This is a genomic window from Pseudomonas yangonensis, from assembly GCF_009932725.1.
GTDB classification, from domain to species: Bacteria; Pseudomonadota; Gammaproteobacteria; order Pseudomonadales; family Pseudomonadaceae; genus Aquipseudomonas; species Aquipseudomonas yangonensis.
This window is the reverse complement of the sequence record NZ_BLJU01000019.1, coordinates 1-57,671: the sequence shown is the minus strand read 5'-3', so window position 1 is coordinate 57,671 and position 57,671 is coordinate 1. Positions and strand designations below refer to the sequence as shown.

The following is a 57,671-nucleotide window of genomic DNA, read 5'->3' as shown; positions in this document are numbered from 1 at the left end:
GCAGCCTGGACGTGGAAGCCCCGCTGATCGGCTCGCTGATGCGCAGCAACGCCGCCCAGGTGCAGAAGGCCTTCGACATCATCGCCAGTCATGATTCGCGCAAGGTCGCCCTGCTCGGCCTGAGCTTCAAGGCCGGCACCGATGATCTGCGTGAAAGCCCGCAGGTGGAGCTTGCCGAGATGCTGATCGGCAAAGGCTTCGACCTGAGCATCTACGACCGCAACGTCGAGTATGCCCGCGTCCACGGCGCCAACAAGGACTACATCGAGTCGAAGATCCCGCACGTCTCCTCGCTGCTCAACAGCGACCTGGACGATGTGGTGGCGAAGGCCGACATCATCGTCCTGGGCAACAGCGACGAGCGCTTCGCCCAACTGGCCAAGCAGGCACCGAGCGGCAAGCGCGTGATCGACCTGGTCGGCTTCATGCCCCACGCCAGCAACGGCGTGGCCGAAGGCATCTGCTGGTAAGGCCCAGTCGTACCCGCGCGCCCGGCGCGCGGGTACCGAGAGACGCATATGGACAAGCTCAAGAACGGCCTCAACCAAGCCAGCGGCTGGATGCTCTATCTCAGCCTGCTGATGCTCCTGGCACTGGCGCTGCCCCGCTCGGTGTTCGACCCCGAGTCGCGGCACTTCCTGCTGCTGATCGGCATCGTCGGCATCTGGCGTTATTCCATGGGCGCCATGCACTTCGTGCGCGGCTGCCTGTTCCTTTACCTGGTGTACCCCTGGTACCGCCGCAAGGTTACAAAACTCGGCAAGGACGCCGACCCCTCTCATGTGTTCCTGCTGGTCACCAGCTTCCGCATCGAGGCGCTGACCACCGCCATGGTCTACCGCTCGGTGATTCGCGAAGCCATCGACTGCGGCTACCCCTGCACCGTGGTGTGCTCGATCGTCGAGCTCTCCGACGAGCTGCTGATCAAGAACCTCTGGGCTCAGGCCGAACCGCCGGCGCACGTCACCCTGGACATCGTGCGCATTCCCGGCACCGGCAAGCGTGACGGCCTGGCCCACGGTTTCCGCGCCATCTCCCGGCAGATGCCGGACCGCGACGCGGTGGTGGCGGTGATCGATGGCGACACCGTGCTCGAGCCTGAAGTGGTACGTAAATGCGTGCCTTGGTTCAAGCTCTTCCCCAATGTCGGCGGGCTGACCACCAACGAGTTCTGCGAGGTACGCGGCAGCTACCTGATGAGCGAATGGCACAAGCTGCGCTTCGCCCAGCGCCACCTCAACATGTGCTCGATGGCCCTCTCCAAGCGCGTACTGACCATGACCGGGCGCATGTCGGTATTCCGTGCCAGCGTGGTGACCGATCCCGAGTTCATCCGCGACGTCGAAGCCGACCACCTCGAACACTGGCGCCTGGGTCGTTTCCAGTTCCTCACCGGTGACGACAAATCCAGCTGGTACAGCCTGATGCGCCTGGGCTACGACACCTTCTACGTGCCGGACGCCGCCATCAACACGGTCGAACATCCGCCGGAGAAGAGCTTCATCAAGGCCAGCCGCAAGCTGATGTTCCGCTGGTACGGCAACAACCTGCGGCAGAACTCGCGGGCGCTGCGTCTGGGATTGGGTCGCCTCGGCGCCTTCACCAGCCTGGTGCTGTTCGACCAGCGCGTATCGATGTGGACCTGCCTGCTGGGCCTGTGCGTGGCGATCATCGCCAGCCTCAAGTACAGCGTGATGTATCTGCTGATCTACCTGCTGTGGATCGGCACCACGCGGCTGATCCTGACGCTGCTGCTGATGCTCTCCGGCCACCGCATCGGCCCGGCCTACCCGGCGCTGCTCTATTACAACCAGATCGTCGGGGCCATGGTGAAGATCTATGTGTTCTTCCGCCTCGACCAACAGTCCTGGACGCGCCAGAACACCAAGCTCAACCGCGGCCTGTCCAGCTTCGCCAACTGGTTCAACAGCTGGTCGTCGCGTGCCATGACTTTCTCTGCTGCCTCCGTCTTCATCGCCGCGCTGCTGGCGCTGGTATGACCCTACTCGAATAGGAATTAGCCACCATGAACTCCGTCGCCAATCACAACGTCGTCCATGAGTCCGAGGCCCAGCGCCAGCACGCACGCGTCAAGCTGCCAGGGCGTTTGCGCTTCACCAATGCCAAGGGCGAGCGCATCGATGCGCGCCTGCAGGACATCTCTGCCGGCGGCTTCAGCTTCACCAACGAAAAGACCTCGCACAAGGTCGGCGATTTTCATCGCGGCCAGCTGCAGTTCCAGCTCGACAGCCTGGTGCTGGGTCTGGACGTCGAGTTTCAGGTCAACTCGGTACAGCCGGAGCACAACCGCATCGGCTGCCAGTTCCACGGCCTCGGCGCACGCGAAGCTGCCGCCCTGCGCCACCTGATCAGCGCCCACCTGGCCGGTGAGCTGGTCAACGTCGGCGAGGTGCTGCACATCCTCCAGCGTGACAACTTCACCAAGGCGCGCAAGAACGGCGCAGGCGGCGGCATGGGCATGTTCGGCCGTCTGCGCGCGGTGACCTTCAGCGCCGCGATCTTCGTTATCGGCCTGGCCGCCTTCGGTTACATCGGCAAGTCGATCTACGGTCTGTACTTCGTCACCCACGCCCAGTCGGCGCAGATCAGCCTGCCGGCGCTGCAGGTCACCATGCCGCGCGAAGGCAGCGTGCAGGCCCTGGTTCAACCCGACGGCATCGTGGAAAAAGGTGCGCCGATCGCCACCTTCACCACCAGCATGCTGGAAATGCTCAAGGGCCACCTGGGCGACGATCAGCTCGAGCCGAGCCAGATCGAAGCGCTGTTCGCCCGCGAGATGCAGGGCACCCTGACCAGCCCGTGCAACTGCAAGATTGCCCGCCAGCTGGTGGCCGACGGCCAGTTCGCCAGCAAGGGCGACGTGATCTTCGAACTGGTGCCGCAGGATGGCGTGGCGACCGTGAGCGCCAGCTTCCCCTACCGCCACCTGGAGCAGGCACGCCCCGGCACCCCGGTGACCTTCAAGGTGGCGGGCGAGGACCAGGCGCGCCACGGCGAGATCGTCAGCAGCGCGCTGCACGATGGCGGCCTGAGCTCGGACATCCGCGTAGTGATCAAGCCGCAGGACACCCTGCCGGCCGGCCTCGCCGGTCAGCCGGTGGACGTGGTCATCGACCGCGGCCCGTCGCTGGGCTGGCTGGTCGATCGCGCCGTCGCGGCAGGTCGATAAGGAGAAGGTGCCGTGAGCATGCCTCTACTTCGCCCCGCCCTGCTCGGCCTCGCCGTCAGCGCCACGCTGGCCGGCTGTGCCGGCCTGCCGGATGAGCGCCTGGCCCGCGAAGCCCTGCAGAGCGGTGATCAGCAGACGGCCGAATGGCACTTCCGCCAGCTCGCCGAGATGGGCTACAGCGACTCGCAGATCGGCCTGGCCGACATCTACGCCGCCAATGGCCAGAACCAGGACCTGGATGAGGCCGAGCGCATCTATCGCCAGGCCATGGACGGTTCGCCACGCGCCAAGGCGCGCCTGGGCAAGCTGCTGGCGCGCAAGCCCGGCAGCACCCTGGCCGAGCGCCGCGAGGCCGCCGAACTGCTGGAAAGCGCAGCCCAGGCGCGCGAACCCAGCGCGCTGCTGCCGCTGACCGAACTCTACCTGTTCTACCCACAGGACTTTCCCGCCATGAACATCGCGCAACGTATTCAGGACTGGCGCCAACAGGGTCTGCCGCAGGCGGAACTGGCGCAGATTCTTCTGTATCGCACCGATGGCACCTACGACCAGCATCTGGGCGAGATCGAGCGCATCTGCCAGGCACGCCTGGCCAGCAACGACGCCTGCTACGCCGAGCTGGCCACCGTGTACCAGAAGCAGAATCGCGAAGACGATCGCCAGGCGCTGATCGATCAGCTGCTGACGGGCTACCGCGCCGGCAGCGTCTCGCCCAACCAGGTCGAGTCCGTAGCCCAGGTGCTCAGCGACCCCGAGCTGGGCCAGCCGCAACCGCAGCTCGCCCAGGACCTGCTGGAAACCATCGCGCCGAGCTACCCGGCCGCCTGGGTCAGCCTCGCGCGTTTGCTCTACGACTATCCGGGACAAGGCGATATCGACACCCTGCTCGGCTATCTGGAGAAGGGTCGCGAGGCGGCCCTGCCGCGCGCCGAACTGCTGCTCGGGCGCCTGTACTACGAGGGCAAGCTGCTGCCGCAGCAGCCGAAGAAGGCCGAGGAGCACCTGCGCAAGGCCGCACCCAGCGAGCCCAGCGCCAACTACTACCTGGGGCAGATCTACCTGCGCGGCTACCTCGGCGAGGTTTACGCCCAGCAGGCGCTCGACCATCTGCTCAGCGCCGCCCGCGCCGGCCAGCTCAGCGCCGACTTCGCTCTGGCGCAGATGTTCAGCCAGGGCCGCGGGGTCAAGCCCAACCCGGTCAACGCCTATGTATTCAGCCAACTGGCCCTGCCACGCAATACGCCGCCGACCTTCGAGCTGGCGCATGAGGTGGAAGCGAGCCTGACCCCGGCGCAACTGGCCGAAGGCCAACGCCTGCTGCGCGAGGAACGCGATGCCCGCGGCATCGTCCTGCAGCAGCAGGCCGCCCTGCAGGTCAGCCAGCCATGAACAGGGATGCACGCATGCAGCTAAATCGTATCGTCAGCCAATTGGGGCTGAGCGCCAGCCTGCTGGCAGCCAGCGCTGCCTGGGCGGCGGATGCGCCGAAGAATTTCGGCCTGGATATGAAAATCACCGCGCAATCGGAAGATGACCGCGACCTCGGCACCCGCAGCGGCGGGGATGTCAGCGGTATCGGTCTGGACCTGCGCCCCTGGGCCTACGGCGAGCGCGGCGACTGGAGCGCCTTCGCCATGGGCCAGGCGGTCACCGCCACCGACACCATCGAAACCGACCCGCTGCAGGACGACGGCGAAGACAGCGCACAGCGCAGCGACGCCCGCCAGCCGGACAAGAGCTACCTGGCGATGCGCGAATTCTGGGTCGACTACAGCGGCCTCACCGCCTACCCCGGCGAGCACCTGCGCGTCGGCCGCCAGCGCCTGCGCAGCGATGAAGGCACCTGGTGGGACACCAACATCGAAGCGGTCAACTGGCGCTTCGACACCACCTTGCTGCAAGCCACGGTCGGCGTCGCCGAGCGCTTCTCCGAATACCGCACCGACCTCGACGATCTGGCACCGGAAGACGAAGACCGTCGCCACTTCTTCACCGGTCTCGACTACCAGTGGACGCCCGGCCATCGCATCGGCGCCAAGCTGCACCACAGCCGCGACGACGGCAGCCTGCCGAACGCCGGCGAGCGCGTCGACGAACTGAGCAAGCGCTACACCGGCGACCTGACCTGGTTCGGCCTGCACGCCGACGGCGGCTTCTTCGAGCGCAACTCGCGCAATCGCCTCAACTACTGGGCGCAGATGACCTGGCTCAAGGGCGACACCGAGCAGCTGCAGCAGCAGGTGGTCGGCAGCGAGCGCATCGCCACCGGCTCGCGCAGCCAGGACGTCGACGCCTGGGCCATGGATCTCGGTCTGCGCTACAGCCTCGATGAAAACTGGAAGATCGGCGCCGCCTACGCCCGTGGCAGCGGCGGCGGCAACGACGGCAAGTCGCGCCAGTTCATGCAGACCGGTCTGCAGAGCAACCGCGCCAACTTCACCGGCGTCGAATCGCGCCTGCACCGCTACGGCGAGGCCTTCCGCGGCGAACTCTCCAACCTGCAGGTGGCCAGCGCGTTCAGCTCCTGGCAACTGGGCCAGGACTACGACGCCAGCGTCGTCTATCACCGCTTCTGGCGCGTCGATGGTGATCAGGACGTCGGTGACAGCGGCATCACCGCGCCGCTGGTCGCTGGCGAGAAAGACATCGGCCAGGAAGTTGACCTGGTGCTGACCCGCTACTTCAAGCAGGGCCTGCTGCCGGCCACCGTCGCCGAACAGCTGGATGACCGTTCGGCCCTGGTACGCCTGCGCGCCGGCGTGTTCCTGCCGGGCGACGCCTACGGCAGCGGCACCGACTCGGTGATGCACCGCGCCTTCGTCGACTTCATCTGGCGCTTCTGAGGGATCGGATCATGCAACCCAACGGCTTAGCCCTACCCCTGCTGCTCGGCGCGTTGTGCCTCACGGTGCCGCTGGCCGAGGCCAACCCGACGCAGCAACAGTTCGACTACCGCGTGCGCAGTGCACCGGCTGACGAACTGCATATGGAAGCGCCCAAACTGCCGGACCTGTCCGGCTACACCAAGGAGGCCGTGCTGGCCAGGATTCCGCGCGAACAACGCGGCCAGGTGGTGGTACGGCGCATGCTGCGCCAGGACGCGCTGAAAGACTTCACCGGCGGCAACGAACGCCTGCGCGAGTGGATCAAGCGCCAGCAGGGCATGCCCCAGGCGATCTTCATCGAAGGTGGCCTGGTCACCGCCCAGGACCTGGCCAAGGCGCTGCCCGACAGCCAGTTCCAGGAGCAGGAGCCTGGCGTTTACATCGCCCGCCTGCCCATCGTCGTCGCCGAAGGCGCGGCGCTGCATGTGGGCAAGGAAACCCGTGAACTGCGTCTGTCGCAGGAGCGCGGCTCGTTCCTGGTCAATGACGGCCTGATGTTTCTCACCGACACCCGCGTCACCGCCTGGCGCGAGGCCGACAACGGCCCGGCGACCATGCGCGACAACGGCAAGGAATTCCGCCCGTTTCTGGTGTCCTGGGGCGGCAGCGAGCTGTACATCGCCGGCAGCGTGATCACCAGCCTGGGCTACGACAACTCCAAGTCGTACGGGGTGTCGATCACCCAGTACACGCCGAACATGCACGAGCGCCTCAAGCGCGACGAGCCGACCGGCTGGCTGATCGACTCCGAGTTCGTCGATCACTGGTACGGCTTCTACTGCTACGAAGCGCAGAACGTGGTGATCAAGGGCAACACCTACCGCGACAACATCGTCTACGGCATCGACCCGCACGACCGCTCGCACGGCCTGATCATCGCCGAGAACAAGGTCTTCGGGACCAAGAAGAAGCACGGCATCATCATCTCCCGCGAGGTCAACGACAGCTGGATCATCAACAACGAGAGCTACGACAACAAGCTCTCCGGCGTGGTCATCGACCGTAACAGCGAGCGCAACGTAATCGCCTACAACAAGGTGCGCAGCAATCATTCCGACGGCATCACCCTGTACGAGAGCGGCGACAACCTGCTGTGGGGCAATCAGGTGCTGGGCAACCAGCGCCACGGCATTCGCATCCGCAACAGCGAGAACATCCGCCTCTACGAGAACCTCTCGGCGATGAACCAGCTCACCGGCGTGTACGGCCACATCAAGGATCTGTCCGACACCGACCGCGACCTGCAGCTCGACCCGTTCGACACCAAGATTTCCATGATCATCGTCGGCGGCACCCTGGCCGGCAACGGTTCCAGCCCGATCAACATCGACTCGCCGCTGTCGGTCGAGCTGTACCGCGTGAAGATGCTCGCTCCGAGCAAGAGCACCGGTATCCAGCTCGCCGGCATCCTCGGCGAGAAACAGGACGAAATCCTCGACCTCATGCTGCGCCAGCGCCTGCCCGTGCTGATCGATCCGATCGAGCCCGAGCCGATGATCAACTGACGAGGCCTCCCATGACTGCATACAAACTCAAGACCCTGGCCCTGGCAGTGACTTGCGCCGCATTCGGCAGCGCGTTGCAGGCCGAAGAGCGCCAGGCGCCGCAATATCAGGTGCAAGACTGCTGCTCGCTGTGCCCGGCTGCGCACGATGCCAGCCGTTACACCACCAACTACATGAAGAACTTCATCACCCTGATGGATGCCGACGAGGGTTGGCTGTTCCGCAGTGTCGAGGACCTGCGCACCGAGTTCGGCACCACCGAGATCGGCTACCAGCGCCTCAAGGAGCTGCGCGACGGCCTCAAGCAGCGCGGCGTGGAACTGGTGGTGGTCTACCAACCGACCCGCGGCCTGGTCAATCGCAGCAAGCTGCGCCCGGCCGACTACCAGCGCTTCGACTACGACAAGGCGCTGCGCAACTATCGCCAGGCGCTGACCCGCTTCGAACAGCTGGGCATCTGGGTACCGGACCTGACTCCGCTGACCGACGAGAACACCGACAAGGAGTTCTACTTCCGCCGCGACCAGCACTGGACGCCCTACGGCGCCGAGCGTACCGCGCGCCTGGTGGCCGAGACGGTCAAGCGCATCCCCGGCTTCGAGGACATCCCGCGCAAGGAATTCGTCACCGAGCGCGTCGGCCTGATGGGCAAGACCGGCACCATGCAGAACGTCGCCAGCCAGCTGTGCGGCACCGGCTATGCGGTGCAGTACGTCGACCAGTTCGTCACCGAGCCGAAGGACGCCAGCGATGGCGACGCGCTGTTCGGCGATGACAGCAGCCCGCAGATCACCCTGATCGGCACCAGCCACAGCGGCAAGAACTACAACTTCGGCGGCTTCCTCGAAGAGTACCTGGGCACCGACGTGCTCAACGCGGCCTTCCCCGGTGGTGGCCTGGAAGGCGCGATGCTCGAGTACCTGGCCAGCGAGTCGTTCCAGAACGACCCGCCGAAGATCCTCATCTGGGAATTTTCGCCACTCTACGACCTGGCCTCGGACAAGATTCACCGCCAGCTGATGGCCACTCTGAACAACGGCTGCAGCGGCCAGACCGAACTGCTCGCCAGCGAGAAACGCCTGCATCCGGGCAGCAACGAAATACTGGTCAATGGCGAGAACAAGCTGCTGACCCTGCGCGGCAACCGCCACCAGCTGGACCTGCGTTTCAGCGACCCATCGGTCAAGCGCGTCGACGCCACCATCTGGTACCTCAACGGTCGCCGCGAGCAGCTCAAGCTGGAGAAACCCAACACCGTCGATACCGACGGCCGCTTCGCCGTGGAACTGCGCGACGAGCCGGGCTGGGGTGATCAGAACTTCTTCGCTCTGGAAATCGAGAAACCCGAAGACAGCGATGACGACCTGAAAGTCCAGGCCAGCCTGTGCCAGCGCCCGGGCGGGGCCAGCCAGCAAGTCGCGCAGCACAGTGCGAACGACTGAGGAGGCAAGCATGCCCAAACGACTCGCTCCACTCACACTCCTGGCGCTGCTACTCAGCGGTCCAGCCCTTGCCGAACTGCAACCGCCGTCCGGTTACTACGCCGCCGTCGGCCAGCGCGACGGCAAGGCGCCAGCCTGCCCGGCGGTGCCGCAACCCTATACCGGTGAGCTGCAGTTCACCAGCAAGTACAAGGGCTCCGACAGCGCGCGCGCCACGCTCAATCGCAAGGCGGAGAAGAACTTCCGCGAGCAGACCGCGCACATCACCCGCCTGGAGAAGGAAGCCGGACGGATGATCACCGGCTACATGCGCACCGGTCAGCCGGAGCGTCTGGAATGCGCCATCGAATGGCTGGACCGTTGGGCCAGCGCCGATGCGCTGGAGTCCGAGCGGTTCAACCATACCGGCAAGTCGATGCGCAAATGGGCGCTCGGCAGCCTGGCCGGCGCCTGGCTGCGCCTGAAGTTTTCCGAGTCGCAGCCACTGGCAGCCTACCCGCAAGAGAGTGCGCGCATCGAGGCCTGGTTCACCCGGCTGGCCGAACACACGGTGCGCGAGTGGAGCGATCTGCCGCTGCGCAAGATCAACAACCACAGCTACTGGGCCGCCTGGTCGGTGATGGCGGTAGCGGTGATCAATGACCGCCGCGACCTGTTCGACTGGTCCGTGGACCAGTTCCGCATCGCCGCCAATCAGGTCGATGACGAAGGTTACCTGGCCAACGAAATGCGCCGCAGCCAGCGTGCTCTTGCCTACCACAACTACGCCCTGCCACCGCTGGCGATGATCGCCGCGTTCGCCAAGGCCAACGAAGTCGATCTGCGCGGCGAGAACCATGGCGCCTTGCAGCGCCTGGCCGAGCGCGTGCTGCAAGGCGCGCGGGACCCGGCCGCGTTCGCCCAGCGCACCGGCGCCAAGCAGGACATGAGCGAGCTGCGCAAGGACTTCAAGTACGCCTGGCTGGCGCCCTACTGCAGCCTCTACGCCTGCGACGAGCAGACCCGCGAACTGAACCAGGAGAAGGGGCCGTTCAACAGCTTCCGCCTCGGTGGCGAGGTGACGCAAGTGTTCGGTGACGGGCGCTGATGCACACACCCTGTAGGAGCGGATTTATCCGCGAAAATCGCGGCTGAAGCCGCTCCCACAGGTTTGCGGCGACGTAACAAAACAAACCCTCCGCTGGCGGGGGGAAAGGGGGGCGCTGCCCCGGCTGTTCACGGAGAAGCACGGATGGTCTTTTCATCCAACGTCTTTTTGTTTCTGTTCCTGCCGATCTTCCTCGGCTTGTATTACCTGTGCCCGAATCGCGGGCGCAACCTGCTGATCCTGATCGGCAGCTACACCTTCTATGCCTGGTGGCGGGTGGACTTCCTCCTGCTGTTCGCCGCCGTGACGTTGTGGAACTACCTGTTCGGCCTGCGCATCCATGCCCACGCCGGTACCCAGGCGGCACGCCGCTGGGTGGTGGCCGGGGTCATCGGCAACCTGGCCACGCTGGGTTACTTCAAGTACGCCAACTTCGGCGTGGCCAATATCAATGCCCTGCTCGAAGCCGCCGGCATGGAGCCGTTCGTGCTGACCCAGGTGATCCTGCCGATCGGCATTTCCTTCTATATCTTCCAGTCGATCAGCTACCTGATCGACGTGTACCGCCGTGACACCGAGCCGACGCACAACCTGATCAACTTCGCCGCCTTCATCGCCCTGTTCCCGCAACTGATCGCCGGCCCGGTGCTGCGCTACAAGGACCTGGCCGACCAGTTCACCGACCGTACCCACAGCATCGACAAATTCAGCGAAGGCGCCACGCGTTTCATGCAGGGCTTCGTCAAGAAGGTGTTCATCGCCGACAGCCTGGCGCCGCTGGTGGACCATTGCTTCGCTCTGGAGAACCCCAGTACCGGCGACGCCTGGCTGGGCATGATCGCCTATACCGCGCAGCTGTACTTCGACTTCTCCGGCTACAGCGACATGGCCATCGGCCTGGGCCTGATGATGGGCTTTCGCTTCATGGAGAACTTCAACCAGCCCTATATCAGCCAGTCGATCACCGAGTTCTGGCGGCGCTGGCACATCAGCCTGTCCACCTGGCTGCGTGACTACCTGTACGTGCCACTGGGCGGCAACCGCCACGGCACGTTCAACACCTACCGCAACCTCTTTCTGACCATGCTGCTGGGCGGTTTCTGGCACGGCGCCAACTGGACCTTCCTGATCTGGGGCGCCTGGCACGGCACCTGGCTGGCCATCGAACGAGCGCTGGGGGTGAAGGCTGCACCCACGGTGTTCAACCCGCTGAAGTGGGCCTTCACCCTGCTGCTGGTGATGCTCGGCTGGGTGATCTTCCGCGCCGAGAACCTTGAGGTGACCGGGCGCATGTACGCGGCCCTGTTCGCCTTCGGCGACTGGCGCCTGAGCGAGCTGACCCTGGCGCACATCACCGGGCTGCAGATGGCGACCCTGGCGCTGGCCTGGGTGGTGATCGCGGTCAACGGCGCCCGCCAGTTCCTCGCCAGCCGCGGCCACGAGCCGGGGCTGACCCTGGCCAGCGCTGGCGTCGCCCTGCAGGCCATCGACCTGCGCATGGTGGCCCTGCGCGGCGCCCTGCTGCTGTTGTTCTGCGCCTCGCTGCTCAAGCTCTCGGCGCAGAGCTACTCCCCCTTCCTCTACTTCCAGTTCTGAGCGGAGGCCAAGCATGAATCGCCCCATCAAAACCCTGTACGTCGCGCTGTTCGCCTTGCTGCTGTTGCCGGTCAGCCTGCTCGCCCTGAGCAAGCTCGCCGACTATCACATGCCGGCGCAGCCGAGCGTGCTCGACGGCGGCCTGGCCAAGAGCATCGAACGTCACTACGACGAGAACTTTCCGCTCAAGCAGGCCGGCATCAACCTTTGGGCTGCCGTGGAATATCTGGTGTTCGGCGAAGGCCGCAGCGGTCTGGTGATCGGCCAGGACGGCTGGCTGTACTCGGACGAGGAATTCGCTCCGCTGGCCGACGGTCAGCGCCAGATGCGCGACAACCTGGCGTTGATCCGCGGCGTGCAGCGCCAGCTGGAAGAACGCGATATCCAGCTGCTGCTGGCCATCGTCCCGGCCAAGACCCGCCTGTACCCGGAGCACACCGGCAGCCATCGTCCCAGCGCCCTGCAACGCAGTCTGTATCCGCGCTTTCACCGTGCGGTGCGCAATGCCGGGATCGCCGCACCGGACCTGCTCGAACCGCTGCAGGCGGCCAAGAACGAGGCGCCGATGTTCCTGCGTACCGACACCCACTGGACCCCGGAAGGCGCGGACGTGACTGCCAAGGCGCTGAGCGAAGTGGTGCGCAGCGCCATGCAGCTGCGTGGCGAGCCGCAGCAGTTCGTCACCGAGACCGTGGAAACCCGCGCGCACCAGGGCGACCTGACCCGTTTCCTGCCGCTGGCCCCCTTGTTCGAAAGCCTGATGCCACAGGCCGACCGCCTGCAGCAGCGCGAGACCCACGCCGCCGAAGGTGGCGGTGACGACCTGTTCGGCGACAGCGATCTGCCGGTGACCCTGGTCGGCACCAGCTACAGCGCCAACCCGGCCTGGAATTTCGCAGGCGCCCTGCGTGAGCACCTGCAGCGCGACCTGGCCAACCACGCCGAGGAAGGCGGCGGCCCGCTGGTGCCGATGCTCAAGTACCTGCAGAGCGAGGATTTCGAGAACAACCCACCGCAGCTGGTGATCTGGGAATTCCCCGAGCGCTACCTGCCGATGACCAGCGATTTCACCGATTTCGACCCGCAATGGCTTGCCGCACTCAAAGACGGCGGCGAGCGCCAGGGGCTGGCTGCCGCCAGTCACTGATTCATCCCCCAAGGAGGACTATCCGATGAGCAATCAAACCACCCTACGCCGTTTCACTCTGGGCGCCTGCGCCCTGGCTCTGGGCCTCGGCATGATCCAGGCACAGGCCGACGACGGCGCACTTTACGGCCCCAAGGCGCCCAAGGGCTCGGCTTTCGTCCGCGCCTATAACGCCAGCAGCGCCGAACTCGATGTCAGCGTCGGCCAGACCCAGCTCAAGCAGATCTCGCCGCTGGGCTCGAGCGACTTCAAGTTCCTCCCGGCCGGCAGCTACCAGGCGCAGGTCGGCAACACGCAGATGCCGGTGGACCTGGAAGCCGAGCATTACTACACCCTGGTCAGCCAGACCGGCGACAAGCCACGCCTGGTCGAAGAGCCGCCCTTCACCAGCCGCCAGAAGGCCCTGCTGCGCGTGCAGAACCTGACCGACAGCACCCTGAGCGTGAAAACCGCTGACGGCAAAACCGATGTGGTCGCCGACGTCAAGCCGGACGGCCGCGGTGACCGCGAGATCAACCCGGTCAAGGTCGGCCTGGCGCTGTTCGATGGCGAGCGCAAGGTCGCCGACCTGAAGCCGGTCACCCTGGAACGCGGTGAAGTGGTCAGCCTGTTCGTCACCGGCGGCCAGGGCAAGTTTTCGCCGGTGTGGGTCAAGCGCCCCATCGACGGTTGAGGCAGTGAGTTTCTAGAACAAGGAAAACGGCGGGTACACGTCGCACCGACACGACACGGGCAAACCACTTGATCAATCGCTCAGGAGAGACACAACCATGACCCCCATCATCCTTTCCGGTGGCAGCGGCTCGCGACTCTGGCCTCTTTCGCGCAAGCTATACCCCAAGCAGTTCCTTGCCCTGACCGGCGAACAAACCCTGTTCCAGCAGACCCTGCAGCGCCTGTCCTTCGAAGGCATGCAGCCGCCGGTGCTGGTGGCCAATCAGGAGCACCGTTTCATCGTGCTCGAGCAGCTGGAGCAGATCGGCCAGCAGGCGCAGATGCTGCTGCTCGAACCCTTCGGCCGCAACACCGCACCGGCCGTTGCCATGGCCGCCCTGCAACTGGTCGCCGAAGGCCGTGACGAGCTGATGCTGGTGCTGCCGGCCGATCACGTACTGGACGACCAGCAAGCGTTCCGCCAGGCCCTGGCGCTGGCCACCGTGGCCGCCGAGAAAGGCGAGATGGTGCTGTTCGGTGTACCGGCCGACCGTCCGGAAACCGGCTACGGCTATATCCGCAGCCAGGCCGACGGCACCCTGCCCGACGGTGTGGCGCGCGTCGCCAGCTTCGTCGAGAAGCCCGATGCCAAGCGTGCCACCGAGTACGTGAAGAGTGGCGACTACTTCTGGAACAGCGGCATGTTCCTGTTCCGCGCCAGCCGCTTCCTCGAAGAGCTCAAGCATCACGACGTGGACATCTACGACACCTGCCTGCTGGCTCTGGAGCGCAGCCAGCGCGAAGGCACACAGATCGCCATCGACCCGGCCACCTTCGCCTGCTGCCCGGACAATTCCATCGACTACGCGGTGATGGAAAAGACCAGCCGTGCCTGTGTGGTACCGCTGTCGGCGGGCTGGAACGACGTCGGTAGCTGGTCGTCGATCTGGGAAGTGCACGACAAGGACGACGCCGGCAACGTCACCAAGGGCGACGTGGTGGTCGAGGACAGCCGCAACTGCCTGATTCACGGCAACGGCAAGCTGGTCTCGGTGCTGGGCCTGGACGACATCGTCGTCGTAGAAACCAAGGACGCCATGATGGTGGCGCACAAGGACCGCGTGCAGGACGTCAAGAAACTGGTCAGCAGACTCGACGAGCAGGGCCGCTGCGAGACCCAGAACCACTGCGAGGTCTACCGTCCGTGGGGCTCGTACGACTCGGTGGACATGGGCGGCCGCTTCCAGGTCAAGCACATCACCGTCAAGCCGGGTGCGCAGCTCTCCTTGCAGATGCACCACCACCGCGCCGAGCACTGGATCGTGGTCTCCGGTACGGCCAAGGTCACCTGCGACGACCGCGAGTTCCTGCTCACTGAAAACCAGTCCACCTACATCCCGATGACTTCGGTGCACCGCCTCTCCAACCCGGGCAAGATTCCGCTGGAAATCATCGAGGTGCAGTCCGGCACCTATCTGGGCGAGGACGATATCGAGCGGCTGGAGGACGTCTATGGCCGCAGCGATGCCGTGACCGTGCGCGCCGCGAGCTAGCGCCCGGTAGCGATCGCGAACGAGTCCGCTCCCACGGGTGCCATGGCCTACACAGGTGGCTGACAGCACTCAGGTAGTGGGAGCGGACTTGTCCGCAAAGCTCTCTTAGTGGCTGACAACCTGCTCAACCGCAAATCCGGGGCATACGCAGTGAGCTCCCCTCTCCCATTTATGGGAGAGGGGTTGGGGGAGAGGGCAGAAGACGCCTACGGCATTGAAGGCTCTGCTTTCCCCACCTCCCCTTCCCGCCAGGCGAAGGAAGCTGTCACACCCTGCGACAGCCCACGCGGTTACCCTGACCAAGCACCTTGTGTAGGATGAGCGCAGACTTCCAAAAGGGCTGCCCTCATGCTGTTCGGTGTCGTACTCGTCATCACCTGGCTGATTCTGCTGATCCGCTACCCGACCAAGGCGCTACCGGTGTCCATGGCCGCGCTGGTCGGTCTCGGCCTAGTGGCCACCTGGGTGATCTGGCAGGAAAGCCGGGACGAGCGTTACCTCGCCCATCTCGAACTGCGCCTGAGCTATGCCCCGCAGCGCTGCCCCGCCGACCGACCGCTGGCCATCGATCTGAAGAACGGCAGCGATGCCGCCCTGCTGGAACTGCGCTGGGAAGTCGCCGCCTACCGCCCCGGCAACGCCACCAACCTGGCCCAGCGCCTTTACGAATCGCCACGCTACAGTGGCCCCGGTGAACTCCTGCCCGGCGCCAGCTGGAGCGACTGCATGCCCCTGCCCGACCTGCGCAGCGGCTATCGCCCGGCTACGCTGGAGTTTCGTGCCGAGCGCCTGCAGGGCAAGTTCATCCGATGATCCGTAGGAGCGAGCTCTGCTCGCGAAGCTTCTCGCGTTAACCGCGTTCGCGAGCAGAGCTCGCTCCTACAATACTCAACATCCATTGCCCGCTTCGTAGCCCGGATGAAATCCGGGGAAGTTTCCTGTGACTGTTCCCGGATTGCATCCGGGCTACGGGATCAAGGCGAACAGTCCGCCATCACCTCAAGCCAAGCCTGCTAAGCTGCAGCCCATTCGCGTCTCAGGGAGCCCCGCGCATGCCTCAACCCAACGTCCTGATCACCGGTTGCTCCAGCGGTATCGGCCGCGCCCTGGCCGATGCTTTCAAGGCTGGCGGCTACGCAGTCTGGGCCACGGCGCGCAAGGACAGTGACCTGGCGGCGCTAGAGCAGGCGGGCTTCCATGCGGTGCAACTGGACGTCAACGACAGCGCGGCTCTGGATCGACTGGCCGCGCGCCTGAACGAGGAGATCGGCGGCCTCGACGTGCTGATCAACAACGCCGGTTACGGCGCCATGGGGCCGCTGCTCGACGGCGGCGTGGAGGCCATGCGCAAGCAGTTCGAAACCAACGTGTTTTCCATCGTCGGCGTCACCCGCGCCTTCTTTCCGCTGCTGCGCCGCAGCCGCGGCCTGGTGGTCAATATCGGCAGCGTGTCCGCGTTGCTGGTCACGCCTTTCGCCGGTGCCTATTGCGCCTCCAAGGCCGCAGTGCACGCACTGAGCGATGCCCTGCGCATGGAGCTGGCGCCCTTCTCCATCGAGGTGATGGAGGTGCAGCCGGGCGCCATCGCTTCCAGTTTCGGCGCCAGCGCCAGCCAGCAGGCCGAGTCGCTGATCCGCCAGGACTCGCCCTGGTGGCCGCTGCGTGAGGGCATCCGCGCCCGCGCCAAGGCCTCGCAGGACAACCCGACCCCGGCCAGCGACTTCGCCGCGCAACTGCTGGCCGCCGTACAGAACGACAACCGTCCGCGCTTGCTGCGCCTGGGCAATGGCAGCCGCGCCCTGCCACTGCTCGCCACGCTGCTGCCCAAGGCGCTGCTCGAGCGTGTGCTGCGCAAACGCTTCGGTCTGGTGCAACACCTGTGAGTCAGGGCCTGCAACTGCGCTACTACGCGGCTGCCGGGGTGGTCGCGGCCATCGTGCTGAATCTGCTGCTACGCACCTTCGTACGCCTGGGCGGCGTGTTCACCACCCTGCTGATCGCCGCCGCCATCGCCGCCGGCCTGGCGCTGGTATTTCACTGGCGATGCGGGCGCGCGCCGAGCAACGCCGAACGCTGGCGCTTCATCCTGCTCTATGGCGGCGTACTTGGGCTGCTGTATCTGGGTTTACTGGGCATGATGTACCTGCAGGACACGCCCAGCCCCATGGGCCTGTTTCTCTTCAGCCTGCATTATCTGTGCTACCCCGTGCTGGCCTGGCTGGCCTTCTCGCCACGCCATGGCCGCTGATCCTTTCGTCAGGATGACTTCGCCGTGCTGCATACCCTCGCCGTTGCCAATTACCGCTCTATCAACAGCCTGATCCTGCCGCTGGGCCGGCTCAACCTGATCACCGGCGCCAACGGCAGCGGCAAGTCCAATCTCTACCGCGCCCTGCGCCTGCTGGCGGAAACCGCCCAGGGCGGCGTGGTCAACGCACTGGCCCGCGAAGGTGGGCTGGAGTCGAGTTTCTGGGCCGGGCCGGAGAGGATTTCCCGACGCATGCTCAAGGGCGACGTCCCCGTGCAAGGAGGCCCACGGCGGAGCGCAATGCGGCTGCGCCTGGGCTTTATTGGTGAAGATTTCGGCTACAGCATCGCCCTGGGCCTTCCCGACTCGAAGTCGGGAGAAGATCGCCATACGCCCAGCGCTTTCTCCCTCGATCCCGAGATCAAGCGCGAGTGCATCTGGGCCGGCGCCAGTTATCGTCCGGCGTCGCTGCTGGTGGACCGCAGCGGGCCGCTGGTGCGCCTGCGTGAAGGCCGCAGTTGGCAGGTACTGGCCCAGCACGTGCCAAACTACGACAGCCTGTTCGACCAGGTCGGCAACGACCCGAGCTGCCCTGAAGTTTTCCAGCTGCGCGAAACCATCCGCCGCTGGCGCTTCTACGATCACTTTCGCAGCGATGCCGACGCCCCTGCGCGCCAGCCGCAACTGGGCACGCGCACGCCAGTGCTGCACCACGATGGCCGCGACCTCGCTGCAGCGCTGCAGACCATTCGCGAAATCGGCGACCGCGCCGCGCTGGATGCCGCCATCGAAGACGCCTTTCCCGGCAGCCGCCTGCACATAGATTTTCAGGCCGGCGGGCGCTTCGCCGTCGAACTGCGTCAGGAAGGTCTGCTGCGCCCCTTGAGCGCTGCCGAGCTGTCCGACGGCACGCTGCGTTACCTGCTGCTGGTGGCCGCCCTGCTCACCCCTCGGCCACCGTCATTGATGGTCCTCAACGAACCGGAAACCAGCCTGCACCCGGACCTGCTGCCGGCACTCGGTCGCCTGATCATCGCCGCCTCTCGGAATACTCAGGTGTGGGTCGTGTCCCACGCCAGCCGGCTGATCGCCACGCTCAGGGAAAGCCCCGACTGCAACACTCTGGAGCTGGACAAGCAGCTCGGCCAGACCTGCATTCGTGGCCAGGGCATGCTGGACGAGCCGGCGTGGCATTGGCCGGATTGAATCGGGAGGTGCTTTAGCGGCGCGCTTTAGAAGTCGCGGCTAAGGCTGCATCGGTACGGGAGTTTGATCGATGCCGGGAAACTCCCTCCCACGCCCCGCTGCAGCGTAGCCCGGATGAAATCCGGGGGAGGTTTATCAGCCCTTTCGCGGCTGAAGCGGAATGCCGCCCAGCCGCTCCTACAGCCGCAATCGAACTCAAAGCCCTTCCAGATAGCGCTCGACATCCAGCGCCGCCATGCAGCCGGCACCGGCCGAGGTGATCGCCTGGCGATAGATCGAGTCGGCCACATCGCCGGCAGCGAACACGCCGGGGATGCTGGTCGCGGTGGCATTGCCCTCGCGCCCGCCATTGACCACCAGGTAGCCATCCTTCAGCGCCAGCTGGCCTTCGAACAGGCTGGTATTGGGCGTATGGCCGATGGCGACGAACAGGCCATCCACTTTCAGCTCACGATAGGCGCCGCCGTATTGCTTCAGGCGTACACCGGTGACGCCGCTGGCATCGCCCAGCACTTCGTCGACCTCGGCATCGAGCTGCAACTCGATCCTGCCCTCGGCCACCCGCTGCTGCAGCTTGTTCTGCAGGATCTTCTCGGCGCGAAAGGCGTTGCGACGATGGATCAACGTGACTTTGCTGGCGATATTGGCCAGGTACAGCGCCTCCTCCACCGCAGTATTGCCGCCGCCGACCACCGCCACCTCGCGGCCGCGATAGAAGAAACCATCGCAGGTCGCGCATGCCGATACGCCACGCCCCATGAACGCCTCTTCGCTGGGCAGCCCCAGATACCGTGCACTGGCGCCAGTGGCGATGATCAGCGCATCGCAGCTGTAAGTGCCACTGTCACCGACCAGAGTGAAAGGCTTGCCGGCCAGATCGACGGCGTTGATATGGTCGAAGACGATCTCGGTCTCGAAACGCTCGGCATGTTCCTGCATACGCTGCATCAGCGCCGGCCCGGTCAGCCCGTGCGGATCGCCCGGCCAGTTGTCCACCTCGGTGGTGGTGGTCAGTTGACCACCCGCCTGGATGCCGGTGATCAGCAGCGGCTTCAGATTGGCGCGCGCGGCATACAAGGCTGCGCTGTAACCGGCAGGGCCGGAGCCCAGGATGATGACACGGGCGTGACGAACGACAGACATTGTTAACTCCTCGCCGGCCAGGGGGCCGGCAGGCCAGATAAAAAGGGACTCTCGAAGCACTAGGGGAAGGCTTGAAGGATGAGAGCCCCGCAAAAGGGAAGCTGTGCGCAAGGCTATCGGGGCAGCTGGCGAAGCGGAAATATGCATTGCCAATTCCACGAATAGAGCCGGCCTATTGCGCCGGGACCCAAGCCAACTACCTGGCTGAACTTTCGTCTCGCGCGCGAAGTCGGTATGGTCGCGCGCATCAACCAGTCAGGAGACCGCCATGCCCGCCGCCCCCGTTCTGTCCGGCCCGCAATATTTGCGAGAAGGCCTGAGGCTAGTCCTCAGCCCCGGCCTGCGCCTGTTCGTGCTGCTGCCGCTGGCGGTCAATCTGATTCTGTTCGCCACCATGATCGGCTTCGCCGTGCAGCAGTTCAGTGGCTGGGTCGATACCTTCATGCCCACGCTGCCAAGCTGGCTGAGCTTTCTGCAGTACATTCTCTGGCCGCTGTTCGTGGTGCTGGTGCTGCTGATGGTGTTCTTCACCTTCACCCTGCTGGCCAATATCATCGCCGCGCCATTCAACGGTTTTCTCGCCGAGAAGGTCGAGGTGGTGGCGCGCGGCGAGGATCACTTCCCGCCGTTCAGCTGGGGCGAACTGGCGGCGATGGTGCCGCGCACCATGGGTCGCGAGATGCGCAAGCTGGCCTACTTTCTGCCGCGCGCCATCGGCCTGCTGATCCTCAGTTTCATCCCGGTGGTGAACCTGGTCGCTGCCCCGCTGTGGTTGCTGTTCGGCGTGTGGATGATGGCCGTGCAATACATCGACTACCCGGCAGACAACAACAAGATGAGCTGGCAAGACATGCTCGCCTGGCTGCGCGAGAAGCGCTGGCAGAGCCTGAGCTTCGGTGGCATCACCTACGCCGCGCTGCTGGTGCCGGGGCTCAACATCCTGATGATGCCGGCCGCCGTGGCCGGTGCGACGCTGTTCTGGGTACGCGAGCGCGGCTAGCCGCGCCCTATCACAAAACCGCAATCCAACCGTCACAGTTGTTACATCGCACAGGCGGAGACTGCATACATGAACGCACAGTCTCTGCATGTCGCCCTGATCAGCGAAACCTTCTCCCCGGAAATCAATGGCGTAGCCAATACCCTCGGCCGCCTGGTCGACGGCCTGCGCGGGCGCGGCCATCGTGTGCAGCTGATTCGGCCGCGTCAGGACGTCGACCAGCAACAGGTGGCCGACGATGATCTGCTGCTCACCCGCGGCTGGCCACTGCCCGGCTACCCCGGCCTGCAGTGGGGTCAGTCGTCGCTGCACAAGCTGCTCAGACGCTGGCAGCGGCAACGTCCCGACGTGCTCTATATCGCCACCGAAGGCCCGCTCGGGCTCTCCGCCCTGCGCGCAGCCAGGCGCCTGGCGATCCCGGTGGTCAGCGGTTTTCACACCAATTTCCAACAGTACACCGGGCACTACGGCCTCGGCCTGTTGACGCGGGCGATGACCAATTATCTGCGCTGGTTTCACAACCGCACGCAGCTGACCCTGGTGCCGAGTATCGGCCAGCAGGTGGATCTCGAGCGCCGTGATTTCGTACGCCTGGCCCTGCTCGCCCGCGGCGTCGATAGCCAGCTGTTTCACCCACGCAGGCGCAGCGACGAGCTGCGCGCAAGCTGGGGCCTGGAAGCGGATGATCTGGCGGTACTGCATGTGGGTCGCCTGGCCGCGGAGAAGAACCTCGGCCTGCTGGTCAAGGCCTACACTGCCTTGCAGCAGGCACACCCGCAAAGGCGCATGCGCCTGATCTTGGTTGGCGACGGGCCACTGCGCGCCAGCCTTCAAGCGCAGCTGCCGGAAGCCCTGTTCTGCGGTCTGCAACGTGGCGAGGCACTGGCCACGCACTATGCGTCGGGCGACCTGTTCCTGTTTCCCAGCCTGTCGGAAACCTTTGGCAACGTGGTGCTGGAGGCCTTGGCCTCGAGCCTTGGCGTGGTGGCGTTTGATCAGGCGGCGGCCGCCCAGCATATTCACCATGGCCACAACGGCATGCTCGCACGCCCGGGTGATGAAGCCGGTTTCTGCGAGGCGGCCTGCGAATTGCTGGCAGACGCAGAAGTGCTGCGGCGCATCCGCCTCAACGCCCGCCGCCATGCCAGCCACCTCAGCTGGGACGGCATTGTCGCGCAATTTGAACAACACCTGCGCAGTGCAATGCAGCCTCAAACCCGCATCAGTCCCGAGCTTGCCCGCAGGGCGGGTGAAAGCCGCCACTGAGAAGACCAGGGAGCTGCACTCGCTCTACCTGAGCCCATCCGTACCGACACGCAGACATAAAAAAGCCCCGATGTGCCGGGGCTGAAAACGGGGCGTCGGTTCGCGACGCCCGGCAGTGACTGGCTCAGGCCAACGAAGTCAGCGCCTCGCGGCTGAACGGCAGGATGTCCTGCTCGCGGCCTTCACGTACCTTCACGGCCCAGTCCGGGTCGACCAGCAGCGCACGCCCCACGGCAACCAGATCGAATTCTTCCCTGTTCAGGCGCTCGAGCAGATTCTCGATGCTGGCAGGCGCCGCCACCTTGTCGGTCTTGACCATGAACTGCAGGAACTCGCCATCCAGGCCGACGCTGCCGACGGTGATGGTCGGCTTGCCGGTGAGCTTGCGCGTCCAGCCGGCCAGGTTGAGGTCGCTGCCTTCGAACTCAGGCTCCCAGAAGCGGCGGGTGGAGCAGTGGAAAATGTCCACGCCGGCATCGGACAGCGGCTTGAGGAAGGCCTCCAGCTGCTCCGGGGTCTGCACCAGGCGCGCGGTGTAGTCCTGCTGCTTCCACTGCGAGTAACGCAGGATGATCGGGAAGTCCGGGCCAACCGCCGCGCGCACGGCCTGGATCAGCTCGATGGCGAAACGCGAACGCGCTGCCAGGTCGCCACCGTACTGGTCGCTACGCTGGTTGCTGCCCTCCCAGAAGAACTGGTCGATCAGGTAGCCGTGGGCACCGTGGATCTCCACGCCATCCATGCCGATGGCCTTGGCGTCGCGCGCAGCCTGAGCAAAGGCGGCGATCACCTCGTCGATGTCGGCCTGGGTCATGCCATGCACCACCACTTCGCCGTCCTTGACCTTCTCCATCGGGCCATAGCCGGGCACGTTGGCGTCCGGCTCGGTGCCCAGGCGACGCACGTTACCGACGTGCCAGAGCTGCGGGACGATCTTGCCACCTTCGGCGTGCACAGCGTCGACCACCTGCTTCCATCCCGCCAGCGCGTCTTCGCCGTAGAAACGCGGCACGTTCGGGTAGCCGTTGGCCGCCTTGTGGCCCACCGTGGTGCCCTCGGTGATGATCAGGCCCACGCCCGCGGCTGCGCGGCGACGGTAGTACTCGACGACCTTGGCATTGGGCACGCCACCGGGCGAAAAGGAGCGGGTCATCGGCGCCATGACCACACGAGTCGGCAGCTCCAGGTTACCGAGACGGAAGGGGGCGAACAGGGCTTGAACGGGAGCGCTCATCATCTTTCCTCTGGGGTTGAAGGGTAATCAGGCCTGCAGCAAGCGCTCCAGGCGGGTGACGAAAGTTTCCAGCGGCTGCAGGTTGCGACCGACCTTGAGGCGGGCGAGCACGCCCTGCCAGGCGTCGCTGATGAAGGTGGCGAGGTTGCCGCAGTCCTCGTCGGCCGGCAGTTCACCGACGGCCTGCGCCTGCTCCAGGCAGTCGCGCAGAATATCCACCGAGGCCTGCTGGATGGCCGCGACCTCGGCGCCGATCGCAGGCAGCATCTCGCTCATCTCGAAACTCAGACTGCCGATGAAGCAGTGGTACTGCGGCGTCTCCTGCCGGGCGAAGTGCGCCAGCAGGTCGCGGTAATAACCGAGGATGCGCGTACGCGGGCTCAGCGCCGGATCGTTCAATGCCTGGGCGTAACGCTCCAGACGCGGACGGTAGATGAAGGCCAGCGCCTGCAGGGCAAAGTCTTCCTTGCTGGCGAAGTAGTGATAAAAGCTGCCCTTGGGAATCCCCGCCGCCTGGACGATCTCCAGCACGCCGGTACCGTGATAACCGCGCCGGGTCATCACCGCCGAGCCTTTGCTCAGGATCAGGTCGCGCTTGTCGAGTCGAATGCTGTTCATGGCGCCGAGCATACGACCGGTCGTCTCGCTCGGCACAGCACTATTGATGACGGTGATTAAGGGCTAGAACAGAGTACTTGGATGAGAAGACCTTCCGAAGCCGATACCACGCTCATCGACGGGCGTGATCCACTCAAATCTGTAGGAACGGCTGGGCGGCATTCCGCTTCAGCCGCGAAACGCATCGCGGCTAAAGCCGCTCCTACAGCTCGCTCGGGGCGATCTGGCAGCTATTGGCCGGGCGAGCATAAGGACTGGACGGCACTGTTCTGGTGGACCGCGTGATCTAACCCCAGGCTCAGGGCTGCAGCCAGATCAGCGAAGCGAAACGCCCGGTGCGCGCACTGCGGCGATAGGAGTAGAAACGCGGGTCGTTGTAGGTACACAGCCCGCCACCGCTGACCGCAGTCACACCGATGGCGGCCAGGCGAATGCGCGCCAGATGATAGATATCGGCCATGAACTTGCCGGCATTGGCGCTGGGCATGAATGCACCGGCAGCCTCGGCATGCTGCCTCACGAATGCCTCGCGCACCTCGCCGCCCACCTCAAATGCAGTCGGGCCGATGGCCGGGCCTAGCCAGACCAGCAGTTGCTGCGGTGCGACGTCCAGCGCCTCGACGGTCGCCTCCAGCACGCCACCGGCCAAACCGCGCCAGCCGGCATGAGCCGCCGCCACGCGCGTACCGGCGCGGTCGCAGAACAATGCCGGCAGGCAGTCAGCGGTCATCGCCGTGCAGGCGATGCCGGGCGTGGCCGTCCAGTTGCCGTCGGCTTCGATGACCACGGCAGGATCGGCTGGCGCCACGACGATGCCGTGCACCTGGCGTAGCCAGGCAGGCTGGCAACCGAGTGCATCGACCAGATGGGCACGGTTGCTCGCCACAGCAGCCGGGTCATCATCGACATGATCGCCCAGGTTGAAGGTATCGAACGGCGCCGCGCTGACGCCGCCGCGACGGGTGGTGACGCAGGCTCGAACGTTGGCCGGCGCAGGCCAGTCGGGCGTCAGCCAGTCGTGGGCGCTCACCCGACGAAGGCCTCGCGATCCTGGCGCAGCAGGGTCAGCAGCCAGACCAGATCATCCGGCAGCGCCGACTCCCATTTCATACGCTTGCCGGTGGCCGGGTGGTCCAGCTCCAGGAAGCGCGCATGCAGGGCCTGGCGCGGAAACTCCTTGAGGCTCTGCACCAGGCTCTGGCTGGCGGCAGGCGGAATGCGGAAGCGCCCGGCGTAGACCGGATCGCCCACCAGCGGATAACCGACGTGGCTCATGTGCACGCGAATCTGGTGAGTACGCCCGGTTTCCAGCTTGACCCGCACATGGGTGTGCGAGCGGTAGCGCTCAAGCACGCGGTAATGACTGATCGCCGGCTTGCCGCCATCGGTCACCGCCATGCGCTGGCGCTGGCTGGAGCTGCGTCCGATCGGCGCATCGATGGTGCCACCGGCGGTGATCACGCCGATGCAGATGCATTCATAGATGCGGCTGACGGTGCGTTTCTGCAGCTGCTCGACCAGGTTGGTCTGCGCCTGCAGGGTCTTGGCCACCACCATCAGGCCGGTGGTGTCCTTGTCCAGGCGATGCACGATGCCGGCACGCGGCACATTGACGATATCCGGCACATGGTGCAGCAGCGCATTGAGCAGCGTGCCGTCGGCATGCCCGGCAGCCGGGTGCACCACCAGGCCTGCCGGTTTGTCGATCACCAGCAGGTGTTCGTCCTCATAGACGATATTCAGCTCGATGTCCTGTGCCACCCACTCGCCCTGCGCCTCCTGCTCGGCATCCAGTACCAGGGTCGAGCCGGCGTGCACGGTGTCGCGCGGACGTGCCAAGGCACCATCGACGGTCAGCCGACCTTCCTTGATCCAGGTGGAAAGACGCGAACGGGAGTACTCGCCAAACAGCTGCGCAGCCACCTGGTCGAGGCGTTGACCGCCCTGTTCGAAGGGGACAATGGCTTGAAGTTGGATCAGCTGCTTATTTATAGAGGTCATGTTCGGCAACGGCGGGAGCCAGGCCTTTGGTTTCGGCGACAGGCTTGTGGTTAAATACGGCGTCTTTGCCCCAGGGTTTTCCGGGGGCGCTCATCATAACAGGACGGCCGCGCGGCCGTCACAGGGACGCAAGCCGCCATGCAAGTGAAACACCTGCTGCTGATCGCCATCCTCGCCCTTACCGCCGCCTGCTCTTCCAAGCAGCCGGAGGTCGATGAAAACCTCAGCGAGGTGGAGCTGTACCAGCAGGCCCAGGCCGACCTGGACAACCGCAGCTACACCCAGGCCATTTCCAAGCTCAAGGCGCTGGAATCGCGCTACCCGTTCGGCCGTTATGCCGAGCAGGCGCAGCTGGAACTGATCTACGCCTACTACAAGAATGCCGAGCCGGAGGCTGCCAAGTCGTCCGCCGAGCGCTTCATCCGCCTGCATCCGCAGCATGCCAACGTCGACTACGCCTACTACCTAAAGGGCCTGGCCTCGTTCGATCAGGACCGCGGCCTGCTGGCGCGCTTCCTGCCGCTGGACATGACCAAGCGTGACCCGGGTGCCGCGCGCGACTCCTACAATGAGTTCGCCCAGCTTACGAGCCGCTACCCGACCAGCCGCTACGCCCCGGACGCCAAGCAGCGCATGATCTACCTGCGCAACCTGCTGGCCGCCTACGAAGTACACGTTGGCCACTACTACCTGACCCGTCAGGCCTATGTCGCCGCCGCCAACCGTGGCCGCTACGTGGTGGAAAACTTCCAGGAAACCCCGTCGGTCGGCGACGGCCTGGCGATCATGACCGAGGCCTATCAACGCCTGTCCATGGATGACCTGGCGGCCACCAGCCTGGAAACCCTCAAGCTCAACTATCCGGATCACCCGAGCCTGGAGAGCGGCGAATTCGTACCGCGTGAAGAAGAAGCCGACAACCGTTCCTGGCTGGCAAAGGCCACCCTGGGCCTGATCGAAACCGACACGCCGCTGCCGCCAGGCGAAACCCGCGCCAGCCAGGACGTAATTCGCCAGTATGAAGACGCCGAGCAACAGATTCCAGCCGAACTGCAGCAGGACGCCAAGACCGGCGAAACCGCCAAGAAGCGTTCGATCTGGAGCTACCTGACCTTCGGTCTGTTCGACTGATCGATGCGTCAATGACAAGGGAGGCCACGGCCTCCCTTTTTCTTGCCTGGCGTTCTTGCCGCACCTCTGCGGCATGGGCGCGACCTTCGGGCCAGACGGACAGCCCGGAAACAGCGCACAGGCTGCCATGCGCACACTGTGCCGATGCACTCGGCTTGGCTAAACTGCCGGCTTTGAACGAACAAAAGAGCACGATATGGGTCTTTTCCGTCTGCTGTTCTGGATCGCGGTCATCTTCGCTGCAATCTGGATCTGGCGCCGCTACATCAGCAAACCTAAAAGCACTCGCCCCGCCGAGGGCACCGCCGCTCCGATGGTGCGCTGCGCACACTGCGGCGTGCATGTTCCCAAGCCTCAAGCCCTGAGCCAGAATCAGCAGTGGTACTGCAGCCAGGCCCACCTCGAACAAGGCCCGCACGCCGGTGACCGCTGAGCTCAGCCTGCAAGGAGGCATTCCAGGGCGACGCATCCTCCGGCTTTATCACTTCTATCGCCTGAGCATCGGCCTGGCGCTGATCCTGCTTATCTCCAGCAACCTCGATGAGCGGTTTCTGGACGTGGTGCATATCGAGCTGTTTCGTACCGGCAGCTGGATCTACCTGATCCTCAATATCTTCATCGCCGTGCTGGTGCAAAGACCCAAGCACCTGATGCAGTTGTTCAGCCTGGCGCTGGTGGATGTGATTTTTCTCTCTGCGCTGTTCTATGCAGCTGGCGGCACGCCGAGCGGCATCGGCAATCTGCTGGTGGTGGCGGTGGCCATCGCCAATATCCTGCTGCGCGGCCGCGTCGGTCTGCTGATCGCCGCCATCGCCGCCATCGCACTGATCTACCTGACCTTCTATCTCAGCCTCAGCCGCCCCGCCGCTGCCGCCCAGTATGTACAGGCAGGGGCCCTCGGCGCGCTGTGTTTCGCCGGCGCGCTGTTCATCCAGGGCATCACCCGGCGCCTGCAGGTCAGCGAAAGTCTGGCCGAGCAACGCGCGGCAGACGTGGCCAATCTGGAGGAGCTCAACGAACAGATCATCCAGCGCATGCGCACCGGGATCCTGGTGCTCGATACCCAACACCGCGTGCTGCTGGCCAACCAGGGCGCGACGCAGCTGCTGGGCCGCGGCGAGCTCAGCGGCAAGATCATCGACCCGCATTGCCCCGAGCTGGTCAAACGCCTGCAGCAATGGCTGCATAACCCGACCCTGCGCCCGGACAACCTGCAGGCGCAGGTCGACGGCCCGGTGCTGCAGCCCAGTTTCATTTCCCTGCAGCGCGGCGAGCAGCAGCACACCCTTGTGTTTCTCGACGACATCTCGCAGATCGCCCAGCAGGCGCAGCAGCTCAAGCTCGCCTCGCTCGGCCGCCTGACTGCCGGTATCGCCCACGAGATCCGCAATCCGCTTGGCGCGATCAGCCATGCCGCGCAGTTGCTGCAGGAGTCGGAAGACCTGCAAGGGCCGGACCAGCGTCTGGCGCAGATCATTCAGGATCACTCCAAACGCATGAACCTGGTGATCGAGAACGTCCTGCAACTGTCGCGTCGGCGCCAGGCCGAGCCGCAACTGCTGGACCTGAAATACTGGCTGCACCGCTTCGCCAGCGAGTTCCGCAGCTCGGCACCGGCTGACCGGCAGATCCACCTGGAAACACAGGGCGGCAGCCTGCAAACGCGCATGGACCCGCACCAGCTGACTCAGGTACTGACCAACCTGGTACAGAACGGCTTGCGCTACAGCGCTCAGCAGCATCGACTCGGCCAGGTCTGGCTGCGCCTGTTCCGTGACGAATCCAGCGACCTGCCGGTACTGGAAGTGCTCGACGATGGTCCCGGTGTGCCGCCCGAGCAGGAGCAGCACATCTTCGAGCCTTTCTACACCACCGAGAACAAGGGTACCGGTCTCGGCCTGTATATCTCCCGCGAGCTGTGCCAGGGCAATCAGGCCCGCCTCGACTATAAACCTCGTGAAGGGGGCGGCAGTTGCTTCCGCATCACCTTCGCCCATCCGCGCAAACTGAGCTGAACATGAACCGTCAGAGAGCCCTGATCGTCGACGACGAACCCGATATCCGCGAATTGCTGGAAATCACCCTCGGACGCATGAAGCTGGACACCCGCAGCGCCCGCAACGTCAAGGAAGCACGCGAGTGGCTGGCGCGCGAGCCCTTCGACCTGTGCCTGACCGACATGCGCCTGCCCGACGGCACCGGCCTGGACCTGGTGCAACACATCCAGCAGCGCCACCCGCAAGTGCCGGTGGCGATGATCACCGCCTACGGCAGCCTGGATACCGCGATCAACTCGCTCAAGGCCGGGGCTTTCGACTTTCTCACCAAGCCAGTAGACCTCGGCCGGTTGCGCGAACTGGTCGCCACCGCCCTGCGCATTCGCTCGCCCGAGGGCGAGGAAACCCCGGTCGACAGCCGCCTGCTCGGCGACTCGCCGCCGATGAAGTCGCTGCGCAAACAGATCCAGAAACTCTCGCGCAGCCAGGCGCCGGTCTACATCAGCGGCGAATCGGGCAGCGGCAAGGAACTGGTGGCCCGCCTGATTCATGAACAGGGGCCACGCATCGAACAGCCATTCGTGCCGGTCAACTGCGGCGCCATCCCCTCGGAACTGATGGAGAGCGAATTCTTCGGCCACAAGAAAGGCAGCTTCACCGGCGCCATCGAAGACAAGCAGGGCCTGTTCCAGGCAGCCAATGGCGGCACGCTGTTCCTCGATGAAGTCGCCGACCTGCCGCTGCCGATGCAGGTGAAACTGCTGCGCGCCATCCAGGAAAAGGCCGTGCGCGCTGTCGGTGGCCAGCAGGAAGTGGTGGTCGATGTACGCATCCTCTGCGCCACCCACAAGGACCTAGCCGCCGAAGTCGCCGCCGGGCGTTTCCGCCAGGACCTCTACTATCGCCTCAACGTCATCGAACTGCGCGTGCCGCCACTGCGCGAGCGCCGCGAGGACATTGCGCAACTGGCCGAGGTGATGCTCGCGCGCCTGGCCGAAGGCACCGGTCTGACAGCCGCCAAGCTGCACCCCGACGCGCTGGAAAAACTGAAGAACTACCGCTTCCCCGGCAACGTGCGCGAGCTGGAAAACATGCTCGAACGCGCCTACACCCTGTGCGAGGACGATCAGATAACACCCAGCGACCTGCACCTGGCAGACGCCAGCGGTCCTGGCAACGAAGGCGGCGAAGCCAGCCTGGCGCAGATCGACAACCTCGAGGATTACCTTGAGGACATCGAACGCAAGCTGATCATGCAGGCCCTGGAAGAGACACGCTGGAACCGTACGGCGGCGGCCCAGCGTCTGGGGCTGACCTTCCGCTCGATGCGTTATCGCCTGAAGAAGCTGGGCATCGATTGACACCCAGCCTTCGGATCAATGCCCCAGCCGCCCTGCCGGGGCATAAGGTGCCGGATCGATGATCGGCTCGCGCCCGAGCATCAGGTCGGCCAACAGCTGGCAGGAGGCCGGTGCCAACACCAAGCCATTGCGGAAATGCCCGCAATTGAGCCAAAGCCCAGGATGCGAAGGCAGCTCGCCGATAAAGGGAATGCCTTCCGGCGAGCCGGGCCGCAAACCGGCCCAGTGCCCCACCACTTCGGCGTCCTTGAGCGCAGGCAGCAACTCCTCGGCCGAAGCCTTGAGGCTGGCCAGCGCGCTGTCGGTCGGCGTCTTGTCGAAGCCGGAGTACTCCAGCGTGCTGCCGACCAGAATATGGCCGTCGCGCCGCGGGATCGCATAACGCCCCTTGGCCAGCACCATGCTCGGCAGAAAATCCTCGGCGCACTTGTAAAGGATCATCTGCCCTTTCACCGGCTCGACCGGCAACTCCAGCCCAAGCGTTTTGAGCAGCTCGCCACTCCAGGCACCGGCCGCAAGCACCACACGATCAGCGCGAATCTCACCGCCGGCCGTAGTCACTCCTCGAATCCGCCCGCCATCCTGAACAAACCCGGTGACCGGACAATGTTCACGCAACTCCACATTCGGCATGGCTGCCAAAGCCGCCCGCAGCGCCTTGACCAACCTAGGGTTACGCACATTCGCCACACCCGGCATATGAATGGCGCGCCCGAACCCACCGCCGAGCACGGGCACCTCCCGATAAGCCTCGGCGATATCCACCGAGAACAGCGGCCGCTCCTCACGCCGAGCCCAGGCAAGGGCCTCGGCCTCGTCATCGAGATCCAGCCAATAGAGCCCGGTGACATGCACCTCGGGGTCGACACCAGTGCCTTCCAGCAACTGCTGTGCAAACCCCGGATAGAAATCCTGCGACCAATGCGCCAGCGCCGTCACCGCCGCGCTGTAGCGCCAGGGGTAGAGCGGCGAAACGATACCGCCGCCGGCCCAGGAGGATTCGGCGCCGGCCTGGCCGCGCTCAACAAGCGTCACCCGCTTACCGGCCAGTGCAAGCTGATAACCCGACAGCAGCCCGATAGCTCCGCCGCCAACAATGATCACATCCACCGCCACAACACACCTCTCAAATGGATGACCAACCTTGACAACAAAGCCTCGCGGGCTAAACAGAAAAGGTAGGCCAGGAGGCCGTCAATCATACGTGCAAAGGGAATTGAAGAATGAATCGAGATCAATATTACGGCTATAGCCTGGTCGAACTACTGGTTACCCTGACCATTCTCGGCGTACTCATGGCCGTTGCCGTACCAGGCTTCACCAACCACGTGGAACGAACTCGGCAGAACACTCACGTAGATGAAATGCTGGCTGCACTGCACTTCTCCCGTGGCGAGGCGGTTACCAGACGCACCACAGTCAGCCTGTGCGACGACATGGAGCAATGCAGCAGCAAGCGCTGGCGTGGGCAACTGGTGGTATTCGTTGACAGCAACCAGAACGGTCGCCTGGATGAAGGTGAAATGATCTTGCGCACCATGCAGATCACCCCACCTTATAGCTGGCACTGGTCCAACTTCCGCAGACAAAACCATATCGCCTTCAAATCCAACGGCATGACTCACAGTCTCAATGGCACTTTCACACTGTGTCGCGAGGACGCAGCAGAACGCGCCATCGTGATCAACGTCGCAGGCAGAGCGAAACTTGAATCACCGCCTGCTGACAACCGTTGCGAGTGAGCGACCACTCGGCCGGATGAAGCAACCGGATATCCCTCTGCGTTTGTCTTGGCAAACTGCAAATTGCGATTATCTACTGGCCGAAAACCAGCGAGATTCGCCATGCGCTTTACCCGAGGCTTCACCCTGATCGAACTGTTGGTAACGCTTGCCGTATTGGCGGTCGTGATAAGCATTGCCGCGCCCTCCTTCAATAACATACTGCAGGAAAACCGCACCCTGTCTCTCACCAATGAGCTACAAGGCGCGCTGCAACTGGCACGCTCCGAGGCAGTGAAGCGCCGCAAGGACATCACCATCTGCGGGCGCAACGCCGCAGGTAACGGCTGCCAGAACGGCACCGACTGGGCAGGCGGCTGGATCATCATGGCAGGCAACGTTGTTATCAAAAGCTGGGATGGCACGGGCAACATGGCCGTTGCCGGTCCTAACGCTGGCCTGACTTTCCGGCCAAACGGCATGATCGTGACGACAGATGACCAGCCCATCGTTCTCTCGGTCAACGCCAGCACTTGTGTTAATCAGCAGAAACGCGAGCTGAAAGTAAGCATCATTGGCACGACCAGCACAACCAAGGTGAATTGTTCATGACAGGCATGACCCATCGAGCGCAAGTGGGTGCGACCCTTATCGAAGTGTTGGTGGCGGTCGTGGTGCTTTCCATCGGCCTGCTCGGCCTGGCCGGCCTGCAGGCGACCAGCATCCAGGCCAACCAGGGGGCCTATTACCGTTCTCAGGCCTCGATATTGGCAGCAGATATCACTGATCGCATGCGTGCAAATCGCAAAGCAGCCCAGGCTGGCGCCTACAACCTCAGCGCCCTTACCAGCGCCTATACGGCAACGACAACTCGCAAGGATAAGGACTTGAGTGAATGGATTCCCCTTGTCGCGAAACTGCCCAACGGCAAGGCCCGGATAGAAAGAGACAACGCTACCGGCCTCGTGACCATCACCATCAATTGGGACGAAAGCCGTAGCGCGATCAAGAAGGCCGATGGCACTGCGGCAGATGCAACCGCCAATTTCGTTTACCGAACAGAGATATGAGAATGCGCACAGCCTATTTACAACGCGGCCTTTCGCTTATCGAGCTGATGATCGCGATGGCTCTAAGCCTGCTGCTAATGCTTGGCGTACTGCAAATCTTCCTGTCCAGCAAGCAAACTTACGCGGCCAATAGCGCACTGTCCCGGGTGCAGGAAAGCGGTCGTTTCGCGATGGATTTCATTACCTATGATCTGCGCAATGCGGGATACAAGGGCGAGTGTTTTACCGATGCAGTCGGCAGTACGACTGACGACCGGCTGAATATCAATAATGCGATAAAAGGCTGGGAAGCGCAGACTGGTCTGCCAACCTGGCCCGAGAATATTGGCACCAATAAAGAAGTGGGCACCGACAGCATACTGATCAAACATGCGGCAACCAGTGCTGGGGCTTTGGGCACTACAGATATTCCTGTCAATGCTTCGAGCATCACCATGGCCAGTACCAACGGTGAGGCCAAGGAAACCAACGTACTGATCAGCAACGCACTAGGTTGCGACATGTTCCTGAGCGGCAATGTCACGGCGACTGCAATCGTCAAAGCCAGTAGCGGAAACCTCAGCCGATCCTACACACCAGCCATCACCAAAGTATTGGTATTTCAAAGTAACCAGTACTACGTCAGGAAGGGAGAAAACGGCAAGCCTCCCTCACTCTGGCGGACCAGCTGGCGGAAAGGCACCAGCGCTCCCTTGACGATGGAGTTGATCGAGGGTGTTCAAGATCTGCAGTTCGAATATGGCTTCAGCACTGGTATTGGCGAAAACCGTGCAATCGCCAATACCGCGTTCGTAAAAGCCAACGCGGTAACCGACTGGAATAATGTGGCAGCAGTAAAGGTACGACTCCTCGCGCTTAGTAACGAAGCCAATATATCACCCGACCTTCAGGTTTATGACCGGGAAAAGGGTTTGATTTGCAAGAAGGGCGATAGCGCCTGTACTGCCGCCAACAGCATCGATATTCCTGATCGCCGACTTGGCCAAGTTTTCACGGCCGTCGTAAGCCTGCGCAACAAACTGCCATGAACAGGGGCCCGTTTATGAATACCAGAAAACAAGACGGGGCCATTTTGATAGTGGCATTGATCATGTTGCTGCTCGTCACCATTATCGGTCTGGCCAGCATGCGCGGCACCTCGCTGCAGGAACGCATGGCCGGCAACCTTCGTGACCAAGAGCTGGCGTTACAAGCCGCAGAAGCGGCTCTACGCAGGGGCGAAGCCCGTGTAACGACTAAATTCGAAGCCAATACTCTCAGCACCCTCTCGGTTGCGGACGAAGATGGAAGCTATGCCGGCTTCCCCGGCGTAGCCAAAGATCCAACCTATACCCTCCGGCAACTGGCCACTCTACGAACCAGTACCGAAATCGGCGTTCCGACCGATGAGGAAGGCACCATCGTACGTATTACCGCCACGGGTTATGGCATGGCGAAAGATGATGCCAGTACCCCCAGCACTACGAGCGAATTGAGCTCCGTATTTCTGGTTGAGCAATGAAACGCTCAGCCCCTCTCCAAATTTAATGTGGAGCCCCAACATGAATCGCCTTGCGATTACCCTCAAAGCGGCCAAGACGACAACAGCATTTCTGCTGACGAGTGGCATATTGATTTCAGCGCCCGCCCACTCTGCTGAAGTGTCCCAAGTTCCGTTGCTGCTAGGCGGCGGTAGCGTGCCTGGCAATCTGGCGCTGGTGCCTTCGGTTGAGTGGCCCACATTGGTCAGTGTCGCGAACTTGGGCAGTTATAGCTCGAGCAACATCTATGTCGGCTATTTTGACTCGAACAAGTGCTACACCTACAACAAAACCGAAGAATGGTTTGAGCCCGGCACAAACAATTCCGCAACGAATAGAAGGTGCGGCGGCGCCTTTCAATGGAGCGGTAATTTTCTTAACTGGGCAGGTACGCCAACTATCGACCCATTTCGCAGTGCGCTCACTGGTGGCTACAGGGTCAGAGACGAGAATAATCTGACCGTTCTCAGCAAGTCGAGAAACCCTGGTTACGACGCAGGCAACCGTATCAGTGATACCCAAGGCCGAGTACCTACCGGTGAAATTCAGGGAGCAACGCCTGCGGACTCAAACTGGAGTAACTTCAATATTCGCCAGCAAGGACTGGGCACCTACATTTATTTCTCCAACTGGAGCGACAAGCTCTGGGACGACGCCAATTCAATTCTTGAGCAAACTGACTATGACCCTAATGTTAAGGCACAATTCAACAACGGGAGACTTGTCACCAACTATGGCAACCGCCCTAACCTGAAAAGCGTTTACCGGATAAACATGCGCGTCAAAGTTTGCGTTTCGGACCGACTGGAGGCGAACTGCAAACTTTACCCTAACGGCAACTACAAACCAGAAGGTCTACTGCAGCAGTACTCGGGCACCCTGAGGTACAGCGCCTTCGGTTATCTTAATGACCCATCGTCTACCCGCGACGGTGGCGTGCTGCGGGCGAACCAGAAGTTCATTGGCGACAGAAAGATCACTCCCAATGTTGGCGAGGAGAGTAACGCTGCGGTAAGAGAATGGGATCCGCAAACGGGGATCCAAGTCAGGAACCCGGACGGCATCACCAGTGCCATGGGTGTAACCATCGCCGATAGTGGCGTACTGAATTACATCAACAAATTTGGCCAGCTGAACTCTAATGACTACAAGAGCGACGACCCCGTCAGCGAACTCTACTACACTGCCATGCGTTATTTCCGAGGGCTTTCCCCTGTGGCAGCATACTCCAGCAACAATGGCGCCAACACCACCACACGCGCACGCTGGGCAGACAACTTTCCGGTAATCACTACTTGGGAGGATCCTGTCCAGTACGCCTGTCAGAAAAACGTGATCCTTGGTATTGGAGACGTCAATACATGGCGCGACAAGAACTTGCCCGGCGCGACCAGCAGCTACCAAGAACCGAGTAAACCCAGTGAGGTCAATGCTGATACGGCAATCGATACCGTCCGGGCCACCCAGACTATCTTCAACCTTGAAGGCATTACAACCAGTGCTTCGGCCCAAGAATTCACTGGACGCGGTAACTCGGCGTATATCGCTGGACTTGCTTATCTAGCCAATACTCTTGACATGCGGCCGAGCATGGCAGGCAAACAAACTATCTCGACCTTCTGGGTGGATGTACGAGAAAACCAAGCTTTGGCATCAAAGAATAACAACCAGTACTGGCTAGCGACTAAATATGGTGGCTTCAAAGTACCTGACGACTTTGGTAATCCCTATGAGCGAAGCAGCCCATTACCGGAAGCTTGGTGGCGCACTACTACGGATATGCTAGGTACCAACTACCCACGCCCCGACAATTTTTTCGTGGCCAGCGATGCCACGCGCATGGTTGAAAGTCTGAAAATCGCATTCGCGAAGATTGCCGAAGAGGTGAATAGCACTACTACCACTCTCGCAACCAACTCAACTCGTTTGGAAACGGATACGGCTGTGTTCCAGTCGTCACTAGACAGCAAGCTGTGGAGCGGTGATCTACTGGCTAAAAAGGTCAATACCAACGGTACGATTGCCACGAACGCGACTTGGAGTGCGGCAACTGCGCTCGACTCCATGAACATCGGTAACCGTAAGATTTTCACTCCCACACCCTTGGTCAACGCCAGTACAACGGGCAATGGCACGATCAGCACCAGCGCAACCCCATTCACTTGGGATAATGGTATAGGCACTGCCCTTAAAAACCTGCTTTACACAGACAGTGAACGGACCGCAAACGATGCAACCAACGCGCAAAGGCGGCTCGATTTCCTCCGCGGGGAGCGCAGCCGGGAGCGCACCACTGCCGATCAGAGCAAGCAGTTTCGCCAACGTGCGAGCCGGTTGGGCGACATCATCAACTCCGACCCACAGTTCGTCGCCAATCAGGATTACGGCTATACACGCCTGACAGGTAGTAGTTGGACAACTGCGCGCAATGCTTATGCGCAATTCCGGAGTGACAACGCCAACCGCACCCCCATGGTCGTGGTGGGCGCCAACGACGGAATGCTGCATGGCTTCAATGCCAGTATGGCGGCAAATGGTAATGGTGGTCAGGAGCTGTTCGCCTTTATTCCCAACGGAGTGTTTGCCAACTTGATCAACCTGACCAGTCCGACGTACTCCCACCGTTATTATGTAGACGGCACTCCGCGCGTTTCCGATGCGTGGCTGGGAAATAGCTGGAAAACCATCGTAGCCGGCACCACCGGGGCAGGGGGGCGTAGTGTGTTCGCCCTAGACATCACGGACCCGACCAATATGTCGGCCAGTAAATTTCTCTGGGAGTTCAGTCATCCGGACATGGGTGCGCCGATTGGCCAACCAGCCATCGTGGCATTGCCCAATGGCAAGTTTTCGGTCGTAGTTACCAGCGGCTATCGGAGCACCGAGCAGAGCACGGCGAAAATCTGGTTCCTCGACGCTGCCAACGGCAGCGTGCTGAGAACCATCACCCTCAATACCACTGGTGACCTGGGCTCTCCGCTGCTGGCTGACCTAGATGGTGACCAGGTGGCCGACCGTCTGTACGTTGGTGACACCAAAGGCAATCTGTGGCGCATCAATCTGAGCGGTAATAACGCCAGCAATTGGTCAACACCTAGCGCTCCGTTCTTTGTTGCCACTGACGGCAGCGCCCGACAACCGATAACGGCCCCACTGGCATCGACCTTCAATGAAAAAGGTCAACACATGGTGCTGTTCGGCACAGGCTCCTACATGAATGTTGGCGACAATGAAATTTCCGACTCGCCGCCCATTCAGAGCTTCTACGCGATCATTGATGACGGCACCACCGTAACCAGATCCCAGTTGCTCGCTCAGGAGATTCTCTCGGAAGTCCAAGCCAATAACTTCCAGGGGCGCGCGATCAGCAACAACAACCTGACCGACCAGAAAGGCTGGTATTTGGATTTGGCATGGAAAGCTAGCCGTGGCGGCGCGGGGGCTAAAGGTGAGCGGGTAATTTCCAAGGCCACATTGCGTTCGGACAGGGTCATCTTCACCAGCATGACGCCGTCGCGAGACCCCTGTAAGGCAGGTGGTACAAGCTGGGTCATGGCGCTGAATCTCTCCAGCGGGTCTCGGCTCAATTACACCTACTTCGATACCAACAAGGATGGCAGCTTGGGTGAGGCTGATAACATCACCATAGGAGATGAGAAAATTCCTGTTTCCGGGATCTCTGACCCTGATATCGGCGTGATAAAAGGCGCTACCCCTCTCTACCGCTGGCTGTGCTATGCAGGCTCAGCGGGAGCCGCACCGCAATGCATTATGGTTGCAGGATCCCAGCGCTATGGACGCCATGCCTGGCAGGAATCACGATGACAGCTACTCAACCTCGTGCGCACATAAGAGATAAGTGCAATGAACAGGAATAAAGGGTTCACCTTAATCGAACTGATGATCGCAGTTGCCGTCATTGGCATTCTCGCGGCGATCGCGTACCCGTCTTACCAAGAACATGTGCGCAAAGGCAAAAGGGCCGATGCGCAGGCTGCTCTTATGGAGCTCTCCCATTTTATGGAGCGCTACTACACAGCCAACGGTAAATATCTTAAAGCTGACGGCACTAAACCAGACTTGCCTTTTACAAAAGCCCCGAAAGACGGTGCAGCAGAAAATTACGGGCTCGCTTTGAGCGCGGTGGATGCGTTCAGCTACACGCTCACGGCTACCGCAAAAAACTCAATGGCAGACGACAAATGCGGAAATCTAACGCTGACAAACACCGGCGTCAAAAACAGCAGCAAAGGAAATATGGCAGACTGTTGGCGACGTTAGAGCAAAACAATCACCCATATCGTGGCAACCAGATTGAGCCGTAGGATCTACTGCTTGCCTGTTACCGCGTCTCGCAGCTTCTTCAGCTTGGCTGAAGAAGCTGATCGTGTCGTTGCTAATCGTGAGGCACGATCTAAACTTGCTTCACCCGCAACTCCTTCGGCATCGAAAACGTAATGTTCTCCGGCCGTCCATCCAGCTCGGTCTCCCCTGCCGCTCCCCACGCGCGCAGCTGTTCGACCACCCCGCGCACCAGCACCTCAGGCGCAGACGCGCCCGCGGTGATGCCGATACCACTCACCCCTTCGAACCACTCGTGCTTGAGATCTTCAGCGCCATCGATCAGGTAGGCCGGGGTGCCCATGCGCTCGGCCAGTTCGCGCAGGCGGTTGGAGTTGGAGCTATTCGGGCTGCCGACGACCAGCAGCACGTCGCACTCGCTGGCCAGTTGTTTGACCGCATCCTGGCGGTTCTGCGTGGCGTAGCAAATATCGTCCTTGCGCGGGCCACCGATGGCCGGGAACTTGCTGCGCAGGGCGTCGATCACCTTGCTGGTGTCGTCCATGGACAGGGTGGTCTGGGTGACGAACGCCAGGTTCTCGGGGTTGCGCACCTGCAGCTCGGCGACGTCCGCCTCGTCTTCTACCAGGTAGATGGCGCCGCCGTTGCTGGCGTCGTACTGGCCCATGGTGCCTTCGACTTCCGGATGGCCTTCGTGGCCGATCAGGATGCACTCACGGCCCTCACGGCTGTAGCGCACCACCTCCATATGCACCTTGGTCACCAGCGGGCAGGTGGCGTCGAATACCTTGAGGCCGCGCCGGGCCGCCTCGTCGCGCACGGCCTTGGACACGCCGTGGGCACTGAAGATGACGATGACGTCGTCCGGCACCTGGTCCAGCTCTTCGACGAATACCGCGCCGCGGGCACGCAGGTCTTCTACCACGAACTTGTTGTGCACCACTTCATGGCGTACGTAGATCGGCGGGCCGAACACTTCCAGCGCCCGGTTGACGATTTCGATGGCGCGATCGACGCCGGCGCAGAAGCCGCGGGGATTGGCGAGTTTGATATGCATGCTGGCTGTCTCGGTATTGATCGGGGATCGCACGACGCGATGGGTCGATCCCGGAAAGATACAGCCTGCGTGGGATAAGCGCAGGCTGCAACAAGAGCTTCGCGGCTAAAGCCGCTCCTACAAGAGCGGCAGCACGGGCTAGAGCGCCTTGACCTCGATGATTTCCACGTCGAACTGCAGCGTCTTGCCGGCCAACGGATGGTTGAAGTCGATGGTGACCTGCTTGTCATCGAACGCCTTGACCACACCCGGCAGCTCGGCGTTGGCCGCGTCGTTGAAGATCACCAGCAGGCCTTCGGAAAGCTCCATGCCCTCGAACTGGCTGCGCGGCATGATCTGCACGTTCTGTGGGTTGGGCTGGCCGAAGCCCTGCTCCGGCTGCACTTGCACGCTGCGCTTGTCGCCGGCCTTGAAGCCGTACAGCGCCTGTTCGAAACCGGGCAGCAGGTTGCCGTCGCCGACCTTGAAGGTTGCCGGTTGCTTGTCGAAGGTACTGTCGACCACATCGCCGTTTTCCAGCTTGAGGGCGAAATGCAGGGTCACTTCCCTGTCCGGACCGATGCGTACGTCTGTCATTGCGCAGCCTCCTTCACGGACTTGTCGCTCTTGAACATATCCAGCGCCAGCAGGATGGCGCCGATGGTGATGAAGGTGTCGGCCAGGTTGAACGCCGGGAAGAACCAGCGGCTCTGCCAGTGCACCAGGATGAAGTCGACCACGTGACCAAGCACCACGCGGTCATACAGGTTGCCCAGCGCACCACCCAGGACCATGGCCAGGGCCACGGCCAGCAACGTCTCGTGACGCTTGAGGCGCTTGAGCCAGACCACCAGCACGACGCTGACGACGATGGCGATGGCGGCGAAGAACCAGCGCTGCCAGCCGGCGGCATCGGCCAGGAAGCTGAATGCCGCGCCGGTGTTGTAGGCCAGGGTCCAGTCGAAGTAGCCCGGAATCACTTCGATTCGCTGATACATGCTCAGCGTGCCCTCGAAGATGTCCTTGGTCACCCGGTCGACGACCAGGATCAGCACGCTCAGCAGCAACCAGGGCAGATGCCCGAAACGCGAGGACTCAGGCATGCTTGCGCACCTCACCCTCGCCTTCGATGTTGCTCACGCAACGGCCGCACAGCTCCGGATGCGCCGCATGACTGCCGACATCGGCGCGGAAGTGCCAGCAACGGCCGCACTTGGCGTGGGCAGACTTGAGGATCTTCAGCTTCAGGCCTTCGACCTCGGTCACCACCGCATCGGCCGGCGCATCGGCCAGCGGCGCAGTCTGCGCCGCCGAGGTGATCAGGGCGAAACGCAGCTCGTCGCCGAGCTTGGCCAGGTCGGCCTGTTTGGCGTCGTCGCAGAACAGGGTGACCTCGGCCTGCAGGCTGGCACCGATGGCCTTGGCCGAGCGCAGGTTCTCCAGCTCCTTGTTGACTGCTGCCTTGACCTCCATCACCCGATCCCAATAGGCGCGGTCCAGCTCGAAGCCTTCCGGCAGACGCTCCAGGCCGGCGTACCAGGTATTGAGCATCACCGACTCGTTGCGCTCGCCCGGCAGGAACTGCCAGATTTCCTCGGCGGTGAACACCAGGATCGGCGCGATCCAGCGCACCAGCGCCTCGCTGATGTGGAACAGCGCGCTCTGGCAGGAGCGACGCGCCACGCTGTCGGCGGCGGTGGTGTACTGGCGGTCCTTGATGATGTCCAGATAGAAGCCGCCCAGCTCCTGCACGCAGAAGTTGTGCACCTTGGAATAGACGTTCCAGAAGCGGTAGTCGGCGTAGGCTTCGATGATTTCTTCCTGCAGGCGCAGGGCGGCGTCAACGGCCCAGCGGTCGAGGTCGAGCATCTGCTCGGGCTGCAGCAGGTCCTTGGCCGGATCGAAGCCGTTGAGGTTGGCCAGCATGAAGCGCGCGGTGTTGCGGATGCGGCGGTAGGCATCGGCGCTGCGCTGCAGGATAACCTTGGACACGGCCATCTCGCCGGAATAGTCGGTGGAAGCGACCCACAGGCGCATGATGTCGGCGCCCAGGCTGTCGTTGACCTCCTGCGGCGCAACCACGTTACCCAGCGACTTGGACATCTTGCGGCCGTTCTCGTCGACCACGAAGCCGTGGGTCAGCAGCGCCTTGTACGGCGCGTGACCATCGATGGCACTGCCGGTCAGCAGGGACGAATGGAACCAGCCGCGGTGCTGGTCCGAGCCTTCCAGGTACAGATCGGCGCGCGGGCCGGTGGTGTGGCCGAGGCCGTGCGAGCCACGCAGCACATGCCAGTGGGTGGTACCGGAGTCGAACCAGACGTCGAGGGTGTCGTTGATCTTGTCGTAGTCAGCCGCTTCAGCACCCAGCAGCTCGGCAGCGTCGAGCTTGAACCAGGCTTCGATACCTTCCTGCTCGACACGCTTGGCAACCTCTTCCATCAGCTCGACGGTGCGCGGGTGCAGCTCGCCAGTGACCTTATGCAGGAAGAACGGGATCGGCACGCCCCAGTTGCGCTGACGCGAGATGCACCAGTCGGGACGACCGGCGATCATGCTGTGCAGGCGCGCCTGACCCCAGGCCGGCACGAACTGGGTCTGCTCGATGGCGGCCAGCGCACGCTCACGCAGGGTGCCGCCCTGCTTGGGCTGAGTGTCCATGCCGACGAACCACTGCGCAGTGGCGCGGTAGATCAGCGGGGTCTTGTGGCGCCAGCAGTGCATGTAGCTGTGCTGGATCGGCTGGTGCTTGAGCAGCGCACCGACTTCGGCCAGCTTCTCGACGATGGCCGGGTTGGCCTTCCAGATGAACTGGCCGCCGAAGAACGGCAGATCCGGGGTGTAGACGCCATTGCTCTGCACCGGGCTGAGGATGTCGTCGTTGCTCATGCCGTAGGCTTTGCAGGTGCGGAAGTCGTCCTCACCGTAGGCCGGCGACGAGTGGACGATGCCGGTACCGGCGCCCAGTTCAACGTATTCGGCCAGGTACACCGGCGAGAAACGCTCGTAGAACGGGTGACGGAAGCGGATCAGCTCCAGCGTCGCACCCGGCGCGGTGGCGATCACCTGGCCCTGCAGACCGTAGCGCTGCAGGCAGGACTCGACCAGCTCCTCGGCCAGCAGCAGGATGCGCTCGCCGGTGTCGACCAGCGCGTAGGCGAATTCCGGATGGACGTTGAGCGCCTGGTTGGCCGGGATGGTCCAGGGCGTGGTGGTCCAGATGACGATGGCGGTCGGCTTGCTCAGCTCACTCAGGCCAAAGGCGGCGGCCAGTTTGTCTGCATCTTCGATGGGGAAAGCGACGTCGATGGCATCGGATTTCTTGTCCTGATACTCCACCTCGGCCTCGGCCAGCGCCGAGCCGCAGTCGAAGCACCAGTTCACCGGCTTCAGGCCCTTGAACACGAAGCCCTGCTTGACCATCTCGGCCAGGGCGCGGATCTCGCCGGCCTCGTTGGCGAAATCCATGGTTTTGTAGGGATTGTCCCAGTCGCCCAGCACACCGAGGCGGATGAAGTCGGCCTTCTGCCCTTCGATCTGCTCGGTGGCGTAGGTGCGGCAGCGCTCGCGGGTCAGGTCCGCCGGCTGGTTCTTGCCGAAGGTGGTTTCGACCTTGTGCTCGATCGGCAGGCCGTGGCAGTCCCAGCCCGGCACGTAGGGCGCGTCGAAGCCGGCCAGAGTCTTGGAGCGGGTGATGATGTCCTTGAGGATCTTGTTCACCGCATGACCGATGTGAATGCTGCCGTTGGCATAGGGCGGGCCGTCGTGCAGGACGAATTTCGGCCGACCTTCGCCAATCTTGCGCAGCTTGCTATACAGACCAATCTCGTTCCAGCGCTGCAGGGTCTGCGGCTCGCGTTGCGGCAGGCCGGCCTTCATCGGGAACTGGGTATCGGGCAGGTTCAGCGTAGCTTTGTAGTCGGTCATTTCGGGCTCTTCATCAGCGGGTGGCTCTGCCAGTATTCACGGGCAGCGGCGATATCAGCGGCAATCGCCGCCTTCAAGGCCTCCAGCGAGGCGAAACGCTGCTCATCACGCAGCTTGTGGTGGAAAGCCACCGAGAGGCGCCGGCCATACAGATCGCCGGCAAAATCCAGAAGGTGCACTTCCAGATGGGCGCGGCCGTCACCGGCAACGCTGGGGCGCACACCGATATTGGCGACGCCCGCTTGAATCACGCCATCGATTTCGCAGCTCACCAGATAAACCCCGGTCAGCGGCACCTTGCGCCGCTTGAGCTGGATGTTGGCAGTGGGTGCGTCGAGCTGGCGGCCGAGCTTTTGTCCGTGCAACACGCGCCCGGCGATACGAAAGGGCCGACCGAGCAAGGCTTCGGCCAATACGAAATCGCCATCGGCCAGCGCCTGACGCACGCGCGTGCTGCTGACCCTGCCGCCCAGCACTTCGACGGTGGTCGAGGCCTCGACGCTGAAGCCGTGGCGCAGACCTGCGGCCTTGAGAAATTCGAAGTCACCGGCACGGTCGCAGCCGAAGCGGAAATCGTCGCCGATTTCCAGGTCCTTCACGCTCAGACCGTCGACCAGCACACGCTGAACGAACTCGGCGGCTGACAACTCGCGCAGGCGGCGGTTGAAGGCCAGACACAGCACCATGTCGACGCCTTCGGCGGCCAGCAGCGCAAGCTTGTCGCGCAGGCGGGTCAAACGCGCCGGAGCGGTATCCGGGCCGAAGAACTCGCGCGGCTGCGGTTCGAAGATCACCACGCAACTGGGCATACCCAATTCCGCGGCACGCTCACGCAAGCGCGCCAGGATAGCCTGGTGCCCAAGATGAACGCCGTCGAAATTACCGATGGTGACCACACAGCCCCGAGCCTGGGGCTGCAGGTTATGAAGACCTCGAACCAGCTGCATAGCACGCTTCTTGTTCACAAAGTGGCCGATTATACGCACAGCGCGCCATGCACAATAGGCATCGCGACGCCTGGAGCCGCTATAACGCCCGCCGGGCGAAATCGCGCGGGCGGAATCCCAATATCAGCAGCATACCGAAGTAGGCGACCAGCCCGGCTGCCACCAGAGCGCCAAGGCGCATCAGGCGCACGAGCATCTCCCCTTCCGCCCAGGCCGGCATGACCTGCAGCAGCCCCAGCAATACGGCAACCATCACTGCCACCGCGACCACCAGCTTGAACAGGAACACGCCCCACCCCGGCAGCGGCTGGAAGATATCGGCGCGGCGCAGCTGCCAGTACAGCAGGCCGGCATTGAGGCAGGCCGCGAGACTGATCGCCAGCGCCAGGCCAACGTGCGCCATCTCCAGACCGAAGACGAACAGTGCGTTCATCGCCTGGGTCGCCAGAAGGCTGATCACGGCAATGCGTACCGGCGTCTTGATGTTCTGCTGCGCGTAGAACCCCGGCGCGAGAATTTTCACCAGGATTAGCGCCAGCAGGCCGACCGCGTAGGCCATCAACGCCTGCTGGGTCATCAGCGAGTCGTTGGCGGTGAACTTGCCGTACTGGAACAGCGACACCACCAGTGGCTCGGCGAGAATCGCCAGCGCCAGGGTGCATGGCAGCACCAACAGGAAGCACAGGCGCAGCCCCCAGTCGAGCAGGCGCCGATACTCCTCGCGGTCCTTGCTCGCGTAGGTTTTCGATAGCGCCGGTAGCAGGATGGTACCCAACGCCACACCCAACACTCCCGAGGGCAGCTCCATCAGGCGGTCGGCGTAATACATCCAGGACACCGAGCCGGCCACCAGGAACGAGGCAAAAACGGTATTGATGATCAGCGAAATCTGGCTGACCGACACGCCGAAGATAGCCGGCCCCATCTGCTTGAGCACGCGCCAGACGCCCAGGTCGCCGAAACTCAGGCGCGGCAGCACCAGCATGCCGATCTTCTTCAGGTGCGGCAGTTGCCAGAGCAATTGCGCCAGCCCGCCAGCCAGTACCGCCCAGCCCAGCGCCATGATCGGCGGGTCGAAATAGGGCGTCAGGAACAGCGCGAAGACGATCATGCTGACGTTCAGCAGCGTCGGCACGAACGCCGGTACCGAGAAGCGGTTCCAGGTATTGAGGATGGCCCCGGCCAGCGACGACAGTGAGATCAGCAATATATAAGGGAAGGTCACCCGCAGCAGATCGACGGTCAGATCGAAGCGTTCGGCCTCATCGGCGAACCCCGGCGCGGTGGCCCAGACGATCCAGGGCGCGGCGAGCACACCGACGGCCGTGACCAGCGCCAGCACCAACGTCAGCAAACCGGACACGTAGGCGATGAAGGTACGCGTGGCCTCCTCGCCCTGCTGCATCTTGTACTCGGCCAGAATCGGCACGAAGGCCTGAGAGAAGGCGCCCTCGGCGAAGATGCGGCGCAGCAGATTGGGCAGCTTGAAGGCCACCACGAAGGCATCCGATGCCACCCCAGCCCCGAAGGTACGGGCGATGATGGTGTCGCGCACGAACCCCAACACGCGCGACACCATGGTCAGGGAGCTGACGGCAGCCAGGGATTTGAGCAGATTCATGGGGTGTTTCGGCTTCCATAAAGAGGTGCAGTAGCGGACAATCCGCCGCCCAACGAAGGCGACGAGTGTAGCGAGCCACCACTGGTCAGGCCAGCACAGGAAAGCGTCATCAGACTTGACAGCAGGCAGATGGATCGGCATGATTCGCGGCCTTATTTGTCGTAACCCCCCAGTTTTCGAGGAGCTTGACGGTGGCCAACTCACCTTCTGCCAAAAAACGCGCCAAACAGGCTGAGAAGCGCCGTAGCCATAACGCCAGCCTGCGCTCGATGGTTCGTACCTACATCAAGAACGTGGTCAAGGCTATTGCTGCCAAGGATCTCGAGCTTGCCAAGACCGCTTACACCGCAGCCGTTCCGGTCATCGACCGCATGGCTGACAAAGGCATCATCCACAAGAACAAAGCCGCTCGTCACAAGAGCCGCCTGAACGCGCACATCAAGGCGCTGGGCGAAGCTGCTGCCGCCTAACCGCGACATGTTCTTGAAAAACCGGCCCTAGAGGCCGGTTTTTTATTGCCCCACGTTCATGATCTTCAGGCCATAGAAATGGCCGGGAGCCATTTTTAACGGTGCGCAGTGACGACCCGCAGGGTGCCGCCAAGGATGGCAGGCCATAAAAAATGCCCGCCTCCTGAACGGAGCGCGGGCATTTTCGCCACCTGCGAGAGTCAGCCGCGGGCGGCCTTGATCACTTCGATATACGGTTCGGCATTGCGCTGATCCTGGATCAGTGCGACGAAATCATTGCCTTGCGCATCGGTTGCCGAGAGGTCGTAGCCTTCGGCGACGAAGAAGCCCACGAAACGCTCGAAATCATCGATACGCAGACCGCGGTAAGCCTTGATCAGCTTGTGCAGCGAAGGCGGCGTGGCGTCCGCCGGTTCCACCGCAAGGAACAGCTTGATCGAGTCATCGCTGATTTCTTCGCCAATCACCTGCTTCTTGTCTTTACGCATCGCCCGCTCCCGCCAGCATTACAGAGGGCCGGCAGTGTACCGCCGAGCCGCGCGCGGCTCAACGCGCAGCCCGCCACGCTAACACGCGAACAATCGACACGACAGCCGACCTAGGTCATGCCGCGCAGTGCAAACCGCACCCTATAATGCGCCAAGCCATTAGGGAGCCAGCATGTCACGTCCATCGTTACCGCTGTTCGCCGCCTGGCGCCAGACCTTACGTGCGGGCTACTCCTGGAAGGCCCTGCGCGGGGATCTGAGCGCCGGCCTGACGGTGGGCATCATCGCCATTCCACTGGCCATGGCACTGGCCATAGCGGTAGGTGTTGCGCCGCAGCATGGGCTCTACACCGTGCTCATCGCCGCACCGCTGATCGCACTGTGCGGCGGGTCGCGCTTCAACATCTCCGGCCCCACCGCCGCCTTCGTGGTGATCCTGCTGCCGATTACCCAGCAGTACGGACTCGGCGGCCTGCTGCTGTGCACCTTGATGGCCGGCGTCATCCTGATCTCTCTGGGCCTGCTGCGCGCCGGCCGCCTGATCGAGTTCGTGCCCTACCCGGTGACCCTGGGCTTTACCGCCGGTATCGGTATCGTCATCGCCATTCTGCAGATCAAGGACCTGTTCGGCCTGCATCTGGCGGCGGCACCGCACCACTTGCTGGAACAGGTGAATCTTCTGGTGCGTGCCCTGCCCGGCCTGCAGCCTGGCGACACGCTGGTTGGCCTCGCCTGCCTGACAACATTGCTGATCTGGCCGCGCCTGATGCCAAAGATCCCTGCGCATCTGGTAGCCCTGGCGGTCGGCGCACTGCTCGCGCTCGCTCTGGAACGCCTGGGGCTGCCGGTGGCGACACTTGGCGAACGCTTCAGCTATCAGCTCGACGGTATCGAGTATCCCGGCATACCGCCCTTCCTGCCCAGCCTTGCACTGCCCTGGAACCTACCTGGTGCAGACGGCCAGCCGCTGGTGTTGTCTTTCGAGCTGATTCGCCAACTGCTCGCGCCAGCCTTCGCCATCGCCATGCTCGGTGCCATCGAGTCACTGCTGTGCGCAGTGGTGGCCGACGGCATGACCGGTAGCAAGCATGACCCCAACGCCGAACTGATCGGCCAGGGCCTGGGCAATCTGGCCGCGCCCTTCTTCGGCGGCATCACCGCCACCGCGGCCATTGCCCGTACGGCCGCCAACGTGCGCGCTGGCGCCTTTTCGCCAGTGGCGGCACTGGTTCATGCCGGCGTGGTACTGGCCGCAATTCTGCTGCTCGCGCCGCTGTTCAGTTACCTGCCCATGGCCGCCCTGGCGGCGCTTTTATTGATGGTGGCGTGGAACATGAGCGAACCCCATCATGTTGCCCACACCCTGCGCATCGCACCACGCAGCGATGTGCTGGTGCTGCTCACCTGCCTGGTGCTGACGGTGCTGTTCGATATGGTGCTGGCCGTGGGCGTCGGCCTGCTGCTGGCAGCCGGCCTGTTCATCAAGCGCATGAGCGAGCTGACCGATACCACCGCACTGAATCGACCTCAGCGCGAGGCGCTGCAAGACCTGCCCGAGCATGTGCTGGCTTACGCCATTCGCGGCCCGCTGTTTTTCGGCGCAGCGGAGAAGGCGCTGAGCGTGCTGCGACGCTTCACTCCAGGCGTGCGAGTGGTGATCGTCGATATCAGCGCCGTGCCGCTGCTGGACATGACCGCCATCGCCGCGCTGGACAATGTACTGCGTGACTATCGCCAACAGGGCATCGCCCTGATTCTCAGCGGCCCCTCGGCGCAGGTGCGCCTGCAACTGCGCCGCGCCGGCATTCACCGACGCGCCGGGCAGCTGGCTTACGTCCATGATTTGCCGCAGGCGCGGGAGAAAGCCCTGCGCTGGCTGGATGGCACCACCAAAGCGATGCCTCTCGAGTAGGGTGGGCCACCGGGCAGCCGGCGCGCCCGGTGCTCGGCGCCCCTACCTCACAACCTGAGGTGCGCGAGCAGAGCTCGCTCCTACGAAGATTAGAAGGCTTACAGGCCCTTGACTGCAAAGATGCCGGCGGCGTTGCGCCAGTAGCCCTTATAGTCCATGCCGTAACCGAAGATATAACGGTCGATGCATTGCAGACCGACGTAATCGGCCTTCAGGTCTGGACGCGCCTTGCGGTCGTGCTCCTTGTCGATCAGCACCGCGGTGTGCACGGCGCGCGCGCCGGCATGGCGGCAGAAATCGATGATTGCGCCGAGGGTATGCCCCTCGTCGAGGATGTCGTCGATGATCAGCACGTCGCGGTCGATGAAGGAGACTTCCGGCTTGGCCTTCCAGAACAACTCGCCACCGCTGGTTTCGTTGCGATAACGGGTAGCGTGGAGATAGGACACTTCCAGCGGGAAATTCAGCTTGGTCAGCAGCTTGCCGGAGAAGATCAGGCCACCGTTCATCACGCAGAACACCACCGGGTTGCGCTCGGCCAGCTCGTCGTTGATTCGGCTGGCGACCCTGTCGATGGCCGCTTCCACTTCAGCTTCGGTGAACAGGCAATCGGCTTCCGCCATGACTTGGCGAATGTGCGCGAGATCGGCGGACATGATGGGATTCTCTCTAGATCGGCTGATGAATGGCGGCGAGCAGCCTGAAAGCTGATCGACTCGTCAAATAAAAGCGGGCAAAGGTACAGCGCCGCACAACACTTGCCAAGTATCGACTGACCAGCGTAGCCGATGCACGCCGCCGGGTACTGTGACTTATCAGTTACTCACCACTTGGCATGAGCAATGCTTTAATCTAACGCGATTTTTTCCCAGAGCCCCGTTGGAGATCCCAGCCCATGCCCACTCGCGAGATCCGCCACCCGCTGATCCGTCACAAGATCGGCCTGATGCGCCGCGCCGATATCAGCACCAAGAATTTCCGTGAGCTGGCCCAGGAAGTGGGCGCCCTGCTGACTTACGAGGCCACCAACGACCTGCCACTGGAGGCCTACGACATCGAGGGCTGGGCGGGCACCGTACAAGTCGAGAAGATCGCCGGCAAGAAGATCACCGTAGTCCCCATCCTGCGTGCCGGCATCGGCATGCTCGACGGCGTGCTCAGCCTGATCCCCGGTGCCAAGGTCAGCGCCGTGGGCGTGGCACGTAACGAGGAAACCCTCGAGGCACACACCTATCTGGAGAAGCTCGCGCCGGAGATCGACTCGCGCCTGGCGCTGATCATCGACCCGATGCTGGCCACCGGTGGCTCGATGGTCGCCACCATCGACCTGCTGAAGAAGGCCGGCTGCAAGGACATTCGCGCCATGGTACTGGTCGCTGCCCCCGAGGGCATCAAGGCGGTCGAGCAGGCTCACCCGGACGTGACCATCTTCACCGCGTCCATCGATCAGCGTCTGAACGAGCAGGGCTACATCATTCCAGGCCTGGGTGATGCCGGCGACAAGATTTTCGGCACCAAGCAGAAGGACGCCTGAGATGTCGCAGACGGAATTCACCGACCCGCTGTGGCGCCAGGGCATTTCCGGGGCACAGATGCTGTTCGTGGCTTTCGGCGCTCTGGTGCTGATGCCGCTGATCACCGGCATGGACCCCAACGTCGCACTGTTCACTGCCGGTATCGGTACCCTGCTGTTCCAGCTGGTGACCAAGCGCCAGGTGCCGGTCTTCCTGGCCTCCAGCTTCGCCTTCATCGCGCCGATCCTGGCAGCCAAAGGCGAATTCGGTCTGCCCGCGGTCATGGGCGGCGTGATCGCTGCCGGCCTGGTCTACATCCTGCTTTCGCTACTGGTCAAACTGCGCGGCCCCAACTTCATCGACCGCCTGCTGCCGCCGGTGGTGATCGCGCCGGTGATCATCTCCATCGGCCTGGCGCTGTCGCCGGTGGCGGTGAACATGGCCATGGGCAAGGCCGGTGATGGCAGCGTCGAGCTGGTGCCCTACAGCACCGCGATGATGATCTCGATGCCGGCGCTGGTCACCACCCTGCTGGTCGCCGTGCTGGGCCGCGGCATCTTCCGCCTGGTGCCGATCCTCGCGGGTATTGCGGTGGGCTGCGCCATTGCCGCCGTGCTCGGCGTGATCGACACCAGCGCCGTAAGCCAGGCCTCCTGGTTCGCCGTGCCCAACTTCATCGCACCGGAACTGCACTGGGGCGCCATCCTGTACATGGTACCCGTGGCACTGGCGCCAGCCATCGAGCACATCGGCGGCGTGGTCGCCATCGGCAACGTTACCGGCAAGAACTTCGTCAAGCAGCCAGGCCTGCATCGCACCCTGCTGGGCGACGGTCTGGCCACCTCGGCAGCCGGCCTGTTCGGCGGCCCGCCGAATACCACCTATGCCGAAGTCACCGGCGCGGTGATGCTGACCAAGAGCTACAACCCGAAGATCATGACCTGGGCTGCGGTATTCGCCATCGCCCTGGCTTTCATCGGCAAGTTCGGCGTGGCCTTGCAGAGCATCCCGGTTCCGGTGATGGGGGGTATTCTCTGCCTGCTGTTCGGTTCCATTGCCGTGGTCGGCCTCAACACCCTGATTCGTCACCAGGTCGATCTGTCCGAAGCGCGGAACCTGATCATCGTGTCGGTGACGCTGGTATTCGGCATCGGCGGCATGGTCATCGGCGGCAAGGAATTCGCCCTGTCGGGGATCTCCCTGTGCGCAATCAGCGCCCTGCTCCTCAATCTGGTGCTGCCGGGCGCTGCCGGTTGGCGCAAGCGGGACGTGGAAGACGCCTGATTCCGCTGCCGACAAAAAAGCCCGCGTTCATCGCGTAACGCTGTTCACATAAGAATTGGCCGGACACGATTAGTCCCCTCGCCCCTTTGGGGAGAGGGTTAGGGCGGGCCGCGTTCGGCGAGGGGAAAACTGGCAATTTTGCGGTGTTTTCAGCCCTCTCCCCCAGCCCCTCTCCCATAAATGGGAGAGGGGAGCCAAACGTGTACGACCTTAAGTGAACAGCATTACGCGTTCATCGCGGGCTTTTCGTTCGTACCTTCGCAGCGACGCTAGGACTTACCAGCCAACACCGAAGCCCAGGGTATAACGTGTTTCATCCAGATCGCCCTCGGCACCGCTGACCCTGTCCTTCTCGGCCTTCATGTTCAGCGAGGCCCAATCGGTCACCTTGTAACGCAGGCCGATCTCGGCATCCAGCGTGTAATCGGCAACGCCCTCCAGTGGCTTCCCTACCTCACCGACGCTGAACAGCTCGACGGTCTTGCCGACCAGATAGCGGTTGTAATCCCACTTCACGCTCATCGCATAGAAACGATCCTGCTCGCCGTTGCTGTAACGGTAATCGCTGCGGTTGGCCAGGGTGGCGATGGAGAATGCGCCCAGCTCATCGTCCCAGAACTGGTAACCGGGACCGGTACCGAGGGTGCGCTGACGCTCGACCTCCTCGATGCGGTCGCGCTTGTATTCGAAACGTCCCTGCCAGAACCACTTCTCGGTGAGGAAGCGGTCGAGCGCGTATTCGGCACTCCAGTTGTCGGTACTGACGACGTCGTCCTTCAACTCGCGGTTGTAGTCGGCAAGCGCGTTATGCCGCCAAAGACCGTGGCGAGCCTGGGTCTTGACGTCCACATCGTAGTCGTCGGAATCGCGCTCACCGCGCTTGTAATCAAGCCCCAGGTCGATATTGCCCTTCCAGGTGAAGTCCTCCACCAGCGGCTTGGGTTTCATGATCTGCTCGATCTGCGCTAACTCGACGGTCTTGGGTGAATCGCCATTGGCCAGTGTCACCTTGCCAGGCTCGGCGGCCAGCAACGATTTGGCGCGCTCGCCATCGACCGGGCCGAGCTTGACCAGCAGCTCATGGTCGCTCTCGAGAGTGGCGATCTTCTTCCAGCTCAGCGGAATGGAACCGCCATAATCGGTTTCCAGCAGCAGCTTGCTGCCATCGAAGAAGCGGATGGTACCGGTGAGACGATCACCGTTGGTCAACCAGACGGTGTCGGCTAGGGTGGCGGAGCTGAGCAAGGTTAGGCTCAGACCAAGCAGGGATAAGGATTTTGCACGCGACATGGCAGGTCTATACGGCTCTGATGGGCGAAAAACCGGGCATTATGCGCAAGCCCGACGCTAGAGCAAGAGCTGACCGGCCGCGCGCAGCGGAGTTCAGCGTTTTCCGCCGAGCGGCACTGTGTGACGCGGCGGGAAGAGTGGTTAACGGCTCACCAACCGACGCCGACACCGATCAGATAGTGCCGATCGGAAACGGTCTGCCCCTGCCCACGCAACTGGTCCAGTTCATACAGAAGAGAAAGGCGCGCCCACTGATTGAGGCGATAGCGCAAGCCGAATTCACTATCGAGTACGTAGTCGATCTCATCGATGTGTGGAACCTGCAATTCGGCATTGGCGTAGAACTCCAGCCGCGTGCCCCATAACAGACGTTTGTAATCCAGTTCCAACGACGTGGTGTTGAAGGCCAGGTCGGCGACATCCGACTCCAGGCGTACGCGGTTGGACTGAGCAATCAGGTCGAAGCGCCCGAGTTCATCGTTCCAGAAGCGATAGCCGGGGCCGGTGCCAACGATGCGCTGACGGTCGACCGCCTCGAACTCATCCTCGGCCTGCTCCACCCCGACTCGCCAGAACCAGTGCTCGGAGAGAAAGCGATCGAGGTCGTATTCCAGCTCCCAGTTGTCCTCGACCTTTCTCTCGTTCTTGGTTTCACGCTCCAGTTCGCCACTGAGCACATGACGCCAGCGCCCATGTTCGACACGGGTGTCACCCTTGAACTTCCATTCGTCGACATCGTTCTGGTTGCGCTTCATATCCAGCTTGGCGTCGAGATTACCCTCCCAGAGGCGATCTTCCAGCACTGCCCGCGGCGGAACCAGGCGCTTGATCTGCGCCAGCGGCAGGCTGTACTCGCGCTCCCCCTGCACTCTCACCATACCTGCACCGGCTGCGACCAACCTTTCGCTGCGTTCGTTGTCGAAACCGCTGCGCCGCACCAGCAGGGGCTTGTCCGAACTGAGGGTATCGATATCCTTCCAGTCGATCAGCACCTGGCCGGCGTATTGGGTCTTCAGCGCCAGCTTGCCGCCATCGAGCAGGATGATTTCACCGCTAAGGCGATCACCGTTGTTCAGCCAGACGGTATCGGCCCAGAGCGGGGCTGCCAGGGAAAAGAGAAACAAGGCGATCAGTATGCGCATGATGAGGGCAAACCCTATGGGCAAGACGAAACCGCCAGAGTCTGCATGGCCGGCATCGCCACCGGCAAGCGCAGAGGCGCGCCGCGAAGCGCTGTATCTGGTATTGGCGCAGGTGCCGCAAGGCAAGGTCGTCAGCTATGGCGAGCTGGCCCAACTGGCCGGCCTCGGTCGCGCCGCACGCTGGGTCGGCCGCACACTGAGCCAGTTGCCAGACGGCACCACCTTGCCCTGGCATCGCGTGATCGCCGCCGGCGGGCGCCTGAGCCTGGCCGCCGGGAGCCCCTCTGGTAATGAACAACGGGCGCGCTTGCGCGCAGAAGGCATCAGCATCCTGAACGAACGTGTGGATATGCGTCGTCACGGCTGGCGCCCGATGGAGCACAGCAGTTAGAGTGCGCGCTACGAACCACCCTGCCCAGATTCGAGCCTGATGCCACGCAAATCCTGGCGAGAAGCCCTCGCCACCTACGCCAACCCCGCCACACTGGCTCTGCTGCTTCTGGGTTTCGCCGCCGGCCTGCCCTACATGCTGGTGTTCTCGACCCTTTCGGTATGGCTGCGCGAAGCCGGTGTGGCGCGCGAAACCATCGGTTTCGCCAGCCTCATCGGCCTGGCCTACGCCTTCAAGTGGGTATGGGCGCCGATGCTCGACCAGTGGCGTTTGCCGCTTCTGGGCAAGCTCGGCCGGCGCCGCTCCTGGTTGGTGCTGTCGCAAGGTCTGGTGGCCATCGGCCTGATCGGCATGGCCAATTACGATCCGCAAACCCATCTGTCCTCGCTGATCGCGCTCGCCGTACTGGTGGCGTTCGCCTCGGCCACCCAGGACATCGCCGTCGACGCCTACCGCCTAGAAATTCTCGGCGACGAGCATCAGGCCGCGCTGGCCGCCGCCTACATGACCGGCTACCGCGTCGCCGCGCTGCTGGCCACAGCTGGTGCGCTGTACTTCGCCGAAGGCTTCGGCTCGACCGCCAAGGACTACCAGTTCAGCGCCTGGACCGGCACCTATCTGGTCTTCGCCCTGCTCATGTTGCCGGGGCTGCTCACCTCCCTGTGGATGCGTGAACCACCGGCACCGCCACACATTCACGTCGCGCCCCCAAAACATGGTTTCTTCCACCAGCTGCTGGCGATCGCTGCAGTGATCGTGCTGGTGATTTCCGTGCCGACCATGTTCATCCAGTTCTACCAAAGCGACCTGACGGCCATGCTGCTCGGCGATGTCAGCATGCAGGAGCTGCTCTATCACGACCGCGCCTTCCTGCGCGCCATGCTCTACAGCACCCTGGCCTGCGTGTGCGCCTCTGGGCTGTTCTGGGGCGGGCTGGCGCCGGTGCTGAAAACCGCCGCGGCGAAGTACGGCTTCTTCCACCAGCTGCTTTCCGTACTGCTGCTGATCATCCTGCTGATCTCCATTCCGGCCATGGTCACCCAGTTCTATGAAAGTGACCTGATGCTGCTGTTCCAGGGCCAGACGACCCTGCAGGACCTGCTGTACTACGACCGTGCCTTCCTGCGCGCGCTGCTCTATACCCTGCTCACCAGCCTGTCGATATCCAGCCTGTTCTGGGGCGGCATGGCCCCGGTGCTGACGCCGATCAACGACTTCATCGTGCGTTATCGCTGGCAGGCGCTGCTCTTGCTGAGTCTGATCGCCACCTATCGCCTGTCCGACACGGTGATGGGCGTGATGGCCAATGTGTTCTACATCGATCAGGGCTTCACCAAGGAGCAGATCGCCAGTGTCAGCAAAGTGTTCGGCCTGGTGATGACCTTGCTCGGCGCAGGTGTCGGCGGCCTGTTGATCGTGCGCTTCGGCATCATGCCGATCCTGCTGATCGGCGCCGCGGCATCGGCAGCGACCAACCTGTTGTTCATGATTCTGGTGGGCATGGGGCCGCATCTGAACATGCTGATCGTCACCATCAGTTGCGACAATTTCAGCGCCGGCCTGGCCACGTCGGCGTTCGTCGCCTACCTGTCGAGTCTGACCAACCTGAAGTTCTCCGCCACCCAGTACGCCCTGCTCAGCTCCATCATGCTGTTGCTGCCGCGTCTGATCGGCGGCTATTCCGGGGTGATGGTGGAGCACCTCGGCTACGCCCACTTCTTCCTCGCAACGGCGCTGATGGGCATCCCGACCCTGCTGCTCATCATCATTCAGTGGCGGCGTGACAAGCGCCAGCCCATCGCAGAAGCGGCGCCGCCTGGCGTGGAAAAAGCCTGACCGCCAGACAGAAAAAAGCCCCGGTTCGACCGGGGCTTTCTCGTTACAGCGGCTCTCAGTCGGCCTTGGCCAGATGCACCACCCGCTGCGGGAACGGGATGCCGATGCCGGCTTCGGTCAGACGCTCCTTGGCCAGCTCGGTGAAGGCGAAGGTCACCGGCCAGAAGTCGCCAGTCGCCACCCAGACACGCAACGACAAGTTAACTGCGCTGTCGCCCAGGCCGGTGACGAACACCACCGGCTCCGGCTCGACATGGACACGCGGGTCCTTGGCGATCTCCAGCAGCACTTCACGCGCACGCTTGATGTCGCTGGAATAATCGATGCCGATGTTGATGTCGGCACGCCGGCGCGACTCACGCGAGAAATTGGTGATATGCCCGTTGGACAGGCTGCCGTTGGGCACGATCACCACTTTGTTGTCCGCCGTCTTCAGCGTGGTGTGGAAAATCTGGATGTTGTCGACGCTGCCGGATACGCCCTGTGCTTCGATCCAGTCGCCGGCACGAAACGGCCGGAACAGCATGATCAGCACCCCGCCGGCGAAATTGGCCAGGCTGCCCTGCAGTGCCAGGCCGATGGCCAGGCCAGCGGCACCGATCATGGCGATGAAGGAGGTGGTTTCCACACCGATCATCGATGCCACGCTGATCAGCAGCAGAATGCGCAACACGATGCTGACCAGGCTGCCGATGAAACTGCTTAGCGCGCGGTCCACCTTGCGCGCCTCGAGCACACGCCCGATGCTCGACGTAAGCTTGCTGATCAACCACCAGCCAATCAGCAGGGTGATTACTGCCAGGGTCAGCTTGCCGCTGTACTCCAGTACCACAGGCAGCCAGGCCTCGGACAGCTTGACCAGTTCGTCGACGTTCATCTCCATAGGGTGCTCCCGTTTTCCCGTACATGAAACGAAACCGCCATGGCATGCCATGG

General features: G+C 62.9%; 52 protein-coding genes (1 of these 52 running past the window's edge). 35 read left to right on the top strand and 17 right to left on the bottom strand.

The genetic code is table 11. The features are described 5' to 3' along the window. The 16 genes from algD to GYB81_RS18385 all read left to right on the top strand — a co-directional run. Positions 1-470 carry the end of a GDP-mannose 6-dehydrogenase gene (algD, locus tag GYB81_RS18460; RefSeq protein ID WP_161865049.1) on the top strand. 841 nt of this gene lie to the left of the window's left edge, so 470 of the gene's 1,311 nt are visible here — the last part of the coding sequence; its start codon lies off the left edge, out of view; its stop codon occupies positions 468-470. A 48-nt stretch (positions 471-518) separates the two neighbouring features. After that, positions 519-2,000 carry a glycosyltransferase family 2 protein gene (locus tag GYB81_RS18455; protein ID WP_161865048.1) on the top strand — a complete coding sequence of 494 codons (1,482 nt, stop codon included), beginning with the start codon at positions 519-521 and terminating at the stop codon, positions 1,998-2,000. A gap of 26 nt (positions 2,001-2,026) precedes the next feature. After that, complete coding sequence (locus tag GYB81_RS18450) at positions 2,027-3,190, top strand: alginate biosynthesis protein Alg44 (protein ID WP_161865047.1); 1,164 nt, start codon at positions 2,027-2,029, stop codon at positions 3,188-3,190. 12 nt (positions 3,191-3,202) lie between these two features. After that, positions 3,203-4,579 carry an alginate biosynthesis TPR repeat lipoprotein AlgK gene (algK, locus tag GYB81_RS18445; protein ID WP_161865046.1) on the top strand — a complete coding sequence of 459 codons (1,377 nt, stop codon included), beginning with the start codon at positions 3,203-3,205 and terminating at the stop codon, positions 4,577-4,579. Positions 4,580-4,593: 14 nt separating this feature from the next. Further along, a complete protein-coding gene (locus GYB81_RS18440; RefSeq protein WP_161865045.1) occupies positions 4,594-6,033 on the top strand; it encodes an alginate export family protein in 1,440 nt (479 codons plus the stop codon). Positions 6,034-6,044: 11 nt separating this feature from the next. Next, complete coding sequence (gene algG, locus GYB81_RS18435) at positions 6,045-7,580, top strand: mannuronan 5-epimerase AlgG (RefSeq protein WP_161865044.1); 1,536 nt, start codon at positions 6,045-6,047, stop codon at positions 7,578-7,580. An 11-nt stretch (positions 7,581-7,591) separates the two neighbouring features. Beyond that, positions 7,592-9,022: an alginate O-acetyltransferase gene (locus GYB81_RS18430; protein WP_161865043.1), complete on the top strand. Its 1,431-nt coding sequence runs from the start codon at positions 7,592-7,594 to the stop codon at positions 9,020-9,022. 10 nt (positions 9,023-9,032) lie between these two features. Next, positions 9,033-10,109, top strand: coding sequence for a mannuronate-specific alginate lyase (locus tag GYB81_RS18425; RefSeq protein WP_161865042.1), 1,077 nt, complete (start codon positions 9,033-9,035; stop codon positions 10,107-10,109). Between the two features lie 144 nt (positions 10,110-10,253). Then, the gene (locus GYB81_RS18420) at positions 10,254-11,705 is read left to right on the top strand and encodes an MBOAT family O-acyltransferase (RefSeq protein WP_161865041.1); all 1,452 of its coding nucleotides are present in this window, start codon (positions 10,254-10,256) and stop codon (positions 11,703-11,705) included. Between the two features lie 13 nt (positions 11,706-11,718). Further along, positions 11,719-12,852 (top strand): alginate O-acetyltransferase, encoded by a 1,134-nt coding sequence (locus GYB81_RS18415; protein WP_161865040.1) that lies wholly within the window; start codon positions 11,719-11,721, stop codon positions 12,850-12,852. A 25-nt stretch (positions 12,853-12,877) separates the two neighbouring features. Continuing rightward, positions 12,878-13,525, top strand: coding sequence for an alginate O-acetyltransferase AlgF (locus GYB81_RS18410; RefSeq protein WP_161865039.1), 648 nt, complete (start codon positions 12,878-12,880; stop codon positions 13,523-13,525). 97 nt (positions 13,526-13,622) lie between these two features. Continuing rightward, on the top strand, positions 13,623-15,059 hold the full coding sequence (locus GYB81_RS18405; RefSeq protein ID WP_161865038.1) for a mannose-1-phosphate guanylyltransferase/mannose-6-phosphate isomerase: 1,437 nt from the start codon (positions 13,623-13,625) through the stop codon (positions 15,057-15,059). 348 nt (positions 15,060-15,407) lie between these two features. Then, complete coding sequence (locus GYB81_RS18400; RefSeq protein ID WP_161865037.1) at positions 15,408-15,872, top strand: multidrug transporter; 465 nt, start codon at positions 15,408-15,410, stop codon at positions 15,870-15,872. Positions 15,873-16,111: 239 nt separating this feature from the next. Beyond that, positions 16,112-16,942 carry an SDR family oxidoreductase gene (locus GYB81_RS18395; protein WP_161865036.1) on the top strand — a complete coding sequence of 277 codons (831 nt, stop codon included), beginning with the start codon at positions 16,112-16,114 and terminating at the stop codon, positions 16,940-16,942. Then, a complete protein-coding gene (locus tag GYB81_RS18390; RefSeq protein WP_161865035.1) occupies positions 16,939-17,307 on the top strand; it encodes a hypothetical protein in 369 nt (122 codons plus the stop codon). The genes GYB81_RS18395 and GYB81_RS18390 overlap by 4 nt, the downstream gene beginning before the upstream one ends. 24 nt (positions 17,308-17,331) lie before the next feature. Further along, on the top strand, positions 17,332-18,513 hold the full coding sequence (locus GYB81_RS18385; RefSeq protein WP_161865034.1) for an AAA family ATPase: 1,182 nt from the start codon (positions 17,332-17,334) through the stop codon (positions 18,511-18,513). A gap of 195 nt (positions 18,514-18,708) precedes the next feature. On the opposite strand, the gene trxB is transcribed toward GYB81_RS18385, so the two are convergent. Next, a complete protein-coding gene (gene trxB / locus GYB81_RS18380) occupies positions 18,709-19,656 on the bottom strand; it encodes a thioredoxin-disulfide reductase (RefSeq protein ID WP_161865033.1) in 948 nt (315 codons plus the stop codon). A 268-nt stretch (positions 19,657-19,924) separates the two neighbouring features. On the opposite strand from trxB, the gene cysZ reads away from it, so the two are divergent. Both cysZ and GYB81_RS18370 read left to right on the top strand, forming a co-directional pair. Continuing rightward, the gene (gene cysZ / locus GYB81_RS18375) at positions 19,925-20,656 is read left to right on the top strand and encodes a sulfate transporter CysZ (protein WP_161865032.1); all 732 of its coding nucleotides are present in this window, start codon (positions 19,925-19,927) and stop codon (positions 20,654-20,656) included. Between the two features lie 69 nt (positions 20,657-20,725). Further along, on the top strand, positions 20,726-21,922 hold the full coding sequence (locus GYB81_RS18370) for a glycosyltransferase family 4 protein (RefSeq protein WP_161865031.1): 1,197 nt from the start codon (positions 20,726-20,728) through the stop codon (positions 21,920-21,922). A gap of 124 nt (positions 21,923-22,046) precedes the next feature. On the opposite strand, the gene GYB81_RS18365 is transcribed toward GYB81_RS18370, so the two are convergent. From GYB81_RS18365 to rluD, 4 genes are all read right to left on the bottom strand, one after another. Beyond that, positions 22,047-23,156 carry an NADH:flavin oxidoreductase gene (locus GYB81_RS18365; protein WP_161865030.1) on the bottom strand — a complete coding sequence of 370 codons (1,110 nt, stop codon included), beginning with the start codon at positions 23,154-23,156 and terminating at the stop codon, positions 22,047-22,049. 27 nt (positions 23,157-23,183) lie between these two features. After that, on the bottom strand, positions 23,184-23,774 hold the full coding sequence (locus GYB81_RS18360) for a TetR/AcrR family transcriptional regulator (RefSeq protein WP_233787622.1): 591 nt from the start codon (positions 23,772-23,774) through the stop codon (positions 23,184-23,186). A 298-nt stretch (positions 23,775-24,072) separates the two neighbouring features. Further along, positions 24,073-24,804: a peptidoglycan editing factor PgeF gene (pgeF, locus tag GYB81_RS18355; protein WP_161865028.1), complete on the bottom strand. Its 732-nt coding sequence runs from the start codon at positions 24,802-24,804 to the stop codon at positions 24,073-24,075. Further along, positions 24,801-25,775: a 23S rRNA pseudouridine(1911/1915/1917) synthase RluD gene (gene rluD, locus GYB81_RS18350; protein ID WP_161865027.1), complete on the bottom strand. Its 975-nt coding sequence runs from the start codon at positions 25,773-25,775 to the stop codon at positions 24,801-24,803. Before rluD ends, pgeF begins: the two co-directional genes overlap by 4 nt. Before the next feature lie 138 nt (positions 25,776-25,913). On the opposite strand from rluD, the gene GYB81_RS18345 reads away from it, so the two are divergent. From GYB81_RS18345 to GYB81_RS18330, 4 genes are all read left to right on the top strand, one after another. Further along, entirely contained in the window at positions 25,914-26,906 is a 993-nt protein-coding gene (locus GYB81_RS18345; protein WP_161865026.1) for an outer membrane protein assembly factor BamD, read from the top strand. A gap of 196 nt (positions 26,907-27,102) precedes the next feature. After that, the gene (locus GYB81_RS18340) at positions 27,103-27,339 is read left to right on the top strand and encodes a PP0621 family protein (protein ID WP_161865025.1); all 237 of its coding nucleotides are present in this window, start codon (positions 27,103-27,105) and stop codon (positions 27,337-27,339) included. Beyond that, the gene (locus GYB81_RS18335) at positions 27,329-28,921 is read left to right on the top strand and encodes a sensor histidine kinase (RefSeq protein WP_161865024.1); all 1,593 of its coding nucleotides are present in this window, start codon (positions 27,329-27,331) and stop codon (positions 28,919-28,921) included. The genes GYB81_RS18340 and GYB81_RS18335 overlap by 11 nt, the downstream gene beginning before the upstream one ends. A 2-nt stretch (positions 28,922-28,923) precedes the next feature. Continuing rightward, a complete protein-coding gene (locus tag GYB81_RS18330; RefSeq protein WP_161865023.1) occupies positions 28,924-30,264 on the top strand; it encodes a sigma-54-dependent transcriptional regulator in 1,341 nt (446 codons plus the stop codon). Between the two features lie 15 nt (positions 30,265-30,279). Here GYB81_RS18330 and thiO read toward each other — a convergent pair whose 3' ends face one another. Further along, positions 30,280-31,380, bottom strand: coding sequence for a glycine oxidase ThiO (gene thiO, locus GYB81_RS18325; protein WP_161865022.1), 1,101 nt, complete (start codon positions 31,378-31,380; stop codon positions 30,280-30,282). Positions 31,381-31,487: 107 nt separating this feature from the next. Here thiO and GYB81_RS18320 point away from each other — a divergent pair, with 107 nt between their 5' ends. From GYB81_RS18320 to GYB81_RS18290, 7 genes are all read left to right on the top strand, one after another. Beyond that, the gene (locus GYB81_RS18320; RefSeq protein WP_161865021.1) at positions 31,488-32,006 is read left to right on the top strand and encodes a GspH/FimT family pseudopilin; all 519 of its coding nucleotides are present in this window, start codon (positions 31,488-31,490) and stop codon (positions 32,004-32,006) included. Between the two features lie 102 nt (positions 32,007-32,108). Next, on the top strand, positions 32,109-32,597 hold the full coding sequence (locus GYB81_RS18315) for a GspH/FimT family pseudopilin (protein ID WP_161865020.1): 489 nt from the start codon (positions 32,109-32,111) through the stop codon (positions 32,595-32,597). Further along, the gene (gene pilV, locus GYB81_RS18310; protein ID WP_161865019.1) at positions 32,594-33,055 is read left to right on the top strand and encodes a type IV pilus modification protein PilV; all 462 of its coding nucleotides are present in this window, start codon (positions 32,594-32,596) and stop codon (positions 33,053-33,055) included. The genes GYB81_RS18315 and pilV overlap by 4 nt, the downstream gene beginning before the upstream one ends. Positions 33,056-33,057: 2 nt before the next feature. After that, positions 33,058-34,083, top strand: a complete 1,026-nt coding sequence (locus GYB81_RS18305) for a PilW family protein (protein ID WP_233787621.1) — start codon at positions 33,058-33,060, stop codon at positions 34,081-34,083. Between the two features lie 14 nt (positions 34,084-34,097). Beyond that, positions 34,098-34,556, top strand: coding sequence for a pilus assembly PilX family protein (locus tag GYB81_RS18300; RefSeq protein ID WP_161865017.1), 459 nt, complete (start codon positions 34,098-34,100; stop codon positions 34,554-34,556). Between the two features lie 40 nt (positions 34,557-34,596). Next, entirely contained in the window at positions 34,597-38,400 is a 3,804-nt protein-coding gene (locus GYB81_RS18295) for a pilus assembly protein (RefSeq protein WP_161865016.1), read from the top strand. A 39-nt stretch (positions 38,401-38,439) separates the two neighbouring features. Beyond that, the gene (locus GYB81_RS18290; RefSeq protein ID WP_161865015.1) at positions 38,440-38,856 is read left to right on the top strand and encodes a type IV pilin protein; all 417 of its coding nucleotides are present in this window, start codon (positions 38,440-38,442) and stop codon (positions 38,854-38,856) included. A gap of 133 nt (positions 38,857-38,989) precedes the next feature. Here the strand turns inward: GYB81_RS18290 and ispH are convergent, their stop codons facing one another. The 6 genes from ispH to murJ form a co-directional block, all read right to left on the bottom strand. Then, a complete protein-coding gene (gene ispH, locus GYB81_RS18285; RefSeq protein ID WP_161865014.1) occupies positions 38,990-39,934 on the bottom strand; it encodes a 4-hydroxy-3-methylbut-2-enyl diphosphate reductase in 945 nt (314 codons plus the stop codon). A 138-nt stretch (positions 39,935-40,072) separates the two neighbouring features. Next, positions 40,073-40,510 (bottom strand): FKBP-type peptidyl-prolyl cis-trans isomerase, encoded by a 438-nt coding sequence (locus tag GYB81_RS18280; RefSeq protein WP_003243044.1) that lies wholly within the window; start codon positions 40,508-40,510, stop codon positions 40,073-40,075. Continuing rightward, positions 40,507-41,016: a signal peptidase II gene (gene lspA / locus GYB81_RS18275; RefSeq protein ID WP_024307057.1), complete on the bottom strand. Its 510-nt coding sequence runs from the start codon at positions 41,014-41,016 to the stop codon at positions 40,507-40,509. Before lspA ends, GYB81_RS18280 begins: the two co-directional genes overlap by 4 nt. Beyond that, positions 41,009-43,840 carry an isoleucine--tRNA ligase gene (gene ileS, locus GYB81_RS18270; RefSeq protein WP_161865013.1) on the bottom strand — a complete coding sequence of 944 codons (2,832 nt, stop codon included), beginning with the start codon at positions 43,838-43,840 and terminating at the stop codon, positions 41,009-41,011. The genes lspA and ileS overlap by 8 nt, the downstream gene beginning before the upstream one ends. Beyond that, positions 43,837-44,787: a bifunctional riboflavin kinase/FAD synthetase gene (ribF, locus tag GYB81_RS18265; RefSeq protein WP_161865012.1), complete on the bottom strand. Its 951-nt coding sequence runs from the start codon at positions 44,785-44,787 to the stop codon at positions 43,837-43,839. The genes ileS and ribF overlap by 4 nt, the downstream gene beginning before the upstream one ends. Before the next feature lie 79 nt (positions 44,788-44,866). Then, positions 44,867-46,408, bottom strand: a complete 1,542-nt coding sequence (gene murJ, locus GYB81_RS18260; protein ID WP_161865011.1) for a murein biosynthesis integral membrane protein MurJ — start codon at positions 46,406-46,408, stop codon at positions 44,867-44,869. Between the two features lie 191 nt (positions 46,409-46,599). Between murJ and rpsT the strand changes: the two genes are divergently transcribed. Next, on the top strand, positions 46,600-46,878 hold the full coding sequence (gene rpsT / locus GYB81_RS18255; protein WP_003243036.1) for a 30S ribosomal protein S20: 279 nt from the start codon (positions 46,600-46,602) through the stop codon (positions 46,876-46,878). Between the two features lie 200 nt (positions 46,879-47,078). On the opposite strand, the gene GYB81_RS18250 is transcribed toward rpsT, so the two are convergent. Further along, the gene (locus GYB81_RS18250) at positions 47,079-47,366 is read right to left on the bottom strand and encodes a PA4642 family protein (RefSeq protein WP_024307054.1); all 288 of its coding nucleotides are present in this window, start codon (positions 47,364-47,366) and stop codon (positions 47,079-47,081) included. 172 nt (positions 47,367-47,538) lie between these two features. Here GYB81_RS18250 and dauA point away from each other — a divergent pair, with 172 nt between their 5' ends. Beyond that, positions 47,539-49,278 carry a C4-dicarboxylic acid transporter DauA gene (gene dauA / locus GYB81_RS18245; RefSeq protein ID WP_161865010.1) on the top strand — a complete coding sequence of 580 codons (1,740 nt, stop codon included), beginning with the start codon at positions 47,539-47,541 and terminating at the stop codon, positions 49,276-49,278. A 98-nt stretch (positions 49,279-49,376) separates the two neighbouring features. Here the strand turns inward: dauA and GYB81_RS18240 are convergent, their stop codons facing one another. Next, a complete protein-coding gene (locus GYB81_RS18240; protein ID WP_161865009.1) occupies positions 49,377-49,934 on the bottom strand; it encodes a hypoxanthine-guanine phosphoribosyltransferase in 558 nt (185 codons plus the stop codon). 239 nt (positions 49,935-50,173) lie between these two features. Between GYB81_RS18240 and upp the strand changes: the two genes are divergently transcribed. Both upp and GYB81_RS18230 read left to right on the top strand, forming a co-directional pair. Continuing rightward, positions 50,174-50,812, top strand: coding sequence for a uracil phosphoribosyltransferase (upp, locus tag GYB81_RS18235; protein ID WP_161865008.1), 639 nt, complete (start codon positions 50,174-50,176; stop codon positions 50,810-50,812). A 1-nt stretch (position 50,813) separates the two neighbouring features. Then, the gene (locus GYB81_RS18230) at positions 50,814-52,076 is read left to right on the top strand and encodes a uracil-xanthine permease family protein (RefSeq protein WP_161865007.1); all 1,263 of its coding nucleotides are present in this window, start codon (positions 50,814-50,816) and stop codon (positions 52,074-52,076) included. A 276-nt stretch (positions 52,077-52,352) separates the two neighbouring features. Here GYB81_RS18230 and GYB81_RS18225 read toward each other — a convergent pair whose 3' ends face one another. Next, entirely contained in the window at positions 52,353-53,366 is a 1,014-nt protein-coding gene (locus GYB81_RS18225; protein WP_161865006.1) for a DUF481 domain-containing protein, read from the bottom strand. 149 nt (positions 53,367-53,515) lie between these two features. Further along, positions 53,516-54,508: a DUF481 domain-containing protein gene (locus tag GYB81_RS18220; protein ID WP_161865005.1), complete on the bottom strand. Its 993-nt coding sequence runs from the start codon at positions 54,506-54,508 to the stop codon at positions 53,516-53,518. Between the two features lie 16 nt (positions 54,509-54,524). On the opposite strand from GYB81_RS18220, the gene GYB81_RS18215 reads away from it, so the two are divergent. Together GYB81_RS18215 and GYB81_RS18210 are read left to right on the top strand one after the other, a co-directional pair. Next, the gene (locus tag GYB81_RS18215; RefSeq protein WP_161865004.1) at positions 54,525-54,899 is read left to right on the top strand and encodes an MGMT family protein; all 375 of its coding nucleotides are present in this window, start codon (positions 54,525-54,527) and stop codon (positions 54,897-54,899) included. A gap of 39 nt (positions 54,900-54,938) precedes the next feature. Next, a complete protein-coding gene (locus GYB81_RS18210) occupies positions 54,939-56,735 on the top strand; it encodes an AmpG family muropeptide MFS transporter (protein ID WP_161865003.1) in 1,797 nt (598 codons plus the stop codon). Positions 56,736-56,790: 55 nt separating this feature from the next. On the opposite strand, the gene GYB81_RS18205 is transcribed toward GYB81_RS18210, so the two are convergent. Beyond that, positions 56,791-57,618 (bottom strand): mechanosensitive ion channel family protein, encoded by an 828-nt coding sequence (locus GYB81_RS18205; RefSeq protein WP_161865002.1) that lies wholly within the window; start codon positions 57,616-57,618, stop codon positions 56,791-56,793. Positions 57,619-57,671 lie beyond the last annotated feature (53 nt).

Bases quoted from the DNA above. Each gene is read 5' to 3' on its own strand.
- GYB81_RS18210 (WP_161865003.1), top strand. From the start codon at position 54,939: ATGCCACGCAAATCCTGGCGAGAAGCCCTCGCCACCTACGCCAACCCC.
- GYB81_RS18340 (WP_161865025.1), top strand. From the start codon at position 27,103: ATGGGTCTTTTCCGTCTGCTGTTCTGGATCGCGGTCATCTTCGCTGCA.
- GYB81_RS18220 (WP_161865005.1), bottom strand. From the start codon at position 54,508: ATGCGCATACTGATCGCCTTGTTTCTCTTTTCCCTGGCAGCCCCGCTC.
- GYB81_RS18280 (WP_003243044.1), bottom strand. From the start codon at position 40,510: ATGACAGACGTACGCATCGGTCCGGACAGGGAAGTGACCCTGCATTTC.
- GYB81_RS18315 (WP_161865020.1), top strand. From the start codon at position 32,109: ATGCGCTTTACCCGAGGCTTCACCCTGATCGAACTGTTGGTAACGCTT.
- GYB81_RS18360 (WP_233787622.1), bottom strand. From the start codon at position 23,774: ATGAACAGCATTCGACTCGACAAGCGCGACCTGATCCTGAGCAAAGGC.
- lspA (WP_024307057.1), bottom strand. From the start codon at position 41,016: ATGCCTGAGTCCTCGCGTTTCGGGCATCTGCCCTGGTTGCTGCTGAGC.
- GYB81_RS18400 (WP_161865037.1), top strand. From the start codon at position 15,408: ATGCTGTTCGGTGTCGTACTCGTCATCACCTGGCTGATTCTGCTGATC.
- GYB81_RS18365 (WP_161865030.1), bottom strand. From the start codon at position 23,156: ATGAGCGCTCCCGTTCAAGCCCTGTTCGCCCCCTTCCGTCTCGGTAAC.
- GYB81_RS18295 (WP_161865016.1), top strand. From the start codon at position 34,597: ATGAATCGCCTTGCGATTACCCTCAAAGCGGCCAAGACGACAACAGCA.
- dauA (WP_161865010.1), top strand. From the start codon at position 47,539: ATGTCACGTCCATCGTTACCGCTGTTCGCCGCCTGGCGCCAGACCTTA.
- GYB81_RS18240 (WP_161865009.1), bottom strand. From the start codon at position 49,934: ATGTCCGCCGATCTCGCGCACATTCGCCAAGTCATGGCGGAAGCCGAT.
- GYB81_RS18415 (WP_161865040.1), top strand. From the start codon at position 11,719: ATGAATCGCCCCATCAAAACCCTGTACGTCGCGCTGTTCGCCTTGCTG.
- ispH (WP_161865014.1), bottom strand. From the start codon at position 39,934: ATGCATATCAAACTCGCCAATCCCCGCGGCTTCTGCGCCGGCGTCGAT.
- pilV (WP_161865019.1), top strand. From the start codon at position 32,594: ATGACAGGCATGACCCATCGAGCGCAAGTGGGTGCGACCCTTATCGAA.
- GYB81_RS18205 (WP_161865002.1), bottom strand. From the start codon at position 57,618: ATGGAGATGAACGTCGACGAACTGGTCAAGCTGTCCGAGGCCTGGCTG.
- GYB81_RS18410 (WP_161865039.1), top strand. From the start codon at position 12,878: ATGAGCAATCAAACCACCCTACGCCGTTTCACTCTGGGCGCCTGCGCC.
- ribF (WP_161865012.1), bottom strand. From the start codon at position 44,787: ATGCAGCTGGTTCGAGGTCTTCATAACCTGCAGCCCCAGGCTCGGGGC.
- GYB81_RS18370 (WP_161865031.1), top strand. From the start codon at position 20,726: ATGAACGCACAGTCTCTGCATGTCGCCCTGATCAGCGAAACCTTCTCC.
- GYB81_RS18450 (WP_161865047.1), top strand. From the start codon at position 2,027: ATGAACTCCGTCGCCAATCACAACGTCGTCCATGAGTCCGAGGCCCAG.
- GYB81_RS18345 (WP_161865026.1), top strand. From the start codon at position 25,914: ATGCAAGTGAAACACCTGCTGCTGATCGCCATCCTCGCCCTTACCGCC.
- ileS (WP_161865013.1), bottom strand. From the start codon at position 43,840: ATGACCGACTACAAAGCTACGCTGAACCTGCCCGATACCCAGTTCCCG.
- GYB81_RS18425 (WP_161865042.1), top strand. From the start codon at position 9,033: ATGCCCAAACGACTCGCTCCACTCACACTCCTGGCGCTGCTACTCAGC.
- GYB81_RS18215 (WP_161865004.1), top strand. From the start codon at position 54,525: ATGGGCAAGACGAAACCGCCAGAGTCTGCATGGCCGGCATCGCCACCG.
- upp (WP_161865008.1), top strand. From the start codon at position 50,174: ATGCCCACTCGCGAGATCCGCCACCCGCTGATCCGTCACAAGATCGGC.
- GYB81_RS18395 (WP_161865036.1), top strand. From the start codon at position 16,112: ATGCCTCAACCCAACGTCCTGATCACCGGTTGCTCCAGCGGTATCGGC.
- trxB (WP_161865033.1), bottom strand. From the start codon at position 19,656: ATGTCTGTCGTTCGTCACGCCCGTGTCATCATCCTGGGCTCCGGCCCT.
- GYB81_RS18250 (WP_024307054.1), bottom strand. From the start codon at position 47,366: ATGCGTAAAGACAAGAAGCAGGTGATTGGCGAAGAAATCAGCGATGAC.
- GYB81_RS18405 (WP_161865038.1), top strand. From the start codon at position 13,623: ATGACCCCCATCATCCTTTCCGGTGGCAGCGGCTCGCGACTCTGGCCT.
- GYB81_RS18300 (WP_161865017.1), top strand. From the start codon at position 34,098: ATGAATACCAGAAAACAAGACGGGGCCATTTTGATAGTGGCATTGATC.
- GYB81_RS18290 (WP_161865015.1), top strand. From the start codon at position 38,440: ATGAACAGGAATAAAGGGTTCACCTTAATCGAACTGATGATCGCAGTT.
- GYB81_RS18455 (WP_161865048.1), top strand. From the start codon at position 519: ATGGACAAGCTCAAGAACGGCCTCAACCAAGCCAGCGGCTGGATGCTC.
- algG (WP_161865044.1), top strand. From the start codon at position 6,045: ATGCAACCCAACGGCTTAGCCCTACCCCTGCTGCTCGGCGCGTTGTGC.
- rluD (WP_161865027.1), bottom strand. From the start codon at position 25,775: ATGACCTCTATAAATAAGCAGCTGATCCAACTTCAAGCCATTGTCCCC.
- GYB81_RS18225 (WP_161865006.1), bottom strand. From the start codon at position 53,366: ATGTCGCGTGCAAAATCCTTATCCCTGCTTGGTCTGAGCCTAACCTTG.
- GYB81_RS18440 (WP_161865045.1), top strand. From the start codon at position 4,594: ATGCAGCTAAATCGTATCGTCAGCCAATTGGGGCTGAGCGCCAGCCTG.
- GYB81_RS18230 (WP_161865007.1), top strand. From the start codon at position 50,814: ATGTCGCAGACGGAATTCACCGACCCGCTGTGGCGCCAGGGCATTTCC.
- GYB81_RS18320 (WP_161865021.1), top strand. From the start codon at position 31,488: ATGAATCGAGATCAATATTACGGCTATAGCCTGGTCGAACTACTGGTT.
- cysZ (WP_161865032.1), top strand. From the start codon at position 19,925: ATGCCCGCCGCCCCCGTTCTGTCCGGCCCGCAATATTTGCGAGAAGGC.
- murJ (WP_161865011.1), bottom strand. From the start codon at position 46,408: ATGAATCTGCTCAAATCCCTGGCTGCCGTCAGCTCCCTGACCATGGTG.
- GYB81_RS18305 (WP_233787621.1), top strand. From the start codon at position 33,058: ATGCGCACAGCCTATTTACAACGCGGCCTTTCGCTTATCGAGCTGATG.
- GYB81_RS18330 (WP_161865023.1), top strand. From the start codon at position 28,924: ATGAACCGTCAGAGAGCCCTGATCGTCGACGACGAACCCGATATCCGC.
- GYB81_RS18430 (WP_161865043.1), top strand. From the start codon at position 7,592: ATGACTGCATACAAACTCAAGACCCTGGCCCTGGCAGTGACTTGCGCC.
- GYB81_RS18420 (WP_161865041.1), top strand. From the start codon at position 10,254: ATGGTCTTTTCATCCAACGTCTTTTTGTTTCTGTTCCTGCCGATCTTC.